Raw genomic sequence first — 55999 nt, 5'->3', positions numbered from 1 at the left:
ACGTATTCCCTTGGTGTCGAATGTTTCTGGTGAGTTCGCTGGTAACGAGCTTATGGACCCCGCCTATTGGGTCGACCAGGTGCGTGCGGGGGTGCGGTTCGCACCGGGTATCCAGGCGCTCGTCGACGCGGGTGTGCGTCGTTTCTTGGAGCTGGGCCCGGATGCCGTTCTGGCGGCGATGACTCGGCAGTGTTTGCCTGAGGACTCCGAATTGCGCTCGCTGGTGGCTGCGGCGGGTCGGCGCGGTATCGATGAAGCCGAGCAGTTCCTGACCTTCCTGGCCGCCGCGTACACCTCAGGTATCGATGTGACCTGGGACGATCTGTTCGCCGGGCGTTCGGTATCGCGAGTGTCGTTGCCTACCTATGCATTCCAGCATCAGAGGTTCTGGTTGGAGCCTGGCTCGGATTCGAGCGCGGCCGGGTCGTTCGATCATCCGCTGTTGACCGGCGTGGTGCCGGTCGCGGGCAAAGACGAATGGCTGTTCACCGGCCGGTTCTCGTTGCGTACCCATCCGTGGATCGCCGATCACATGACCTATGGCGTGGTGGTTCTCCCGAGCGCGACATTGGTCGAATTCCTGCTCGTGGCGGGCGGCCGGATCGGCTGCGGCGTCGTCGACGAGCTCACGCTCGAGGCGCCGATCCTGCCGTCGGACGACCGGGACATCGAGCTGCAAGTGCTGGTACAGGAGCCGGACCAGACGGGACGCCGACAGTTCAGCTTCTATTTTCGTGCCGTCGTGGACGGCGCGGGGGAGTGGATCCGCAATGCCACCGGCGCGCTGGCAGCCGAATGGCATGGCGGTGACGCGCTGCTGGAACAACTTCGAGACGAGGCGTGGCCGCCCGCCGACGCCGAACCCGTTGCTACGAGCTGGATTCCGGAGCAGATCGCGACCGGTTCCGGGCTCGAGTACGGGCCCGCGTTCATCGGTGTCGAGGCCGCGTGGCAGCGCGACGACGCGGTCTTCTCGGAGATCACGCTCGACGTCGCGGCGGCGCCGGAACCGGGGCGGTTCGACCTGCATCCGGCACTGCTCGACCTGGTGATGCATGCTGGCCTCGCCTGTCTGGTCTGGCGGGATCAGGACGGCAACCCCGAGGCGGGCAGGCTGCTGTTCCGCTGGGGTGGCGCACGATTGCACTCCACGTCGAAGGTGACGTCGTTGCGCGTGATCGCGGTGGCCACCGGCGCCGAGACGATCTCCGTCGCGGCGGTCGACGACTCGGGCAACCCTGTCGTGTCCGTCGACGCGGTCGTCATGCGGCCATACGACGTCAAACAGTTCCGCAGCACGCTTCCCGGTGACGACGCCGCACTGTTCGACGTGGACTGGGTCGCGGTGTCGTCGGTACCCGCCGCAACACCCGCGCACCGGCTCGCGGTGCTCGGGTCGCCGTCGGTGACCGGGATCGAGGCGCGATACTCCGGCCTCGCCGATCTTGCCGCGGCCGAAACGATCCCCACCGCGGTGGTGTGGCATCCCACCGGGTTGGCCACTGCGCAGGACACTCCGGCGGCCGGGGTCGAGCAGGCGCGGGCGGTGCTCGCGATGTTGCGTGCCTGGCTGGCCGAGGAACGCCTGGCCGACACCCGGTTGATCGTCGTGACCCGTGGCGCCGCAGGTCTTGCCGGCGAAGCGCCCCGACTCGCCGCAGCGGCGGTGTCGGGGTTGGTGCGCAGTGCCCAATCCGAACACCCGGGGCGGTTCATCCTCATCGACGACGATCCCGCGGCGAATTCGGTCGATTCGAACCGGGTGGCCGCGATTCTGGATATCGATGAGCCCCAGATCGCGGTGCGGGCCGGCGCACTGCTGATGCCGCGGCTGACGCGTACGGCCACGACCCCGACGAGCGCTACCAGGCCCGCGTTCGGAACGGGGACCGTGCTCATCACCGGTGGCACCGGCGGACTCGGCGCGCTGATGGCCCGCCACCTGGCGACCACGCATGGAGTCGAGCGGCTGCTGCTGGTCTCGCGGCGTGGCCCCGCGGCGGACGGGGCGGCGCAGCTGGTGAAGGAGCTGGCCGAACTGGGCGCTCATGCCCGGGTGGCGGCCTGTGATGTGGGCGACCGGACGGCGTTGCAAACTCTGCTGGACACGATCGATCCCGAGTCCCCGCTGAGCGGGGTGGTGCACGCGGCGGGGGTGCTCGACGACGCCACCGTACAGACGCTGACCGCCGAACAACTGGATCGGGTGTTCGCGCCGAAGGCCACCGCCGCATGGCACCTGCACGAGCTGACCCGCGGCATCGACCTGTCGGCGTTCGTACTGTTCTCCTCGGTCGCCGCGGTAATCGGTTCGCCGGGACAAGGCAACTACGCGGCCGCGAACGGCTTCCTCGACGCACTTGCGCGGCACCGCGAAGTCGAAGGGCTGCCCGCGGTTTCGCTGGCGTGGGGTCCGTGGAACCAGGACAGCGGAATGACCGGCGGACTCGGCCGGGCCGGGCTGGCGCGGTGGGAGCGGCTCGGCCTGCACCCGCTCGACGAGGTGGCGGGGCTGCGGTTGTTCGATGCCGCGATCGACCACAGCGCGGCGCGGCTGGCGCCGATCCGGTTCGATGCGAACGATCTGCGGCGCGAGGCGCAGGCCGGTGCGGTCCCGTCGGTGCTGCGCGGATTCATTCGGCGAACCCTGCCCGCGACGTCGGCGTCCGCGGGTTCGCTCGGTGCTCGGCTGGACCAAGTACCGGAGCCACGGCGTGCCGGGGTGGTGCTGGATCTGGTGCGTGAGCACGCGGCCGCGGTGCTCGGCCATGGTTCGGCCGATGACATCAGATCGGATCAGGGCTTCGACGAGCTCGGTTTCGATTCGCTCGGCGGTGTGGAGTTCCGCAACCGGCTGGCCAAGGCCACCGGACTGTCGCTGCCCTCCACGTTGGTGTTCGACTACCCGACCGCGGCGGCAGTGGCCAAGCTGGTGCTGTCCAGGATCGAGGGCGCGGGCACGCAGACGCGGCCGGCGCCGCGCCGAACTCGAGTGGACGAGCCCATCGCCATCGTCGGAATGAGTTGCCGGTACCCCGGTGGTGTCGAATCACCCGAGCAGCTCTGGGATCTCGTCGCTTCCGGCACCGATGCGATCGGCGGGTTCCCGGCCGACCGTGACTGGGACCTGGAGCGACTGTTCGACCTCGACCCGGATAAGCCGGGCACGGTCTACACCCGTGGCGGCGGATTCCTGTACGACGCAGGAGATTTCGACGCCGGGTTCTTCGGGATCAGCCCGCGCGAGGCATCGGCGATGGATCCGCAGCAACGGCTGCTGCTGGAGGCATCGTGGGAAGCGTTGGAGGACGCGGGCATCGACCCCGGTGTACTGCGCGGCAGCGACACCGGTGTCTTCGCGGGCGCGTGCTCCTCCGGATACGACAGCCGTGTCACCGGTGATCTGGAGGGGTTCCACCTCACCGGCACCACACACAGCGTGATCTCCGGTCGGGTCGCCTACGTGTTCGGCTTGGAAGGGCCCGCGGTCACCGTGGACACCGCGTGCTCCTCATCGCTGGTCTCTCTGCACCTGGCCTGCCAGGCGTTGCGCCAGGGCGAGAGCTCGCTGGTGCTCGCAGGCGGGGTCACGGTCGCGGCCAGCCCTTATCTGTATAAGGATTTCGCGCGGCAGCGCGGTCTGTCCCCGGACGGCCGGTGTAAGGCGTTCTCGGCGTCGGCCGACGGTGTCGCCTTCTCCGAAGGCGTCGGTGTGCTTGTGCTGGAGCGACTTTCGGATGCGCAACGCCTCGGGCACACGGTGCTGGCGGTAGTTCGCGGTACGGCGGTCAATCAAGACGGCGCCAGCAATGGTCTGACCGCGCCGAACGGTCCGTCCCAGGAACGGGTGATCGCGCAGGCGCTGGCCAATGCCGGGCTCGCCGCCGCGGATGTCGACGTGGTGGAAGCGCACGGAACCGGTACAGCGCTCGGCGATCCGATCGAAGCACAGGCCTTGATCAGCGCGTACGGCGGTCAGCGTGCGGAACCGTTGCGGATCGGCTCGATCAAATCCAATATCGGCCACACCGTCGCCGCCGCCGGTGTGGGTGGTGTGATCAAGATGGTGCAGGCGATGCGCCACGAAACCCTCCCTGCCACTTTGCATGTCGATGCCCCATCGCCGCATGTCGATTGGTCCGCTGGCTCGGTGCGGTTGCTGACCGAGCAGGAGCGGTGGCCCGCCGGGGGCCGTGTGCGCCGGGCCGGTGTGTCCTCGTTCGGCGTCAGTGGCACCAACGCGCACGCGATTCTGGAGGAAGCACCCGCGCCGCGACCGAAGGCGCAACCCGCCGCCGACGGCCGGACTTCGACCGTGGTGCCTTGGCTGGTGTCGGCGAAGAGCGAGGCCGGTTTGCGGGCGCAGGCGGGTCGGCTCTACCGGTGGCTGGCGAATCACCCCGATGCGGATCCGGTGGATATCGGCTACTCCCTGCACAGTTCGCGCGCGCAGTTGGAATGGCGCGGAGCCGTCGTCGGGCGCGACCGCGACGAGATGGTTGCCGGGCTGGCCGCGCTCGCCGAGCCCCGCCCGGGATTGCCGACCGGTGTGCTCGACGGGATCGTCGGTTCGGGCAGGACGGCGTTGTTGTTCACTGGTCAGGGTGCGCAGCGGGTCGGTATGGGTGCTGGTCTGTATGAGGCGTTTCCGGTGTTCGCGGCGGCGTTGGATGAGGTGTGTGCGCAGCTCGATCCGTTGCTCGGTCGCTCGCTGAAGGAGTTGATGTTCACCGAGGACAGCGAAGGGAGGCTGGATCGGACGGAGTTCACGCAGCCTGCGTTGTTTGCGTTCGAGGTGGCGTTGTTCCGGTTGGTGGAGTCGTTCGGTGTCATGCCGGATGTGTTGATCGGCCATTCGATCGGTGAGCTTGTCGCCGCGTATGTGGCCGGAGTCTGGTCGCTGTCGGATGCGTGCAAGCTGGTGGCGGCGCGTGGTCGTTTGATGGGTGCGCTGCCGGTGGGTGGAGCGATGCTTGCGGTGGCGAGCTCTGAGGAGCAAGCGCGGGCAGCCGTGGCTCGATTCGATGGCCGCGTGTCCATCGCGGCGGTGAATGCGCCTGGTGCGGTGGTGCTTTCCGGTGATGAGGAGGCGATTGCCGAGATCGAAACCGTGCTGGTGGGGGAGGGGCGTAAGACGACCCGGTTGCGGGTGAGTCATGCGTTTCATTCGGCGCGGATGGAGCCGATGCTGGCGGACTTCGAGCGGGTGGCCGAAAGCCTGCTCTACCTCGCACCACGAATTCCCTTGGTATCGAACGTATCCGGCTCCATTGTCGGCGACGAGCTGATGGACCCGCAGTACTGGGTTGACCAGGTGCGTGCCGGGGTGCGGTTCGCGCCGGGTATCGAGGCGCTGGTCGATTCGGGTGTGCGCCGATTCTTGGAGCTTGGCCCGGATGCCGTGTTGGCCGCGATGACTCGGCAGTGTTTGCCCGAGGAAGCCGAAGCGCGGTCGCTGGTGGCGGCCGCGGGTCGGCGCGGGCAGGACGAGGCTGCTCAGTTCGTGACGTTCCTCGCCCGGATCCACACCCAAGGCGTCGAGGTGACCTGGGACGAACTGTTCGACGGCCGCAACGGCTCACGAGTTCCCCTGCCCACCTACGCATTCCAACGCCAGCGGTACTGGCTGCCGTCGGCTTCCGATCCGGACATCGCGAACGGGGCATCGGACCATCCATTGCTCACCGGCGTGATGCCGGTCGCGGGCCGGGACGAGTGGCTGTTCACCGGCAGCCTCTCGCTGCGGACCCATCCGTGGATCGCCGACCACACGACCTACGGCGTGGTGCTGGTCCCCAGCGCCGCGCTGATGGAACTCCTGCTCGTCGCAGGCGGCAAGATCGGCTGCACCGCGGTCGACGAGCTCACCCTCGAGGCTCCGGTCCTCCCCTCGGAGGACGGCACGGTTCACCTGCAGGTCGTGGTCGAAGAGCCGGACGAGCTCGGACGGCGTCCGTTCACCTTCTACTTTCAGGTCTCCGCCGACGGCGCAGGCGAATGGATTCGCAATGCCAGCGGTGTGCTGACCAGTGCACGGCCGGCGGACCACCCACTGGTGGAGCGGCTCCGTCGCGAGCAATGGCCGCCGATCGGGGCGGAACCCATTGATACCGAATGGATTCCGGCACAGGTGGCCAGGGCGGCCGGGCTCGAATACGGCCGGTCGTTCATCGGGGTCGACGCTGCCTGGCAGCGTGGTGACACCGTGTTCTCCGAGATCACGCTGAATGCCGCCGCGGATCCTGGGCGGTTCGAGCTGCATCCCGCGCTGTTCGACATGGTGATGCACGCCGGACTCGCCTGCCTGGTCTGGCCGGACCAGGACAACAACCCGGCCGAGGGCCGACTGCTGTTCCGGTGGGGCGGGACCCGGTTCCATGCGGTGTCGGGGGCGACCACACTGCGTGTCATCGCGGTCACCAAGGGCGATGAGGCGATCGCCGTCGCGGCCGTCGACGATGCGGGCAACCCGGTCGTCACCATCGACGAGGTCGTCATGCGTTCCTACGATGTCGAGCAGTTCCGAGGGACCCTGTCCGGCGGCGGTCGTGCCGCCCTGTTCGATCTGCGCTGGACCACAGCGCCGGCCCCGCGGGCGGATCGATTCGACGGCCGGATCGCGGTACTCGGTTCGGCACCGGTCGCCGGTATCGAGGAGCGGTACCCGGACCTGGCCGGTCTCGCCGCGGCGGATCGGGTACCCGATGTGGTGGTGTGGTGCGGGGACGACTGGCCCACCGACGGCGCGGTATCGACGCGCGACGGTACCGATGTCGCCGTGGCGACTCATCACCGAGTGCGGTCGGCGCTGGGGATGTTGCGGGCCTGGCTCGCGGAGGACCGTTTCGCCCGGTCACGGCTTCTGGTCGTCACCGACAATGCGATCGGGCTGCCCGGCGAGCTACCCGATCTCACTGCGGCGGCGATATCGGGCCTGGTGCGAACCGCTCAATCCGAATACCCGGGGCGCATCATCCTGCTCGACCGGAATGCCGCGACCGGCGACGGCTTATCGGCGGATATGGTGCTGGCCGCGCTTGCCGCCGACGAGCCGCAGCTCGCGGTGCGCGCGGACATGCTGCTGATACCGCGACTGGACCGGCTCGCCGCGGCGGCACAAGCGAGTCCGGCACTCGCGGCGGGGACGGTGCTGATCACCGGCGGTACCGGCGGGCTGGGGGCCGCTGTGGCTCGCCATCTGGTCATCCGGCACGGGGCCCGGCGGTTGTTGCTGGTCTCGCGGCGCGGCGGACAAGCCGATGGCGCCACGGAATTGGTGGCGGAGCTTGCCGAGCTCGGTGCGGAAGCCCGGGTGGCGGCCTGCGATATCAGCGATCGCGCGGCGCTTCGTGTCCTGCTCGCCTCGATACCTGCCGAGCATCCGCTGACCGGGGTGGTGCACGCGGCGGGCGTGCTCGATGACGGCACCGTCCAGACGCTGACCGCCGAACAGGTCGATCGAGTGCTGGCGCCGAAGGTCGACGCGGCATGGAATCTGCACGAGCTGACCAGGGACGCCGGGCTTTCGATGTTCGTGCTGTTTTCCTCGATCGCGGGCTTGCTCGGATCGTCGGGGCAGGGCAACTATGCCGCGGCGAACTGCTTCCTGGATGCGCTCGCCCTGCGTCGGAATGCCGAAGGACTAGCGGCGGTTTCGCTCGCCTGGGGTCCGTGGAATCAGGGCAGCGGGATGACCAGCGGTTTGGGTACGGCCGGCTTCGCCCGATTGGCGCGAATCGGGTTGCATCCACTCGATCCGGTAGACGGCTTGCGGCTTTTCGACCAGTCGCTGATCGCCGGAGTTCCGCTGCTGGCTCCGCTGCACTTCGACGCGAACGAGCTGCGGTTGGAGTCGCACGCGGACACCATGCCTGCCGTGCTGCGTGGCTTCGTGCGCAAGCCGATGCGCGCTGCAACGAATTCGGCTGTCTCACTGAGCTTTCGACTGGAAACAGTGCCTGAGGCCAAGCGGGTCGGCGTGGTGCTCGACCTGATTCGGGAGCATGCCGCGGCGGTACTCGGACATGGTTCGATCGATGACATCAGGCCCGATCAGGGCTTCGACGAACTCGGTTTCGATTCACTCGGTGGGGTCGAGTTCCGTAACCGGCTGTCCAAGGCGACCGGCCTGCCATTGCCTTCGACGCTGGTGTTCGACTATCCGACCCCGACCGACATGGCCGAATATCTGCATCGCCGAGCAGCGCAGCCGATCTACCCGGAACCGAAGGTCACGGTACACGACGACCTCGCGCACCTGGAGGCGATGCTCGAGCGCATCCTCACCGAGGGGCGCGATAACGACGCCACCGTCACCGGCCTACGGGGAATCAGCGAACGACTGCGCTCCTACCTCGCCGAGAACTGGTCGGTGAGCGAGTACGAAGAGTTCGAATTCCATTCCAACAGTGAGCTTTTGGATTTGATTGACGAGGAGTTCGGTCCAGCATGAGCAATGAGGAAAAGCTCGGTCGTTATCTGAAGAAACTCACCGGAGATCTGCGCGCCGCCAACAAGCACATCCACGATCTGCAGGGCCGAGCCAAGGAGCCGATCGCGATTGTCGGGATGAGCTGCCGGTATCCCGGTGGCGTCGAAACACCCGACCAATTGTGGGAACTCGTTGCGAGCGGCACCGATGCGGTCGGTGCGTTTCCCACCGACCGTGGTTGGGATCTGGATCGGCTGTTCGATCCCGATCCGGACAAGCCGGGTACGGTCTACACCCGCGAAGGCGGGTTCCTGGACGCGGCAGGCGATTTCGACGCGGGGTTCTTCGGCATCGGGCCCCGGGAAGCCGCCGCGATGGACCCGCAGCAGCGGCTGCTGCTCGAAGCCTCGTGGGAGGCACTGGAGGACGCCGGGATAGATCCGATGTCATTGCGCGGCAGTGACACCGGCGTGTTCGCCGGGGTCATCCACCAGGACTATGGGCATCGGGTCGGTTCGGGTGTCATGTCGGCCGAGTCGGAAGGTCATGCCTTCCTGGGTGTTTCGGCCAGCGTGCTGTCGGGACGGATCGCCTACACGTTCGGTTTCAAGGGTCCCGCGCTCTCGGTGGACACCGCCTGTTCGTCGTCGCTGGTTGCCCTGCATCTGGCCTGCCAGGCGCTGCGCCAGGGGGACACCTCGCTGGTGCTGGTCGGCGGGGTCACCGTGATGTCCGACCCGACCCTGCTCATCGCGTTCGGGCGCCAGCGTGCCCTGTCACCGGATGCGCGCTGCAAGGCCTTCGCGGCGGCGGCGGACGGTACCGGCTTCTCCGAGGGCCTCGGATTGCTGGTGATCGAACGATTGTCGGATGCGCAGCGCCTCGGCCACCGCGTGCTCGCGGTGATCCGCGGCAGCGCGGTCAACCAGGACGGCGCAAGCAATAGGCTGACCGCGCCGAACGGTCCCTCACAGGAACGCGTGATCACCCAGGCGCTGGCCAATGCCGGCCTCGGGCCCGCTGATGTGGACGCGGTGGAAGCGCACGGCACCGGCACAACACTGGGTGACCCGATCGAGGCCCAGGCCTTGATCGCGACCTATGGCCGCGACCGCGGCGAGGAGCCGCTGCGGCTCGGGTCGATCAAATCGAATATCGGGCATACCTCCGCCGCCGCGGGCGTCGGCGGTGTGATCAAGATGGTGCAGGCGCTGCGCCGCGAAACCTTGCCCGCCACACTGCATGTGGACCAACCGACGCCACACGTGGATTGGACCGCCGGGTCGGTGCGGTTGCTTACCGAGAGCGAGCCGTGGCTCGCCGGGCCGCGTATCCGAAGGGCCGGGGTTTCCTCCTTCGGCGCCAGCGGCACCAACGCGCACGTAATTCTGGAAGAGGCTCCGGCAGCGACCGAGCCCGCCATGGTGTCGCCCGCGGTGCCGGGGACAACGCCCTTGCTGGTGTCCGCGAAAACCGAAGCGGGACTGCGTGCGCAGGCAGGCAGGCTGCGGCAGTGGCTGCTGGAACGCCCCGAACTCGGTGTACCCGAGGTGGCGTCGGCGCTGCTGACCACGCGCGCCCAACTGGAGTGGCGCGGCGCGGTGGTGGCCGCCGACCACGGCGAAATGCTCGCCGGACTGGCCGAGCTCGCCGAACCGGATGCGGCCGGGGTGATCGACGGCGTTGCCGTAGGGCGTGCCGTATCGCGCAAGGTCGCCTTCGTCTTCCCAGGACAAGGCAGCCAGTGGGCGGGAATGGCGGTCGGTCTGCTGGAGGCGGGCGGCCCGTTCGCCGAATCGATGGCAGCCTGCGAGGCGGCGCTGGCGCCATACCTGGACTGGTCGTTGACGGCGGTGCTGCGGGGTGCGGCAGGAACGCCGTCGCTGGACCGGGTCGATGTGGTGCAGCCGGTGCTGTTCGCGGTGATGGTGTCGTTGGCCAGGCTGTGGCAGGCCAACGGGGTCGAGCCGGACGTGGTGGTCGGTCACTCGCAGGGCGAGATCGCCGCCGCCTGCGTATCCGGAGCGTTGTCTTTGGCCGACGCCGCCCGAGTCGTCGCGTTGCGCAGCCGCGCGGTGGCCGACGGGCTGGCCGGTCTCGGTGCGATGTCGTCGGTCGGACTCGACGAGCAGGCGGTGCGGGCCAGGCTGGCCCCGTTCGGTGAGCGATTGTCACTGGCCGCGGTCAACGGACCGACACAGACCGTGGTATCCGGGGACCTCGATGCCATGGAAGAGTTCCTTGCCGTCTGCGAACAGGACGGTGTGTGGGCGAGGCGCATTCCGGTCGACTATCCGTCACATTCGAAAGCCGTTGAGCGGCTACGTGATCGACTACTCGAGGAACTGGGGCCGATCCGCCCCGTCGCGGCTTCGATACCGTTCTTCTCCACCGTGTACGCGGACTACATCGACACCACCACGTTGGACGCGCGGTATTGGTATCGGTCGCTGCGCGAGCAGGTGCGTTTCGCCGAGGCCACCCAGGCGCTGATGAAGGCCGGGATCACCGGTTTCATCGAAACCAGCCCGCATCCGGTGCTGACGGTAGGCGTCGAGGCCACCGCGGAGTCCGTCGGTCTGGCCGAGCGGGTCAGCGTGATCGGCTCGCTGAAACGGCAGCATGGTGGTCCGACTCAGTTCGCCGCCGCGCTGGCGCAAGCGCACACCGTCGGTGTGCCCGTGCGGTGGGCGACAGCGGACACCGCCACGCCGGTATCGACCGTGGCACTGCCGACGTATGCCTTCCAGCGGCAACGCTATTGGGTCGATACCCAGCATGCTGGTGGCGGGGCAGGCGATGTGACGCAGGCGGGGCTGGTGTTCCCTGATCATCCGTTGCTCGGGGCGGCAGCGGAACTGGCAGGCCGGGACGAGTGGTTGTTCACCGGCCGGATCTCGCAGCGGACCCAGCCATGGCTGGCCGACCACGCGGTATTCGGCACAGTGGTCGTGCCTGGTACGGCACTGCTCGAAATGGCTTTGTGCGCAGGGGAGAAGCTCGACTGCGCGATGGTCGAGGAGATCACCTTCCAGGTGCCGCTGGTTGTCGAGGGCGATCGGGCGATCGAGGTCCAGGTTGCGATCGGCGGGGCCGACGACCGTGGTCGCCGGTCGCTGGCGGTGTACTCGCGTGCGGACCTCGGCGAACACTCGACCGCATCCCGCGAGAGTGGTTCGGGCGAGTGGATTCTGCATGCGGGCGGCGTGCTGGCTCCGACCGCAGCCGCCGAGGCGCCTGCGTGGGACGGCGCGGACTGGCCGCCGCAATCCGGGGAGCCGGTGGACGGCGAGGTGCTCTACGACCGGTTGGCGGGCATGGGATTCGGCTACGGCGCGGCATTCCAAGGCGTTGCCGCCGCCTGGCAACGCGGTGACGAAGTGCTCGCCGAGGTGTCGCTGGATGAGGCGACCGGTGCGGAGGCCGCCCGGTTCGGTGTGCACCCGGCTTTGTTCGACGCGGCCCTGCACGGCCTGTGTCTGCTCGGTGCATGGGAGCCGGGGCGGTTGCCGTTGCCGTTCTCCTTCACCGGAGTTCGCCTGTATCGGTCCGGTGCCGACGCGGTGCGGGCCAGGATCGTCCGGACCGGGAACGACCGGGTGCGGATCGAAGCTGTCGATGACACCGCAGCGGTGGTATTCACCATCGATTCGCTGCTGACCCGCCCGATCGACGCGCATTCCCTCGACGCCGCGCACACGGACAGCGGCCGTTCGCTCCACCGCCTGTTGTGGATAGCACCGCCATCGTCCACAGCCAGGGGTGAATCCGCCGTGTCGCGGATGGCGACATTCGGAGCGGTGGCGCTGCCCGGAATCGATCGGCACTACCCGGATCTGGCGTCCCTCACCGTGGCGATGCGGGCTGAAGACGTCGAATCGGACGCCGGACCCGAGGTGGTCGTGTGGACCATCGATGACAGACAAGCGACCGACGACACTGCCGGGTCCGATGTCGCGGAAGTGGTGCGCGAACGCGTGCACTCGGTGCTCGCGACACTGCGCGAATGGCTGGCCGAGGCTCGATTCGCGCAATCGCGGCTGGTCGTGCTGACCGCAAACGCGGCGGGCCTTTCCGGTGAATCCCCCGATCTCGCCGCGGCCGCGGTATGGGGGCTGGTGCGCAGCGCCCAATCCGAACACCCGGGCCGGATCGTGCTGATCGACCGCGCCGGTGCACCGGCGGAGGGTGCCGTGCTGTCGGACGGTGCCGTGCTGTCGGACAGCGGGGTGCTGTCGGCGGAGGTCGTGTCCAGGGTTCTCGCGCTGGACGAGCCTCAGCTCGCGGTGCGGGCGGACGGCGTGTTGGTGCCGCGGCTCGACCGAATGCCCGTACCGGCTCAGCCAGCCGAGCTGTCGTTCGGGGCTGGCACGGTGTTGATCACCGGCGGTACCGGTGGGCTGGGTGCGGTCCTCGCCCGGCATTTGGTCGTGGTCCATGGTGTGCGGCACCTGCTGCTGGTGTCCAGGCGTGGCGAGCGGGCCGAAGGCGCGGCCGAACTGGTGGCGGAGCTGACCGGGCTCGGCGCTCATACTCGAGTGCGTGCCTGCGACGTTGGCGACCGAACGGCGTTGCGGGGACTACTGGACGAGATTCCGGCAGAGCACGCCCTGACCGCCGTGATCCACTCGGCGGGTGTGCTCGATGACGGCACCATCGCGACATTGACCGGGCAGCAAGTGGATCGGGTGCTCGCACCGAAAGTCGATGCGGCGCTCAATCTGCACGCCCTGACCGTCGACTGTGACCTGTCGGCATTCGTCGTCTTCTCCTCGGCGGCGGCCTTGCTCGGCTCGCCGGGGCAGGGCAACTACGCGGCGGCCAATAGCGTCCTCGACGCGCTGGTGCAACGCAGACGCAGCGCCGGATTGCCCGCGCTGTCGTTGGCATGGGGTCCGTGGTCGACCCGCAGCGAGATGACCGGCGGCCTCGGGCGGGCCGGTTTCGCTCGGTTGGAGCGATTGGGGTTGCGTCCACTCGATGCCGAGCACGGACTGCGCCTGTTCGACGTGTCCATGGCAGCAGGCGAATCAATGCTTGCCTGTGTCGAATTCGATCGGGCGGCGTTGTCGACCCAGGCGCGGGCGGGGTTATTGCCCGCAGTCCTGCACGGCCTCGTCTCGGTCCCGGCGCGCCGGGCCGGGATGACGGGCGCCTTGGCACGCACACTGCTGTCGACCCCGGCGCAGGAACGCGACGCGGTCGTGGTCGAATTCGTGCGCGAGTATGCCGCGGCAGTGCTCGGTCATGCCGCTGCCTCGGCGATCGACCCCGAGATACCGTTCACCGCACTGGGTTTCGATTCGCTCGGCGGCGTGGAGCTGCGCAATCGGCTCGCCAAAGCGACCGGCGTCGCGTTGCCGTCGACGTTGGTTTTCGACTATCCGACCGCGACCGCGGTGGCAAAGCTGATACGGGCAAGGATCGAAGGATCGGGAGCGGGCGCGGCCAGCCCGCGAGCGTCGCGTCGGGTGCGGATGGACGAGCCGATCGCCATTGTGGGGATGAGCTGCCGGTATCCCGGCGGTGTCGAATCACCCCAGCAGCTGTGGGATCTCGTTGCCGCGGGCACCGATGCGATCTCGGGATTTCCGACCGATCGTGGCTGGGACCTGAAGCGGTTGTTCGATTCGGATCCGGATAAGCCGGGCACCGTTTATGCCCGCGAGGGCGGGTTTCTGTCGCAGGCAGGCGATTTCGATACCGGATTCTTCGGAATCGGACCGCGCGAGGCCTCGGCGATGGACCCGCAGCAGCGGCTGTTGCTCGAAGCGGCATGGGAAGCGCTGGAGGACGCGGGAATCGATCCGCTATCGGTGCGCGGCAGCGATGCGGGCGTGTATGCGGGTGCGTGTTCGTCGGGCTACGCCGGCCGAGTCCGTGGCGAGCTGGAAGGGTTCCGACTGACCGGAACAACGCACAGCGTGATCTCCGGTCGGGTGGCCTACACCCTCGGTCTCGAGGGACCGGCGATCACGGTCGATACGGCGTGTTCGTCGTCGCTGGTCGCTCTGCACCTGGCCTGCCAAGCATTGCGCCAGGGCGAGAGCTCGTTGGTGCTGACCGGTGGGGTCACGGTCGCGGCCAGTCCGGACATATTCGTGGATTTCGCCCGGCAGCGTGGTCTATCGCCGGATGGGCGGTGCAAGGCGTTCTCGGCATCGGCCGACGGTGTCGCGTTCGCTGAAGGCGTCGGTGTTCTTGTGCTGGAGAGGCTTTCGGATGCCCAACGGCTGGGGCACAACGTGTTTGCGGTGGTGCGCGGTAGCGCGGTCAATCAGGACGGGGCCAGCAATGGTCTGACGGCGCCGAATGGTCCTTCACAGGAACGAGTCATCGCCCAGGCCCTTGCCAATGCGGGTATCCGTGCCGAAGACGTGGACGCGGTGGAGGCACACGGTACCGGTACGGCACTCGGTGATCCGATCGAGGCGCAGGCCCTGATCGCTGCCTACGGCCGCGAACGTGCGGAGCCGCTGCGGATCGGTTCGATCAAATCCAATATCGGGCACACGGTTGCCGCGGCCGGTGTGGGCGGTGTGATCAAGATGGTGCAGGCGTTGCGCCACGAAAGCATCCCCGCGACTTTGCATGTGGACGCGCCATCGCCGCATGTTGATTGGTCCGCGGGCTCGGTGCGGCTGCTGACCGAGAGCGAACCTTGGCCTGCCGGTGGGCGGACGCGGCGCGCGGGTGTCTCCTCCTTCGGGGTCAGCGGCACGAACGCACACGTGATTCTCGAGGAGGCACCTGCTCCGCCGGTATCTACGACCGAAGCAAAGACAGCCCTTGAACCATCAACGGCGGTAGCCGATTCAGCAGTTGTGCCTTGGATTGTGTCGGCGAAGACCGAAGCAGGTTTGCGCGCGCAGGCAGGTCGGCTGCACCGGTGGCTGACGCAGCACGCGGACGCGGAACTGTTGGATGTCGGGTATTCGCTGGTGCATTCGCGAGCGCAGTTGGAGTGGCGTGGTGCGGTTGTTGCTGGTGATCGTGATGGCCTGTTGGCTGGTCTTGCTGAGCTTGCTGCTGGTTCGACTGTTTCTGGTGTGGTCGAGGGCTGTGTCGGTTCGGGTAAGACTGCACTGTTGTTCACTGGTCAGGGTGCGCAGCGGGTTGGTATGGGTGCTGGTCTCTACGAAGCATTCCCGGTGTTCGCGATGGCACTGGATGAAGTCTGTGCCGAGTTCGACCCGCTGTTGGGGTGCTCGCTCAAAGACCTGATGTTCGCCGGACACGCCAGTAGCGGCGGTGCTGAGGACAGTGCCGCGAGCGACGGACTTGCCCGTGGCAGTGCTGAGAACGGAGCTGCAGGCGATGGATTCGCCGAGGGTGGTGACGAAAACGGCGCTGCGGGCGATGGATTTGGCGGGGGTGGTGACGAAAACGGCGCTACAAGTAGCGGATTTGCCGGGGGTGGTGCTGTAGGTGACGGGTTCGCCGGGGGTGGTGCTGAGAACGGTGCTATAGGTAACGGGTTCTCCGGGGGTGGTGCTCGGAATGGCGCCGCTGGTCGCGGGTTCGCGAGCGCGGTTTTGGATCGTACGGAGTTCACGCAGCCTGCGTTGTTTGCGTTCGAGGTGGCGTTGTTCCGGTTGGTGGAGTCTTTCGGTGTCGTTCCGGATGTGTTGATCGGGCATTCGATCGGTGAGCTTGTTGCGGCTCATGTGGCTGGTGTCTGGTCTTTGCCGGATGCGTGCAAGCTGGTGGCGTCGCGTGGTCGGTTGATGGGTGCGCTGCCTGAAGGTGGGGCGATGCTTGCGGTGGCGATCGATGAGGACCAAGCACAGGAAGTCATTGCTGGTCGCGGCGATCGTGTATCGCTGGCGGCGGTGAATGCGCCTGGTGCGGTGGTGCTTTCCGGTGATGAGGAGGTGATTGCCGAGATCGGGGCCGTGCTGGTTGCGGAGGGGTGTAAGACGATCCGGTTGCGGGTGAGTCATGCGTTCCATTCGGCGCGGATGGAGCCGATGCTGGCGGAGTTTGCGCGCGTCGCTGAGGGACTCACCTATCAGTCCCCACGTATTCCCTTGGTGTCGAACGTTTCTGGAGAGCTCGCCGGTGATGAGCTGGTGGACCCCTCGTACTGGGTTGGTCAGGTGCGTGCGGGGGTGCGGTTCGCGTCGGGCATTCAGGCGCTGGCCGATTCAGGTGTGCGCCGGTTCTTAGAACTGGGCCCGGATGCGGCGCTGGCGGCGATGACTCGGCAATGCTTGCCCGAGGAAGTCGAGTCACGGTCGCTGGTGGCCGCGGCGGGGCGGCGCGGGCAGGACGAGGCTTCTCAATTCGTTACGTTCCTGGCTCAGGCGTATGCGGCGGGGGTCGGTATCGAGTGGGACGTGCTGTTCGCAGGCCGATCGCCATCGCGAGTGTCTCTGCCTACCTACGCATTCCAACACCAGAGGTTCTGGCTGGACCCTCGTCCGGATTCGAGCGCCGCAGGGTCGTTCGATCATCCGTTGTTGACCGATGTGGTGCCGGTGGCGGGCAAAGACGAGTGGCTTTTCACCGGTCGGCTGTCACTGCACACTCATCCATGGATCGCCGATCATGCCGTGTTCGGTGCGGTGTTGTTGCCGGGCACCGGTTTTGTCGAGCTCGCCCTGTCCGCTGGAGCCCATCTCGGGGTTGCGGCGGTCGAAGAGTTGCTGGTCGAGGCTCCGCTGACGCTCGACGCCGACGCGGCGGTGGACCTTCAGCTGACTGTCGGACCCGCCGATGGCGTGGGCCGCCGCGAATTCTCCATTCACTCGCGTGCCCAGGGGGTTTCGCCGCCGTCCGACGCCGACACGGATGAGTGGGTGCGGCACGCGAATGGCGTGCTGGCCCCCCGCGACGAAATCGCACCGGCATGGGAGGACGAGAACTGGCCGCCAGCCGCGTCCGAGCAGGTGTCCGCCGAGGCGCTGTATGACCAATTGGCGGACTTGGGTTTCGGCTACGGTGCGGTATTCCAATGTGTGACGGCGGCCTGGCGTCGCGGCGCGGAGGTCTTCACCGAGGTCTCGCTGGATGAGGCGACCGCACCGCAGGCATCCCGGTTCGGCATCCACCCCGCGCTCCTGGATGCGACCCTGCACGCGGCGATCGAGAGTCTCGCCGCAGACATGTCGCAGGGCCGGGTACCGCTGCCGTTCTCGTTCGCCGGAGTGCGGCTGTATCGCGCCGGGGCGGCGGTGGTGCGGGCCCGGATCAGTCGAATCGGCGCCGAAAAGGTGCGGATCGAGGCCATCGATGACACCGGAGCCGTGGTGCTGGCTCTCGACTCACTCCTCGCGCGCCCGGTCGATGCGCAGACCTTGGACATCGCCCGCTCCGACGGTTCGGGTACTCCGTTCGAACTGCGTTGGCTTACGGCTGAATCCGTCGAAACGCCGGACGAACCAGCAGGTCGGCTCGCCGTGCTCGGATCGTCCGTCATCGCGGGGATCGACGAGCGTTACCCGGACCTGAACGATCTCATCGCGTCGGCGGCCGACAACGGACTACCCGACGCGGTGATCTGGTCTGTCACCGGATCGATCGAGGACAACCTGACGGCGGCAGCCGATGTCGCCGTCGCTACCCACGATCGCGTGCACGCGGCCCTGACGATGGTGCGCGGATGGCTGGCCGAGGATCGCTTGGCAGGCACTCGGCTGGTCGTGTCGACCCGCAATGCCGCGAGCTTGCCCGACGAAGCGCCCGACCTGACGGGTGCGGCGGCCCTGGGGCTGCTGCGCAGCGCGCAGTCCGAGCACCCCGGCCGAATCACGTTGATAGACCACGATATCGACACTGTTTTGTCCGCGGACACCGTAACGGCGGCGCTCGGCGTCGACGAGCCACAGGTGGTGCTGCGAAACGGGACGCTGTTGGTGCCGCGACTTGCCCGGATGGGCCGGACCGCGCCTGATGCGGAGCTGTCGTTCGGAAATGGCACGGTGCTGATCACCGGCGGCACCGGCGGACTCGGCGCTCTGGTGGCTCGGCACCTCGTGACGGCACATGGGTCGCGGAATCTGCTACTGGTGTCGCGCCGTGGCGAGCGCGCCGAGGGCGCCGCCGAGTTGGTTGCCGAGCTGACCGGCCTCGGTGCCACAACCAGGGTGGCAGCCTGCGATGTCGGTGATCGGGCAGCTGTCGAAGCATTGTTGAACGACATCCCCGCGCAGGCGCCGCTGACCGCGGTGATCCACACCGCGGGCGTTGTCGACGACGCGACCATCGAGACGTTGACCGCCGAGCAGGTGGATCGGGTGCTTGCGCCCAAAGTTGACGCCGCGCTGATCCTGCACGAGCTGACTCGGGAGCACGACCTGTCGGCCTTCGTCTTGTTCTCCTCTGTGGCGGCCGCCCTCGGCTCGCCAGGGCAGGGCAACTACGCCGCCGCCAACGGGTTCCTCGACGCGCTCGCGCGCCTACGGGCCACTGCGGGCTTGCCCGGCGTGTCAGTGGCCTGGGGTCCGTGGAACCAGGACAGCGGTATGACAAGCGGTTTGGGCCAGGCCGCTCTGGCCAGGTTCCAGCGTCTCGGATTCCGACCGCTCGGCAATGCGGCAGGACTTGCGCTGTTCGACCGCGCGCTGACCGCGGCCACGGCAGCGGTGGCAGGCGTCGAGTTCGATACGCCGGCCTTGGCGATCCGTGCCCGGGCGGGATCGTTGCCCAGTGTGTTGCGGACGGTGGTCTCGGTGCCCGCCCGGCGCGCGAACAATGCGGGCGCGCTGGCACAGCAACTCGCTTCGGCCCCACAAGACAGGCATGACTCGTTGGTGCTCGGGTTTGTTCGCGAGCACGCCGCGGCGGTGTTGGGGCACGCGTCGGCAGAGGCGATCGATGCGCGAGCGCCGTTCAACGAGTTGGGTTTCGATTCGCTGGGTGGGGTGGAGTTTCGCAATCGGTTGGCGAAAGCGACCGGGCTGCAACTGCCTTCGACGTTGGTGTTCGACTACCCGACCGCGACGGCGGTGGCGCAGCTGGTGCGTGCACGTATCGAGGGTGCGAGTGCGAACACACGGCAGGTCAGCCGTCGGGTGCGAGTGGATGAGCCGATCGCGATCGTTGGCATGAGTTGCCGGTATCCCGGTGGTGTCGAATCGCCTGACCAGTTGTGGGATCTGGTGGCCTCAGGAACCGACGCGATCGGTGAGTTTCCTGGCGACCGTGGCTGGGATCTGGACCGGTTGTTCGATCCTGACCCGGACAAGCCCGGCACCGTTTATACCCGTGAAGGCGGATTCCTCACTGGGGCGGCCGATTTCGATGCCGGTTTCTTCGGAATCGGCCCGCGCGAGGCCGCGGCAATGGATCCACAGCAGCGGTTGCTGCTGGAAGCCTCCTGGGAAGCGTTGGAAGACGCCGGGATCGACCCCGTGTCATTACGTGGCAGCGACACGGGTGTTTTCGCCGGAGTCATGTATCAGGACTATGAGCACACGGCACGATCCGCCGCCGCAGCCGCTGAGGGCTATCTGGCGACCGGCTCGGCGGGCAGTGTGGTGTCGGGTCGCGTGGCGTACTCGCTGGGTTTGGAAGGCCCAGCGGTGACGATTGATACCGCGTGTTCTTCCTCGCTGGTGGCATTGCATTTGGCATGCCAGGCGCTGCGTCAGGGCGAAAGCTCCCTGGTTCTGGTCGGTGGCGTGACGGTGATGTCGACGCCGTTGCTGTTCGTGGAGTTCTCCCGCCAGCGGGGTTTGTCTCCGGATGGCCGGTGTAAAGCATTCTCGGCGTCCGCGGATGGTGTCGCTTGGTCTGAGGGTGTGGGTGTTCTCGCGGTGGAGCGCCTTTCGGATGCGCAGCGACTCGGGCACAACGTATTGGCGGTGGTGCGTGGCAGCGCGGTCAATCAAGACGGGGCCAGCAATGGGTTGACGGCTCCGAATGGTCCCTCGCAAGAGCGGGTGATCGCACAAGCGTTGGCCAATGCGGGTGTGCGCGCGGCTGATGTAGATGTCGTCGAGGCGCACGGCACCGGTACGACACTGGGTGATCCGATCGAGGCGCAAGCACTGATCGCCGCCTACGGCCAGGATCGCGATGAGCCGTTGCGGGTCGGGTCGATCAAATCCAATATCGGTCACACGCAGGCGGCCGCCGGTGTCGGTGGGCTCATCAAGATGGTGCAAGCCCTCAGACACGAAACCCTCCCCGCGACCTTGCATGTGGACGCGCCGTCGCCGCACGTGGATTGGTCCGCCGGTTCGGTGCGATTGCTGACCGAGCAGGAGCCGTGGCTCGCGGGTGGGCGGGTGCGTCGTGCCGGTGTGTCCTCGTTCGGGATCAGCGGGACCAACGCCCATGTGATCCTCGAGGAAGCGCCGATCCGAACGGCGGTCGAATCATCGGGCACCGCAGGCTCGTTGGCGATTGCGCCGTGGCTGGTGTCGGCGAAGACCGAAGCAGGTCTACGGAAGCAAGCGGACCGGCTGCATCGCTGGCTCATCGACCATCCGGCTGCGGAATCGGCCGATATCGCACATTCGCTGGTGCATTCGCGGGCGCAGTTGGAGTGGCGCGGGGCGGTTGTCGCCGGTGATCGTGATGGCCTGTTGGCCGGTCTTGCCGAGCTTGCCGCTGGTTCGACTGCCGCAGGAGTAGTCGACGGCAGTGTCGGTTCGGGTAAGACCGCACTGTTGTTCACCGGTCAAGGTGCGCAGCGGGTCGGGATGGGTGCTGGTCTCTACGAGGCATTCCCGGTGTTCGCGGCGGCGTTGGATGAAGTCTGCGCTGAGTTCGACCCATTGTTGGGGCGCCCGCTCAAAGAGCTGATGTTCGTCGGGCACGCCAGTAGCGTCAGTGCCGAGAACGACACTGCGGGTGACGGATTCGCCGAATCGATATTGGACCGGACGGAGTTCACGCAGCCCGCGTTGTTCGCGTTCGAGGTGGCATTGTTCCGGCTGGTCGAGTTCTTCGGCGTCACACCCGATGTGTTGATCGGGCATTCGATCGGTGAGCTCGCGGCTGCGTATGTGGCCGGAGTCTGGTCCCTGCCGGATGCGTGCAAGCTGGTGGCGGCGCGCGGCCGTTTGATGGGGGCGCTGCCCGAAGGTGGGACGATGCTTGCGGTCGCAACCTCCGAAGACCAGACACACGAAATGATCACCGAGTTCGAGGGTCGAGTATCGATCGCGGCGGTAAATGCGCCTGGTGCGGTCGTGCTTTCCGGCGATGAGGATGCTGTCGCCGAGATCGAAACCCGTCTGGTCGGGGAGGGGCGTAAGACGACCAGGTTGCGGGTGAGTCATGCGTTCCATTCGGCGCGAATGGAGCCGATGCTCGCGGACTTCGAGCGAATCGCCGAGCTGCTGACCTATTACGAGCCACGAATTCCATTGGTATCAACGGTGTCCGGAGAGCTCGCAGGTGCGGAGTTGACCGATCCGAGGTACTGGGTCGGTCAGGTGCGCGCGGCCGTGCGGTTCGGACCCGGCACCCGGACGCTCATCGAAACGGGCGTCCGTCGTTTCCTCGAGCTGGGCCCGGATGCGGTGCTGGCAGCAATGACTCGGCAATCCTTGGCCGAGGACATCGAATCGCGGTCGCTGGTGGCCGCGGCCGGTCGGCGCGGTGTGGACGAGGCGACGCAGTTCGTCACCTTCCTGGCTCGAGCGCACAGCGCTGGCGTTCGCGTGACATGGGACGCGCTGTTCACGCGTCCGCCGGGCTCACGGGTTTCGCTGCCCACCTATGCGTTTCAGCACCAGCGATACTGGTTGACACCAGGGCCGGACACCCACATCACTACGGGAGCGGCAACGGGTCATCCATTGCTCACCGGTGTGATGTCGGTAGCGGGCAAGGACGAGTGGCTGTTCAGCGGTCGGCTGTCACCGCGCACCCAGCCGTGGATAGCCGATCACGAGGTATTCGACGCGGTGTTGTTGCCGGGTACCGGATTCCTGGAGCTGGCGTTGACCGCAGGCGAGCGATTGGGTGTGGCGGTCGTCGAGGAATTGCTGCTCGAAGCGCCCATGGTGTTCGACGGTCACCGGGTGATCGAGATCCAGTTGAGTGTCGGCGTCGTCGACGATGAGGGGCGACGCCTGTTCTCGATCCACTCTCGACCCGAGACCGAGGAACCTGACGCGAACGAGTGGGTGCTGCATGCCACCGGCGTGCTGGCCGCCGATGACACCGTGGTGCCGACGCCCGCACGCGAGAGCTGGCCGCTGCCGGCCGCCGAAGCCATAGACGCGCAATCGATGTACGAGCGGCTGGCGGAACGAGGATTCGGCTATGGGCCCGCGTTCCAGGGTGTGACCGCGGTCTGGCAGCGTGGTGACGAGGTCTTCGCGGAGATCTCGCTGGATGAAGTAACCAGTGCGCAGACGGGATTCGGCATTCATCCCGCGCTGTTGGACGCCTGCCTGCACGCGGTGATCGAGCCGCTGGCCGCGGATCTGCCGCAAGGCCAACTGCCATTGCCGTTCTCGTTCGCAGGCGTGCGATTGTTCCGGGGTGGCGAGGCATCGGTGCGCGCCAGAGTGAGTCGCACCGGTCCCGACAGTGCCAGGATCGAGGTCGTCGACAGCGCCGGTTCGGCTGTGCTGACGGTTGATTCGCTCGCGGCGCGCCCGGTGGGCACCCAGGCACTGGATGCCCTGCGCCCAGGCCACCGCGGCACAGTGCTTGGCGTGGAGTGGGTGGAGATCGCCCGCGGCGCGGCATCCGCGTCGAACTCGATGGCGGTGCTCGGTTCCGTGCCGGTCGACGGCATCGAACGCCATTATCTCGAACTGGCGGAACTTGTCGCGGCCGAGGATATTCCCGATGTCATCGTGTGGCGCGGCGATGGTGCCGACCCCGCCGAGGCGGACACGGCCGTCAACACGCGTCAGCGTGTGCACGCGGCCCTCGGCACGGTGCGAGCATGGCTGGCCGACGAGCGGCTGGCGCAATCTCGACTGGTGGTCGTCACCGGCAACGCCGCAGGGCTGCCGGGTGAGTCACCCGATCTGGCCGCTGCCGCGGTATCCGGACTCGTTCGCAGCGCTCAGTCGGAGAACCCGGGTCGTATCGTGCTGATCGACCATCAGGCCGACCTGAGCGCGCAAGCCCTGTCGGCCGCATTGAGTTCCGATGAGCCGCAGCTCGCGGTCCGCGGCGACAGTGTGCTCGCGCCGCGCGTGGCACGCACCGGCGCGGCAGCTGGTGAAGGGGTGTCGTTCGGGAACGGGACCGTGCTGATCACAGGTGGCACCGGTGGGCTCGGCGCCGTGATGGCCCGCCATCTGGCCACCACGCACGGGGTGCGACGACTGCTGCTGGTGTCCAGGCGCGGTCCGCAGGCTCCCGGTTCCGGCGAGCTCGTCGCGGAGCTGGCCGAGCTGGGCGCCGACGCGCAAGTGATCGCGTGCGATGTGAGTGACCGCGGCGCGCTCGGCGCGCTGCTCGATGCGATACCGGCCGAATATCCGTTGACCGGCGTGATTCATGCGGCCGGTGTGCTCGACGACGGCACGATCGACACGCTGACCACCGAGCAGATCGACCGGGTGCTCGCACCGAAAGTCGATGCGGCACTGAACCTGCACGAGCTGACTCGCGACCGCGAGCTGCGGGCGTTCGTGTTGTTCTCCTCGGCCGCGGCACTGCTCGGCTCCCCGGGGCAGGGCAACTATGTCGCGGCGAACTGCTTCCTGGATGCGTTGGCGCGCCTGCGCCGCACCGAAGGACTTCCCGCCCTCTCCCTGGCGTGGGGTCCGTGGCACCAGCAGACCGGAATGACCGGCGGGCTCGACCCGGCCGGGCTTGCCAGGCTGGAACGGTTGGGTATGCACGTCCTGAGCGATGTGGAGGGGCTCGCGCTGTTCGACCTGGCCATGGTTGCGGGCGACACGATGTTCGCCGGGGTCAGATTCGACAAGGCCGCGCTGTCGATCCAAGCCAAGGCCGGGTTGCTGCCCAGCGTGCTCGGCAAACTCGTCTCCGCTCCGGCCCGGCGCACGGCAGACCGGAGTGGAATCTTCGCGCAGCGACTCGCCGCCATGCCCGAGGAAGACCGCGACGCGGCAGTGCTCGGCTTCGTGCGTGAGCATGCCGCCGCGGTGCTGGGACATGCGTCGGCCGAGGCCATCGATGTCGATGCGCCGTTCAACGAACTCGGGTTCGATTCGCTCGGCGGCGTGGAGTTCCGGAACCGGCTGGCCAAGGCGGCCGCCGTGCGGCTGCCGTCGACATTGGTTTTCGACTATCCGACCGCCTCGGCGGTGGCGAAGCTGCTGCGGTCTCGGATCGAGGGTGCCGGGCCAACGGTGCTGATCGACGAGCAGCTGTCCTCGCTTCGGTCATTGCTCGACGCGATGCCGTCGACCAACGAGAAGGCACGCCTCGCGCGACAGATCCGGGCACTCGTCGCGGAGGCGCTCGACGAGCGGGAATCGGGTGCCCAGACCGCGGCGGCGGTGGAAGCGGCCACCGCCGACGAAATATTCGCGCTGATCGACAACCAAATAGCCGGATAAGGGAGCTGTTGTGGCAGAAGACGGCAGCAACTGAGGCATCGCTCAGAGCTGGGCCCACGCTCCGGTGAGCGCCTCGCGCAGGATCTGTTCCATCTCGTCGAACTGGGTCTGATCGCAGATCAGCGGCGGGGCCAACTGGATGACCGGTTCGGCGCGGTCGTCGGCGCGGCAGTGCAGGCCCGCGTCGAACATCGCCTTCGAGACGTAGCCCTTCAGGATGCGATTGGCCTCCTCGTCGGTGAACCGCTCCTTGGTGTCGCGGTCCTTGACGAGTTCGACCGCATAGAAGTAGCCGGTGCCGCGAACATCGCCGACGATGGGCAGGTCGGTGAGCTTTTCGAGGGTGGATCGGAACGCGGACTCGTTGGCGAGCACATGCTCGTAGATGCCGTCGCGTTCGATGAGGTCGAGATTGGCGAGCGCGACCGCGCAGGACACGGGGTGGCCGCCATAGGTGGAGCCGTGCATGAAGGTGGCGCCGTGCTGGAACGGTTCCATCAGCCGGTCGCTGACAAGCACCGCGCCCAGCGGCGCGTACCCGGACGTGAGTCCCTTTGCGGTGGTGAGGATGTCGGGCTGGTAGCCGAAGCGCTTCGCGCCGAAGTCGTGGCCGAGGCGGCCGAAGGCGCAGATCACCTCGTCGGAAACGAGGAGCACGTCGTGCCGGTCGCAGATCTCGCGGACGCGCTGGAAGTATCCCGGCGGCGGCACGAAACAGCCGCCGGTGTTCTGCACCGGCTCGAGGAAGACCGCGGCCACCGTGTCGGCGCCCTCGAATTCGATGGCCTCTTCGATCCGGTCCGCCGCCCACCGGCCGTAGGCCTCGTAGTCGTCGGCGTGCTCGGTGGCGCGGTAGAAGTTGGTGTGCGGCACCCGCTGGGTGCTCGGCACCAGCGGCTCGAAATCGGCCTTAGCGCCCGGGATTCCGGTAATGGACAGCGCGCCGAGCGACGTGCCGTGATAGGCCATCGAACGGCTGATCACCTTGTGCTTGGTCGGCTTGCCGACGAGCTTGAAGTACTGCCTGGCCAGCTTCCATGCCGTCTCCACCGATTCGCCGCCGCTGACGGTGAAGAACACGCGGTTGAGGTCGCCGGGCGCATCGTTTGCGAGGCGTTCGGCGAGTTCGATGGCGGTCGGGTGGGCGTAGCCCCAGATCGGGAAGTACGCGAGCTGGCGAGTCTGGCGGGCCGCGGCCTCGGCGAGTTCCTCGCGACCGTGCCCGACCTGCACCGCGAACAAGCCCGCAAGTCCATCCAGGTATCGCTTGCCGTTGGAGTCCCAGACGTAGGCGCCTTCGCCCCGCACGATCACCGGAACATCCGGGCCGGTGGTGGGGGTGTGCGGCGTGAAGTGCATCCACAGGTGGTCCCGGACGACCCGCGCCGCGTCCTGTGCGGCGATGGGATGGAACTCGGTGGTGGCAGTCATGTGCGGACTCCTCGGAGGCGGGACTGGTCCACTCGGTTATCCCACACCGCTCAGCGTCTCGCAACTAAATCCGCTGCCGATCAGGTGACATACGACTGATATAGATCAAAAGACTGCTCTAAGCAACGGATTTCGTTGTTCGGTCAGCGGGTGCTCCACTTGTAGGTCTGCTTGCGCAATTTGAGGTAGACCATGATCTCCGCGTGCCGCACGCCGGGCAGCGTGCGCAGCCGGTTGGAGGCCAGGTTCAGCAGCGCCTCGTCGTCGGTGCAGACCGCTTCGCACAGGATGTCGTAGCGGCCCGCGCACTCGACCACATAGCTGATCTCGTCCATGGCGGTGAGGGCGTCGGCCACCGGCTGCAGCGGTCCGTCGACGGTGACCGCGATCATCGCCTGGCGAAACAGGCCGACCTGCAAGGGATCCGAGACAGCGACGATCTGGATCACGCCCGCGTCCGACAGGCGCTGCACCCGCTGCCGGACCGCCGCCTCCGACAGACCGACCGCCTTGCCGATGGTCGCGTAGGCGCGCCGCCCGTCCTCCTGCAGTTGGGCGATGATCCGCTTGGAGATGTCGTCGAGCACCGGCATCGGCCGGTTCGGTTCTTGGTCGGTCACTCGCCGCATCCTTCCTCGAGGTGCTGTGGTGGACAACATTCGTCGCGATCATCGCGGACGGATGCGCCGATGCCAGACACCGTGAACAACGAAATCCGTCGAATTTTACGACTGGCGACATTCATTTCGCGGTGTCGCCCGCGACCCGGGCTGTCGTCGCAATTCAGGAGCTGCGAGCGAGCAGTGCGAGCAGCAGTTCCGCGCGCACCCGGGCATTGTCGAGATCGCAGCCGAGCACGCTCTGCGCGGTGGCGATCCGCTTGCGCAGCGTGTGCCGGTGCGCCCCGGTCACGGCCGCGGCCGATTCCCACTGCCCGTTCGCCTCCAGGAACGCACGCAGCGAGCTCAGCAGATCGGTGCCGTGCACGCGGTCGTAGTCGACGAGCGGGGTGAGCATCGTGTCGGCCAACGCGCTGAGCACCTGCCTGGTGGCATCGAACGACAGCAGCGAACGACCGGCGAGGGCGGTGAATTCCGCGGGTGGACCGCCGCGTTCGGCGGCGGAGGCGGCGAGCTCGGCATTCGCCAGCATCTCGGTGAGGCCGTGCAGCGGATGCGCGCCGCTCAAACCGGTGCGGATCATCTTCCTCATCCCAGTATCGATCTCGATCGAGACCTGACGGGCAAGTGCCGTGCCCTCGGTGCCGGGCAACACGACGATCACCCGGCGGTCCATGACGTGCATGAACAGTGGATACCCGGACCGGCTCAGCGTGCCCGCAACCGCAACCCGTATCTCGGCGACCGCGTCAGCGGTGTCGCACTCGGCGACGAGTACGCGGATGCGGCCATGGGCGTCGGCGGCCTGCGTCAACTGTGCCCAGGCCGGAGCGCGATCGGCTTCGGTACCGAGCAGCAGCCCGAGCACGCTGCTGTTGATCAGCTGCTGCGCGGCCTCCAGCCGTGCGGGCTTCTCGAAATCGAGCGCCAGTAGCGAATTGGCGTGCCCGAGCAGGATCTGGTCGACAGCGCTGAGCGGCGCCGGGCTGACCACCACCAGATCACCGTAGGAGCTGCGGCCGACGCTGATGCGCTGGTGGGTGATCGACATCCCGGAGGTAAAGGTGCGGACGCTGCTCGCCGACTCGGCCGGGCCCGCGGCAAGCGCCGTGCGCACCGTTCGCAGTAGGTCGTCGTCCGGCGTACCCGGATGGCATTCGGTGACGGTGCCCGCCGCATCGAGCATCAGGACCTTCGCGGCAAGCGAGGTGGCCAATTCCCGCACGATGGCTTGCGCGCCTGCTTTGATCAGCGCCCGTGTCATGCGCGGTTGGGCTCGCGAGGCACGCAGCAGTGCGTCGTACTGCAATTGCGCCAGCCGTGCCGTCACCCGTTTGACGATGGCCGCGAACGGGGTCGGCAACGGCACCTCGAAGAGCGGAAGGCCGATCGCATCGGCCGCTTCCACGAGATCGGCCGGGACCTCGGCGTGGGTCAGTCCGGTACCGAATCCGACTGCGGCGACACCGCATTCGTCGAGGCCGCGCAGATATTCGAGCCGTTGCCGCGTCGTCGACGGCAGTCGCATCCCGGTGGTGAGCAGCAGTTCCCCGCCCGATAGCCAGCGGAACGGGCTTTCGAGCTCGGAGGTGAGCACCAGGTCGATCTCGCGGCCGACCCCCGCCGCGCCGCCCTTCAGCCGCAGCACCAGATCGAGCTGGGACAACACCCAGCTAACAGGAACCGCCATCACTCGGAGTGTACAGAATGTCGAAGAATTTTCTGAGTCTTATCCATCTTGGCAGGGTGTGCGCAATTGTGCCGCAGGGCACACTAGACCTAGGCAAACCCCGGACAACGCACCGAGAGATGGACGATAAACAATGTCGAGGCCTGCGCTCCAGAACTTTATCGATGGCGAATTCGTGGCTTCGTCCGCCACCGAAACCCTCGACCTGGTGAATCCGGTGGACGAGACCGTCGTCGGGCAAGCCCCGATCTCGAACCGGGCCGACATCGATGCCGCCATGGCGGCCGCCGAGCGGGCATTCGAATCCTGGGGCAAGACCACGCCGAGCGTCCGGCAGGCCGCACTGCTGAAGCTGGCCGACGCCATCGAGGCGCACAGCGATGAACTGGTCGAGGCGCAATGCCGCAACACCGGGCAGCCGAAGTCGATCATCGCCGCCGAGGAGATCGCGGTGAGCGCCGACCAGATCAGGTTCTTCGCGGGCGCCGCCAGGATGCTGGAGGGCAAGTCGGCGGGGGAGTACATGGCGGGCTTCAGCTCCTATGTGCGCCGTGAGCCGATCGGTGTGGTCGGCCAGGTGACGCCGTGGAACTACCCGTTCATGATGGCGATCTGGAAGATCGGCCCCGCGCTCGCGGCGGGCAACACCATCGTGCTCAAGCCGAGCGACACCACCCCGGAAAGCACGCTGGTGTTGGCCGAGCTGACCAAGGGCATCCTGCCCGACGGCGTGTTCAACGTCGTACTCGGCGACGGTGGCACCGGCGCGGAGTTGGTCGGTCACCCGACGCCGGGCCTGGTCTCGATCACCGGATCGGTACGCGCGGGCATCGCGGTCGCCGCGACAGCCGCGCAGCAGGTCAAACGCACGCACCTCGAGCTCGGCGGCAAAGCGCCCGCCGTTGTGTTCGGCGACGTCGACATCGAAACGGCCGCAAGCGGAATAGCCGAGGCGGCCTTCTTCAACGCGGGCCAGGACTGTACCGCGGCCACCAGGGTGCTCGTGCACGAGTCGATCCACGACCAGCTCGTGGACGCGTTGGTGAAGAAGACCGAAACTTTGAAACCCGGCCTGCCCGATGATCCGGAGACGTTCTACGGCCCGCTCAACAACATCAACCACTTCACCGAGGTACTGCGCAAACTCGACGCGCTGCCGTCGCACGCGCAGGTCGTCACCGGCGGAAAGCGCCTGGGTGACAAGGGATTCTTTGTCGAACCGACCATCGTCACCGAGGTGCTGCAGAGCGATGACATCGTCCAGGACGAGACGTTCGGCCCGGTGCTGACCGTGCAGCCGTTCCGCGACGAAGCCCAAGCGATCGAGTACGCCAACGGCGTGCGCTACGGGCTGGCGGCGAGCGTGTGGACCAAGGACCACGCCAGGGTGGAACGACTCACTCGCGCACTGGATTTCGGCGCGGTATGGGTGAACTGCCATATCCCGCTCGTCGCGGAGATGCCGCACGGCGGGTTCAAGTTCTCCGGCTACGGCAAGGATCTCTCGGCCTACAGCGTGGAGGAATACACCCGCGTCAAGCACGTCATGAGCTCACACGAGTAGGGCGGGTCGGCACATGAGATTGGTGGCCGGCTACCTCGCCACGCCGAGTGGCGAGGATGGTTTGGCGCTCGCGATCCGGCTCGCCAGGACATTGGATGCCCGGCTGGATATCTGCATGGTGCTGCCGCCCGATCATGCGGCGGCGGGCGCGGTGCCGACCGGCGGGTACGAGGATGTGCTTGCCGAGCAGGCGCGGCAGTGGCTCGCCGAGGCGGCGGCCTCGGTGCCGAAAGGCATTGTGGCGCAGACGCATATCAGTTTCAACGAATCGTTCGCTGCCGGTCTGATCGAACAGGCCGAGAAGCTGGATGCCGAGGCGATCGTCATCGGGGCCGCGGGTGACGGGCTCATCGACCGCCACTCCATCGGTTCCGTCGCAAGCGATCTGCTGCATTCCGCGCCGGTACCCCTGGCCTTGGCCCCGCGCGGCACCCGCAATTCGACCGTAGCCCGTGTCCGCGAGGTGACCTGCGCGATCGGCGATCGCCCCGGCGCGGATCTGCTGCTGGACATCGCGGTCCGCGCCAGCAGGGCGGCGGGAACGCCGCTGCGGCTGGTTTCGCTGGTCGCCCTCGATCCCATGCACGGCCCCCGCCGCGCCGACGATCTACCCGCCGCGGTCCGCAATCGAGCGCTCGAACACGCACGAGAGACGCTGGATAGCGCGAAATCCGCACTACCCGAAGACTTTCCGGTGACGTCCTCCGCGACTGACGGTCCGACGGTCGAGGCCGCCGTCAACAAGCTCGAATGGCACGAGGGCGACCTGATCATGGTCGGCTCCAGCCGACTCGCCCAACCCCGTCGCCTGTTCCTCGGTTCTACCGCCGCGAAGATGCTCAGAGTCCTCCAGGTACCGATGGTCGTGGTTCCGAAAGAGGGGGAGGCATGAGCATGGCAAGTGACACCGCCGAATCGTCTGCCGAGCCGTTTGTCGACAAGGGGCTGGCACCGGGCAAGGTCGGCACCTTCGCCGGTGCGGTACTGGGTATTTCGTGCGTCGCGCCCGGCTACACACTGACCGCCAGCATCGGCCTGATCGTCGCCGCCGTCGGATTGAAGATGCCCGCCATCCTCATCGCGGGCTTCATCCCGATGTTCCTGACCGCATACGCTTACCGCGAGTTGAACTCGCGGGTGCCCGATTGCGGTGCGTCGTTCACCTGGTCCACCAAGGCCTTCGGGCCCTACGTCGGATGGATGTGCGGCTGGGGCATGGTGATGGCGACGATCATTGTGCTGTCCAATCTGGCCGCGATCGCCGTGGAATTCTTCTATCTGTTCTTCGCCCGGGTCTTCAACAGTCCCGGAATCGCCGATCTGGCAGGCAACAAGGGCGTCAATATCGCGACGACTCTGCTGTTCATCGCTGTCGCCACCTTCATCGCCAGCCGTGGCATCACCACCAGTCAGCGGGTCCAGTACGTGCTCGTCGGCTTCCAGATGATCGTGCTGCTGGCGTTCGCGGTGATGGCGCTTGTCCATGTCGGACAGGGCGACGCACCGGGATCCCTCACGTTCAGCTTCGACTGGTTCAACCCGTTCACCGGAATCACGGTGAGCGCGTTCGCCATCGGCCTGACCGGCTCCATCTTCGCCTTCTGGGGCTGGGACACCTGCCTGACCCTCGGCGAGGAATCCAAGGATCCCACCAGGGTGCCCGGCCGGGCGGGACTGCTCTGCGTGCTCTCGATCCTGTTGACCTACTTGCTCGTCGCGGTCGCGGTGATGATGTACGCCGGTGTCGGCGACAGCGGACTTGGCCTCGGTAACGAGGAGAACGCCGACAATGTCTTCGGTGCGCTGGCCGATCCGGTGCTCGGCGGCTGGGCAGGGCCGCTGCTGATGCTGGCGGTCTTCGCTTCCTCGGCGGCGAGCCTGCAGACAACCTTCCTGCCCGCCGCCCGCACCATGCTCGCGATGGGCGCGTACGGCGCGTTCCCGAAGAAGTTCGCCGAAGTCAGCCCCCGGTTCCTGGTGCCGTCGTTCAGCACCATCGTGGCGGGCGTCGTCACCGGCGGGTTCTACACCGTGGTCACGCTGCTTTCGGAACACACCCTGTTGGATACCATTGCCGCACTTGGCATCATGATCTGCTGGTACTACGGCATCACCGCGTTCGCCTGCGTCTGGTATTTCCGCAGGGAGCTGTTCACCAGCACCCGCAATATCGTCTTCAAATTCCTGTTCCCGCTGCTCGGCGGGCTCATGCTGGCGACGGTTTTCGTGATCTCGGTGCGCGAGAGCATGGACCCGGACAACGGCAGCGGGGCCTCGATCGGCGGCATCGGACTGGTGTTCTACATGGGCTTCGGGATTCTGTGCCTCGGCGCGGTACTGATGCTGGCGATGCGGTGGCGCAATCCCGAATTCTTCCGTGGCGGCACGCTCGAGCGACAGGATTACCAACCGTACGTTGCCGGAGGAGGCGATATGCCATGACCATCGAAGGATGGTTCCGATCCGAAGGTGATGTGCACCTGCGGATATGGCTGGCCGACGTGGTCTTCGACTACACGGCCGCCGCCGCGGCGGCACGCAATTTTATCCACGATTGCGCGCGAAAGCATCGGTGCACAATCGAATTGATACAGGACACGATCGAGGACTGTCGGCTGCTCCCGCGCCTGCCGTGCGAACGACTCTACCTGGGGTCGTGACCAGCGGCGCCTGATGCCCAGCAGAGGCAGTAGCCCGCAATCGCCGACGGCATACGGCCGCGCTTCCGCGCAGTCGACGAAATGGCGCGAGGGTGGGCGGCGCGTGGCCGAAATGGCGCTGGTTCGCGGAACCGATTCCGCAAAGACTAGAGACAGACATTTCGACCCGACGGGAGCCTGAAGATGATCGACATCGACCACCGACTGCCGCAGCAGCGCACTATTGTCACCGCCCTGCCAGGGCCGCGGTCGGCGGCGCTGACCGACCGCCGTAAGGCCGCGGTGGCTGCGGGTGTCGGTTCGTCGGTGCCGGTCTACGCGGCCGATGCCGACGGCGGTGTGATCGTCGACGTCGACGGTAATTCGCTGATCGACTTGGGTTCCGGCATCGCCGTCACCAGCGTGGGCGCCTCGCATCCCGCGGTCGCGGCGGCCGTCGCCGAGCAGGCGGCCCGGTTCACCCACACCTGCTTCATGGTCACGCCGTACGAAGGCTACGTAGAGGTGGCCGAGCAGCTCGTCGCGCTGACGCCCGGCGACCACGAGAAGCGCACCGTGCTGTTCAACTCCGGTGCGGAGGCGGTGGAGAACGCGATCAAGGTGGCGCGCTTGGCCACCGGAAGGACCGCGGTCGTCGCGTTCGACCACGCCTACCACGGGCGCACCAACCTGACGATGGCCTTGACCGCGAAATCCATGCCGTACAAGACGAACTTCGGGCCGTTCGCTCCCGAGATCTACCGGATGCCGACCTCCTACCCGTACCGCGACGAAGCCGGACTGACCGGCGAACAGGCGGCCCAGCGCGCGATCTCGCGTATCGAGGCACAGCTCGGCGCCGCCTCGGTGGCCGCGCTGATCATCGAACCGATCCAGGGTGAGGGTGGATTCATCGTTCCGGCACCGGGTTTCCTTCCGGCGCTGGCGGATTGGGCACGGCGCAACGGCATCGTCTTCATCGCGGATGAGGTGCAGACCGGCTTCGCGCGCACCGGTGCGTGGTTCGCCAGCGAACACGAGGGTGTCGTGCCCGACATCATCACCATGGCCAAGGGGATCGCGGGTGGTATGCCGCTCGCGGCCATCACCGGGCGGGCCGACCTGCTCGACGCGGTGCACCCCGGCGGTCTCGGCGGCACCTACGGCGGCAATCCGGTCGCCTGCGCGGCCGCGCTCGCCACGCTGTCGGTGATGCGCGAACTCGATCTGCCCGCCAGAGCGCGCGCCATCGAGGCCGCTGTCGTACCGAAGCTGCTCGCGCTCGCCGAGGAGGTCGGCGTGATCGGCGAAGTGCGTGGTCGCGGCGGCATGCTCGCGATCGAGATCGTGCGGCCAGGCACTACGGAACCGGATCCGGTCCTGACCAAAGCGGTTGCCGCCGAGGCGCTTGCGGCAGGCGTTGTGCTGTTGACGTGCGGGACCAACGGGAATGTCATCCGGCTACTGCCGCCGCTGGTCATCGGTGACGAGTTGCTGGCCGACGGCATCGATGTGCTCGCGGACGCGCTGCGCCGCCTGACCCGGTGACCGACGCGGTGCGAGTGCCCGACCGCGTGGTGTGCCCCACCATGCGCACCTGCTGAATTCTTGACTGACCCCGCACGGGCTGAACCATTTCGAAGTGATCGAGGAGAATCTGACGATGCGTGACGTGGCTGCCCTACTCGCCTCACTGCCGACCGGACTGTGGGTTGCGGGCGAACAGGTGCCTGCGAAGGACGGCCGCACCTTCCCGGTGCACAATCCAGCGACCGGTGACGTGCTCGTCGAGGTGGCAGATGCCGACGCGGTCGATGGCGCGCTTGCGCTGGACGCCGCCGCCCGAGTGCAAAAGGACTGGGCCGCAACGTCATCCCGGCAGCGCTCGGACATCCTGCGCCGCGCGTGGGAACTGGTGATTGCGCGTCGCGACGATTTCGCGCTGTTGATGACCCTGGAAATGGGCAAGCCGCTCGCGGAGAGCTACGGCGAGGTCACCTACGGCGCGGAGTTCTTGCGCTGGTTCGCCGAGGAGGCGGTCCGGGTGAACGGCCGCTACACGCACTCGCCCTCGGGCACCGGCCGCATCCTGGTCACCAAGCAGCCGGTCGGCCCGACCTTGGCGATCACGCCATGGAACTTCCCACTCGCCATGGGCACCCGAAAGATCGCGCCCGCCTTCGCGGCAGGCTGCACGATGGTGGTCAAGCCCGCTGCGGAAACCCCGCTGACCATGTTGCTGCTCGGACAGGTGTTCGCCGACGCCGGTCTGCCCGCCGGTGTGCTGTCGATCCTGCCGACCTCGCGGGCGGCGCAGCTCACCGACCCGATGTTCGCCGATGACCGGCTGCGGAAGGTGACCTTCACCGGCTCGACCGGCGTCGGCAAGCTCCTGCTCGCCCAATCGGCCACGAGCGTGCTGCGCACCTCCATGGAACTCGGCGGCAACGCGCCGTTCGTCGTGTTCGCGGACGCGGATCTGGATGCCGCGGTGGATGGCGCGATGGCGGCCAAAATGCGCAACACCGGCGAAGCGTGCACCGCGGCGAACCGCTTCCACGTCGACAACGCGGTGCGCGAACAATTCACGGCGATGCTGACCGCCAGAATGCGCGCGCTGAAGGTCGGGCCAGGCCATCTGGACGGAGTCCAGGTCGGGCCGCTCATCAGCGAGAAGCAGCGCAATACGGTCGCCGACCTGGTGCGCGACGCGGCGGCGAAGGGTGCGGTGGTCACCACCGGCGGCGCGAATGCCGCAGGAGAGGGCTACTTCTACGAGCCGACGGTATTGGCGGACGTGCCCGCCGACGCGCGCATTCTGCGCGAGGAGGTATTCGGCCCGGTCGCGGCGATCACCGGATTCGACGGCGAGGCCGAGGGCATTGCCGCGGCCAACAACACCGAATTCGGTTTGGCCGCATACATTTACACCACGGACCTGGACCGCGCGCTGCGAGTGGCCGAAGCACTCGAATCCGGAATGGTCGGGGTGAACCGCGGCATCATCTCCGACGTCGCCGCGCCGTTCGGCGGCGTGAAACAGTCCGGCATCGGCCGCGAGGCGGGCACCGAGGGCATCGAGGAGTATCTCGAAACCAAATACATCGCCTTGCAGTAGCGGCGGCGGCTCACCCGCGGCACGGATGAGGGGCTGCGGGAGAGCTTCGGAGTGGTCGGCGCGTACAGCGGTGACGACTTCGGCGACCGCTCGATCCCCGGCTTCGATGACGCCGGGGATCGAGCCGTCCCCATGAAACCCCGGTGCCCGCCCCGTGGATGCGGTCGCGGCGCTATCGCGGCGGCAGGAACCCGGATGCGATGAACTCCCTGATGTAGGTATCGAGAATCGGCCGGGTGAGGGGCGGGCACTCGATGCCGGTGCCTGCCAAGGCGGTGCGGCTGTGTGCGTCGCCCCAGTCGAGATGTCCGGCCAGGCCCGCGAAGTTCGCGCTGAGCAGCGCCGCGCGCACGAGCGAATCGTCGCCCGCATCGTTGCGCAGGCGGGATTCGCGGTCGAGCTCGGCGCGGACGGTCTCCAGCGGTGCGGTCGTTACCGGAAGGCCGTGGTCGCGCAGGGCATCGAAGATGTCGCGCACCACCAACGGAGTGCGGTTGACCAGGTGGTACACGATCTCCGACCCGAGGTGGGCGGAGATCTCGACGAGCGCGCCCGCGACGTAGTTCACCGGGACCAGCGAGACCGTCACGTCGCCGACGTCCGGTGCGATCCCGAGGATCGCGGCGGCGCGGATCATGTTCCAGAACGAATCGTCGGCACTGTTCACACCGATGCGGGTATCGCCACTGATCGTCCCTGGACGGTAGATGGCGACCGGGACGCCGCGCTCGCCCGCCTGCCGCACCAGTTCCTCGGCGACCCACTTGGAGGTGAGGTAGCCGTTCTCGGAGATCTCTTCGGCCCGCAGCCGGACGGTCTCCTCGACGACGTCGGATACCGGCGTGGTCGAGACGGCGACACCCATCGTGGAGACGAAATGTACCGGCTTGACCCGTCGCGTCGTGGCCAGACGCAGCACGTCCCTGGTGCCCTCGACATTGGCATTTCGCAGCCGTGCATAGGGATCGACGTGATTGACGCGGGCGCCATTGTGGTAGATGACGTCGATGCTGTCGGCGAGTCGGTCGAAGTCGGCGTCGGACAAACCGAGTCGTGCCGCGGCGAGATCGCCGGGAACCGCGATGATCCGATCCGCGACCGCATCGTCCCACAATCGGTACCGGTGCAGTGCCATGCGGATCCGGTCGGCGCCCTCGGCCTCGGTGTTGGCGCGGATCAGGCACCATACCCGAGCATCGGTGCGCTGCAGCAGTTCTTGCAGCAGGTGGGCGCCGAGGAATCCGGTCGCGCCGGTCAGCAGCACCTCACGCGGCGGTCCGGGATGCGCTGCCGCGATCCCGTGGATATCGATCCCGGCGTCGAGTACGGCATCGTCGGCCGGAGAAGGCGCCTGCGCCCCCGTTGGCTCCGCCGCATCGGTGAGCTGCGCGGCAAGGCCGCCCACTGTGGGAGCGGCGAGCAGCACCGACATCGGCACCTCACGTTCGAGCCGGGACGAAAGTCGTTGATGCAGTGTGAAAGCCATCAATGAGGACCCGCCGAGCTCGAAGAAGTCGTCCTCGACCCCGATCGGCGACACGGCGAGAACCTCGGCGAATACCTCGGCTATCGCGTGTTCGAGTGCGGTCGACGGCGCGAGCCCGGCCCTGGCGGCGAACACCGGCTGCGGCAACGCCGGACGGTCGAGCTTGCCGCTGGCATTCACCGGTAGCGCGTCGAGGAGCAGTACCGCGGACGGCACCATGTATGACGGCAACACCCGAGACACTGACCGTCGCAAGGCATCCGGGTCCACTGTGGCCTCCGGCGCCGCGACGACGTAGCCGACCAGCTGGTCCCCGTCCTTGGCCGGTTTGACCGCGACCGCCGCTTGCCCGACGGTCGGGTCGGCGAGCAGCGCGGTTTCGATCTCGCCGAGCTCGATGCGGTGCCCGCGCACCTTCACCTGAAAGTCACTGCGCCCGAGGTAGTCCAATGCGCCGCGCGGGGTCCAGCGCACCAGATCCCCGGTTCGATACATGCGGTCGCCAGGGCCGCCCAACGGGTTCGCGACGAAACGGCCCGCGGTCAGACCGTGGGCGCCATGGTAGCCGCGAGCGAGTTGGACTCCGGCCAGATAGAGTTCGCCCACCGCGCCGACAGGCACCGGTCGCAGCCTGGTGTCGAGGACGAAGCTCTGGGAGTTCCCCTCCGGTGCGCCGATCGGTACACGCGGGGACGTCAGGTCGGTGGCCTCGACCCGGTGATGGGTGATGCTCACCGCGGCTTCCGTCGGGCCGTACATATTGTGCAGTTCGGCGCGGGAGATGGCGGCGAACGCCCGCGCGGTCTCCGGCGGCAGCGCCTCGCCGATCACGAAAACCGCGCGCAGCGAAGTCAATTCGGATGCGGAGGCATGGGCGGCGAACATCGAGAGCATGGCGGGAACGAAATCGGTGAGCGTGACGCGATGCTTGGCGATCAGCCTCCCCAATGCCGCGGGGTCGCGGTGCTCGCCCGGTGCGGCGAGCACAAGTCGCGCACCGGCGCGCAGTGGCAGGAAGTACCCCCACAGCGACACGTCGAACGTCGCCGGGGTCTTCTGCAAGTAGGTGTCGGCGGTGCCGATCCGGTACTGCTGCTGCATCCAGACAAGCTGGTTGACGATAGCGTCGTGGCTGACCACAACGCCTTTCGGGCGGCCGGTGGAGCCGGAGGTATAGATCACGTAGGCGGGATGGTCGCCGCGCAGTGGCGCTCGGCGCTCGGCGTCGACCAGCGGTCCGGGATCGAACTGCGTGAGATCGAGGGTGTCGACCGCGTGCGCGGGGGCGACCGTGAAGGTGTCACCGCCGGTGGTCAATACGCACCGCGGCGCGGCGGATTCGAGCACCGAGCGAATCCGCTCGGCCGGATGATCGGGATCGATCGGTACCCAGGCCCCGCCCGCTTCGGCGATCGCGCACAGCGCGACGACCTGATCGATGGACCTGCGCATGGCTACCGCGACCACGGTGTCCGGGCCGACGCCCTGCTGAATAAGCCACCGCGCCAACCGATTACAGCGATCTCGCAGCTGCCCGTAGGTTACGGCCTCCGATCCGCAGACCACGGCGACGTCGCCCGGCGTCGCCGCGGCGTGCCGCCACAGCGCCGTGGTCAGGGTTTCGGGTGCGATCGGGTGGGTGGGTCCGGCAGACCAGAATCGGATCCGCCGTTGCTCCAGCGGTTCCATGATGTCGATATCGCCGACCGCGCCGACCGGATCGGCGGCAACCCGGTGCAGGATGCGCAGGTAGCTGTTGAGGAATCGGCGCACCGTCGTTTCGTCGAAAAGGTCGGTGGCATAGACGAATCGGATGATGATCGGGCCGGGTTCTCCGTCGTCGTCGTGGGAGTCGACGACGACGATATGCAGGTCGGTCTTCGCCGTCCTGGTATCGGCGTCATAGGGGGAGAAGGTCAGCCCGGACAGCTCGAAATTGGCCTCGGCGAAGTTCTGAAACGCGAAACCGACCTGATACAGCGGATGTCGCCCCGGAGACCGGACCGGGTTGACGGCATCCACGACGTGTTCGAACGGCACCTCGGAGTGCGCGAAGTTCACCAGGTCCCGATCGCGGGTCCTGGAAAGCAGATCCGCGAAACTCTCGGCGGGGTCGATCATGGTGCGCGACACCGTGGTGTTGACGAACATGCCGACGACATCCCCGAGCGCGGACTCGGCGCGATTGGTCATCGGCACCCCGATGGCGATGTCGGTGCCGCCGGACAGCCGCGCGAGCAGAACGGCCAACGCGGTCCGCATCACCATGAACAGGGTTGCCCGATGGGCCCGTGCGACGGCGAGCAGGTCATGGTGCAGCGCCGCAGGCACGGTTCGCTGTTCCCCATCGCCACGCAGCGACGCCACCGGCGGGCGTGCGCGGTCGGTCGGCAGGTCGAGGTCGTCGGGCAGCTCTGCCAGCTCGTGCGTCCAATAGGCGAGCTGCCGGGACAGCAGCGAATCCGGGTCGTTGCGAGAACCGAGCAGGTGCTGTTGCCACAGAGCGTAATCGGCGTACTGCACCTCGAGCGGAAGCCAGGCGGGCGCGGTGCCCGCCGCGCGTGCGGCGTAGGCGACGGCGACATCGCGCGCCAACGGGGCGAGGGAGGAACCGTCGGCGCAAATATGGTGTGTCGCGCACGCCAACACGTACGCGCCGTCCACCCGCAGCAGCCGAGCACGCAGCGGCACTTCCGTGGATACGTCGAAACCGCGCCACAGTATCTCGTGCACCCGGTCGTGCACGGCATCGGGATGAGTGTCCTCCGGTGCGAAATCAGCGACAGCACTTAATGTTTCGAGTACCAGCTGATGTGGGCCGTCGTCGTCGGCCGGATACATGGTGCGCAGCGTCTCGTGCCGCTCGACGGTGTCGGCGAACGCAGCACGCAGCGCATCGACATCGAGATCGCCCGACATGCCGAGTGCGAACCCGACGTTGTCCACCGAGGACGTGGTGTCGAACTGGTTGCGCAGCCAGAATCGAAGCTGGGCGGGCGACAAGGGAATTCGCTCGGGTCGCGAACGGGCGACAAGAGCCGGTCGGGCCGCATCGAGCAGGTGCGTCTGGATGGCCTTCGCGAGCAGGGCGATCGTCGGGTGGTCGAACACCAGCCCGACCGGGATCTGGGCCTGCCGCGTCTCGCTCAGTCGCGCGGCGACCTGAGTGGCGAGCAGGGAATTGCCGCCCGAGGTGAAGAAATCGGAATCCGGCCCGAACTGCTCGTGCCCGAGCACCCTGGCGAATACCGAGGAGACCAGTTCCTCGGTGGGACCGGAAAGCGGTCGATGGGCGCGACGGTCGTCGGTTCGGGCACGCAGCGCCGCGCGATCGGTTTTGCCGATGGGAGTCAGCGGGATGCGGTCCACGATGGTGATCGAGGTAGGGACCATGTAATGCGGTAGCTGTTGGGCCAGCATGTCCGCCAGCGCGGCCAGGTCGGGTGATCGTCCGGTTGCGGGCTCGATATAGGCCGCCAGGATGGTTCCGCCTGCCGCGCTCTTCCGGTCGACGGTGACGGCCGAGCGCACCTCGGGCTGCGTCGCAAGGATCGCGTCGATCTTGCCGAGCTCGATCCGGAAGCCACGGACCTTGACCTGATCGTCGGTGCGGCCCAGATATTCGAGGTTGCCGCCCGAGGTCCAGCGGGCAAGGTCGCCGGTCCGATACATCCTGGAGCCGGGTGCGCCGTGCGGTTCGGCCGGAAAACGCTGCGCGGTCAGGCCGGCGCGACCGTGGTAGCCGCGGCCGATGGCGGGACCGGAGATATACAGCTCGCCCGCGACACCGGCGTCGCAGGGGCGCAGCCGCCGGTCGAGCACCCGCAGGCGCATGCCGGGTACGGCAGCACCGATGGTCACCGGCGTCTCGGGCGACAGTGGCGAGCTGATGGTTGCCACGATGGTGGATTCGGTTGGCCCGTAGGCGTTCCAGAATCGCCTGCCCGCCACCGCCCAGCGGCCGACGAGCGCAGGCGGGCACGGCTCACCGCCGACGATGATCGCCCGCAGCAGATCGAGTCCGGCCGGATCGACCGAGGCCAGTGCCGAAGGGGTCAGGAAGGCATGGGTGACCTGGTGGCGCGCCAGGAACTCGGCCAGCTCGGCGCCGGTGTCGATCGAAGGCGGCGCGATCACCATGGTGGCGGCGGAGCCGATGGCAAGCAGCAGCTCCAATACCGACGCGTCGAAGCTGGGTGAGGCGAAATGCAAGGTTCGCGCGGCGCGGGAGAGCGAGTGCCGGGCGGTGAGATCGGCGCAGAGGGTGGCCAGTCCGGCATGGGTGACCGCCACACCTTTGGGCAGGCCAGTGGAGCCGGATGTGTAGATCAGGTATGCCGGGTTCGTATCGCGCGTCGGCGCTCGCCGGTCGAGATAGGAGATGGGAGTCGGCGATTGCGCCGACACCTGTGCGTCGAACTCGGCGGCGTCGAGGGCGAGCCACTGGGTTTCGCCGGGCAAGGTAGTGGCGTATTGCTGACGGGTCAGTCCGATCTCAGCGCCGCAGTCGGCGACCTGGAACGCAATCTGCTCGGACGGGAAGTCCGGATCGATGGGTACGAATGTGGCACCTGTCTTGGCGACGGCCCACACCGCGAGCACCGAATCGATCGATCGCGGCAGTGCCACCGCGACACGGATTTCCGGGCCGATTCCCCTCGCCAGCAAAACTCTGGCCATCTGTGATGAGCGCGCGTCCAGGGCGCGATATGTCAGCGTGCCGTCCTCGCACAGCACCGCAACGCCATCCGGATTATGCTCGACAGCCGCGGCAAGCAGAGTGGCCAGAGTTGGCGCATTCGATGTGTAGGTCCGACGTGAACGCCCACGACGCGAGGACGAGGAAGCCTGCCGGGTACCACTGGTCAAGTTCTCGTCCTGCCGCGCGATGTGAACAAACGGGCCCGATGGTATAACGCGGGTGCTCCGCTACGCCACTGGTGGGAAGGTCAAGACATGGGCAGGAAGGCCTGGCTAATGGGCTCCGCGCTCGGACTCGCTTCGCTCGACACAGAACTCATTTCCCTCGGGGTCTAGCAACGTGACCCAGCCGAGCCCATCGGCGGTGCGGTGGTCCTCGAAGAGTGTCGCCCCCATATTTATGACGCGGTGCACCTCATTGTCACGCGTCCGATCGGTGGGCATCCAATCGAAGTGGATGCGATTCTTCACCGCCTTCCCCTCGGGCACGCGAATGAACAGCAAGCCCGGCACCGGCGCGGGCGCCTCGACCAGAACCTCATCATCGCCCGGCTTGTCGACTTCGGACACCGGCCACCCGGTCACGGTGCTCCAAAATGTCGCGAGCTCATACGGATCGGCGCAATCGACGGTCACATTGCGAAGGATCATGGCGCCGAGCCTAGCCAGCGGATCGGCTGTGCGGGCTCGATCACGATGGCCGGTCGATCACCCGCACAGCGCCTCGGTCCGCAGGCGCCCGAGTAATACGACCTAGTAGCGATCCGCGAATACCCCCGCGGGCAGTGCGAACAGCGGCCACGGCGCCATCGTGGCGATGGTGAGCCCGGAAACGGCTTTTCATGCCATAGTGAGTCGGTGTTCTGGCTTCGCAGTGTTGCCATCGCCGTTGCCTGTTGTGCTCTGTCGGTCACGGCCTGCCAGAGCCCCACCGCGCCACCGACATCGCCGAGCAGCCCCGCCGCCCTCACGCAGGACGACAAGCCCGGCTCGGGTGACCAGCGGATCACCATCGAATTCGGTGGCAAGACCCGCTCCTATGTGGTGCACGCGCCGCCGAGCTATGACGGCAGCACCGCCCTGCCACTCGTGGTCGCCCTGCACTTCTATCCCGGTGACGCGGCGCGGATCGCCACCACCACCGGCTTGAATACCAAGGCGGACAAGGAAAACTTCCTCGTCGTCTATCCGGAGGGGCACGCTTCCGGATACAACGCATTCGTCTGCTGCGGTTCGGAAGACGATGTCGGCTTCGTCAAGACTGTCCTCGCCCGAATGACCAGCACCTGGAAAGCCGACCCGAAGCGCGTCTATGCCGCGGGCATTTCGAACGGCGGCGATATGTCCTTCAAGCTCGCAGTGGAACTACCTGGCACCTTCGCCGCCATCGCCGCGGTCAGCGGAGGTTTCATCGGCTCCGCCGCGGCGCAGCCGTCCTACAAGCCGACGACACCGGTATCGGTGATCACCTTCCTTGGTGGCAAGGACCGCTACTTCGGTCGGTTCGACACCGGGATCACGCAGTGGCAGGAGCGACTCGCCTGCGCTCCCGGGGGAGCGCAGGCCGACCTGGCCAATGGCATCACGGTCGCGACGGCCACCTGCGGTGACGGCAGCACGGTCGAGATCTACCGGCTTCCCGAGATGGGGCACTCGTGGCCGGGCGCCGTGCAGGGCGAACTGTCCGATGCGCAGGCCGGGGTGAACGCGACCGACCTCGCGTGGGACTTCTTCGAAGCCCACGCAATCCATGGTCGATGAGGCTTCAGGCCCTGGACGCGACCTTCTTCGCGAGGGTGATGGGTGACTGGACGGCGGGGATGGTCCGGCGGACGACGACTGGTCGCTGTCTATGGCTGAGACCGGTTCAGCCTTCATACCGTTATTGAGCGTGCCGATATACAGCGGTTAGATTCGTTGAAAGTGGGTATTCAGGAGGCCGCTTCGAGCATTTTTGCGGGAACGGAACATTTTCCGAAGAAGTTCGAGACTCCCGTTGAGTGGGCCGTTAACTAGCGGTACATTGTGGAGCGATCCGATTTCTCGGGGTGAAGGGTTCCCATCTTGACCGCAGCTCGTCCCGCTGGAGCCTCGCAGGCGATCGGTCCGTTGCAGGCCGAAGACATTGGCTACCGCAAGAGTCTCCGGCCACGCCAAGTGCCCATGATCGCCATCGGTGGCGTTATCGGCACGGGTCTCTTCCTCGGCGCAGGAAGCCGCCTTGTGAATGCGGGCCCCGGCTTGTTCATCGTGTACGCGGTGTGCGGAGTTTTCACTTACTTGATTCTGCGAGCCCTCGGTGAATTGGTTACGTACCGTCCTTCATCCGGGTCGTTCGTGTCGTACGCGCGCGAGTTCTTCGGTGAGAAGTACGCATTCGGTATCGGCTGGATGTACTTCTTCCACTGGTGTATGACGGGAATCGTCGACATCACTGCCATCGCCACCTATTTCCATTACTGGCAAGCCTTTCAGGGCGTACCGCAGTGGGTGATCGCACTCATCGCATTGGCGCTGGTGCTGAGCATCAATATGGTGTCGGTGAGATGGTTCGGTGAGCTGGAGTTCTGGGTCGCACTCGTGAAGGTCGCCGCGCTGGTGACATTCCTGGTGGTTGGGACGGTTTTCCTGGTCGGCCGCTTCCGGATTCAGGGCCGGGAAACCGGCTTCAGCGTGGTCGAGCACAGCGGTGGATTGTTTCCCACCGGCGTACTGTCGCTCGTAATGGTCACTACCGGTGTAGTTTTCGCCTACGCCGGTGTAGAACTGGTCGGTACGGCGGCGGGGGAGGCCAAGAATGCGGCCAACATAATGCCGCGCGCGATCAACTCGATCATCACCCAAATATCGTTGTTCTACGTGGGAAGTTTGGTCCTGCTGGCCCTACTGCTGCCATACACCACTTTCAAAGCGGGCGAGAGCCCCTTCGTGACGTTCTTCTCGAAGCTCGGCCTAGGCGGTGCCGCCGCACTGATGAATGTGGTGGTGCTGACGGCGGCGTTTTCCAGCCTCAACGCCGGGTTCTACTCCACCGGCCGGATCCTGCGGTCGATGTCGACGAATGGCAGCGCGCCCGCGGTCGCGTCCCGGATGTCGGCCAAGGGCGTGCCGTTCGTCGGGATTCTGGCGGCCGGTGCGGTCGCGCTGTTCGGGGTCGTGCTCAACGCCGTCGTGCCGGGGAAAGCGTTCGAGATCGTGCTGAACGTATCGGCCTTGGGCACCATCACGTGCTGGGCGGTGATCGTGCTCAGTCAGCTGCGGCTGTGGCGCTGGTCGCGCACCGGACGGGCCGTGCGGCCTGCGTTCCGGCTGCCAGGGTCTCCATACACCGGTATCGCCACACTCGTGTTCCTCGCCGGAGTTGTGGTGCTGATGGCGACGAACGATGACGAGGTTCAACGTTGGGCAGTGCTCACGACCGTGCTCGTCATGGTCCCGGCCCTCGTCGGCGGCTGGTTTGTGGCCCGGAAGAAGGTCGTGAGCATCGAGCGGCTCCGTGCGGGATTCACCGGGCTGCTCCCGGTGGTCGCCGAGGGCCCGCGGGCCGGCCACGAGGATCGATAGCTTCACCGGTTACCTGGAGCGGTTCAACACCGCCAGTGATCGTCCCGGCTGCGTATGTCGTCCGCCGGGTACTCGGCGGCGGGTTGCACTGTGCTGGTGAGGAATCCACGCCCCAACGACGAATACGGCACGACCCGATGCCCTGTTCGCGGACCACCGGCAGGATTTCGGTCTCGACACTGCGCTCGAACACTGCTCGCGCCTGACAGCGGGGGCCGAGTCCATCGAACCAACACAACCTGCGTCAGCATCGCGAGGTCCTCGAGCCGGAATCTCATATCGACCTACAGTATTCCAACAGTGAGAACATGCGGCATCGTAAGTGCCCCAACATCCGTAGTGTGTGCCGAGTGGTGGTCACGGGCGTCTTTGGATGAGCGGTCCCTCTCGAATGTTCAGCGATTTGGCTGGACATTTGGGCCGACTGTTCGGAACAGCCACAAAGCACCGGGCGGACTCGATCAAGGGCGACAATGGGCTCGGGCTCGCCAACGTCGCGACACGGGCGGAGGCAACCAATGCGGCGATAGCCTCGGATATAGCCAGAGCCGCACCCGACATCACCACAACCCCGCGACCACGCCCCGAGGTGACGGGCTGGCGGACCAGCGATCTCATGGCGAAACCGACGATAGCCGAGTTGCTTCGGGCGGAGGACCCGGACAACCGGCGGCAGTTGACCCTGTACCCGCATGCTGGACAACAACTACGACGGTCGATGCCGGCTGAGAATTACCGAAGCGTCCTACGTCGATGATGTTACCGATGACCTGCACCGTAGGCAGCGGACCGGCTTCACCTTCAGCGGGGTGATCAGCGATGAGCGTGGCGTCGTGGTTGGTGACCTCCAGCGCAAGATCTACACCGATTCCCAAGGTAAGATCGTCGTCAAGAACGAGCTCATGGTGTTGGGTGAGCAGGCCCGCGGCAAGCGCATCTCGACCACGTTGAGCTCTGGACTCGAGGACATCTATCGCTCCAACAACGTCGACCGAATCGAAGTCGCTGCCATGAAGGACGGCGGCTATGCCTGGGCGAGAGCAGGTTTCGACTTCGATCCCGACCCGGGCCGACTTCGTGCATCGGTCCGATCCATCGAGCGCCGCATCGCCGAAGTCTCGGCTGATGCGTCACCTGCCGATCAAGCGCTTCTTGCCGGCTTCTCGGAGAGGTTCGGGCGGACACCCGCCGAGTACCCGTCGCCGAGTGAACTCGCGAGTCTGACCGGTGTCGACGATCTCGAGCTCGGCAAAACCTTGATGACAGGATCCACATGGCATGGAGTGAGGGTCCTGTGAGAGTGACACCGGCTGAAGAGAACTTCTTCCGCGCCCGCAGCAAGGCCTTTGCGGATCAGTTCATGGCCTTTGTCGTCTCGCGTGGCCTAGACATGGATACCGACACATGGCCCGATGCCGACCGGCGCGATTTCGAAGTCGGCAGTCGCGAACTGATTGCCCAATGGAAGTACAGAGCGCAGCAGTTGATCGACGATTCCTTGTCCGACCGAGTGGATTTCGGGTGCGCACAGTCCGCTGTCCGGGATATGGGTCCGTGATGACGCTCTGCCATCACAAGGTTCTCTAGGTCGCGAAATGAGTGCCCGGCGGCGGGCTTTGGTGTTCTGCTATGACTCGACGCGGTCCAGGAGCCAGCGCGGACCCACCGTGTCGGCCCCGAGCGCTTCGACTCGGTCGCGGAGTCCTCGATCTGCTGTCACGACGGTGATCGACCGACTGCTGTCTTGTTCGACGGCTCCCGCCACCACGTCGACGATCGCGTCATCTCCCGAACCGTCGGCCAGCACAAGACGCAGGCCTTCGAATTTCGGATCTGCCGCACCGGCGACCGCGGCCTTGGCCGCGCCCTCGAGCACGACAACCACCTCGGCCGGTCCCTCCAGGTGCACCTTCGATGCGGTCAGCTGTGCGAGCAATCGTCGGGCCGCACCCATCCGGTCGCGCCACCAACCATCGGGCCTCGAGCCGACGACGTTGGCAGCGTCCACCACGATCAGCTGAATCCCGGCATCCGTCACGACCTCAGTCTCCTCCGTCCGGAACGACAGGCGAACTGAACGCGCCACATCGTTTCTGTCGACCACCCCGACGCTTGTGTCGACCGCTCAGCCGTCGGCGATCTCGAGCAGTCGAGCGCCAATCTCCAATAGAGCCGCATCGACGCCGGGACGGGTTTGCAGGCGGGGCATGAGTGCGATGTCGTTCATCATGGTCTGCACCGCCTGCACCCGGATACGGGCACTGACCGGATCCCAGCCGGGGTGTACTCGGGTTGCCAGGTACACCCACTCGGCGATGTAGGAGTGCTGAGCGGCGCGTGCTTTGTGTCGGTCGGCATCGGGCAGGTGCATGGATTCCGACACGAGCAGTTGGACGAGGTCGGGGTTCTCGAAGGCGAAGGCACTGTAGCTGCGGAGCAGACGGAGCAAGCCGTCGCGCGCGTCCATGGCTTGCGCGAGGGTGCGGTTCATCTCCATTTGCATCCATTCGTCGCCGCGGAACATCGCGGCGACCAGGATGTCGGATTTGGCCGGGAAATGGTTGTAGACGCTCGGTCCGGAGATGCCGACGCCCGCACCGATGTCTTCCATGCTGACGCCGGCGAATCCGTTCCTGGCAAAGAGCCGTGTTGCCTCGGCCAGGATGGCCTCGCGCCGAGATTGCCGCGTCAAGAATCCCGGGCGCGCGGTGGGGTCGGCGGACCGATCGGGCAAGGCGATCGGTGCGTCGACGATGGTCGTGGCGAGTTTCTCGATCAGCGTGCTGAACCCGGGCTCCGGCAGCGAAAGACTGTGGAACGAAAGGCTATTGCCAGCTGCTAGAGCACACCATGCCAGCAGATCGGACTCCGCCGCGTCGAGCTCGGGCCTGCGCTCACCGACAAGCTCGGCGAACCGGGCGCCGATATGTTTGATCGTCACGCGGATCGCCGCACGATCATCAACGGGCAGCTGGCGCGATTCGCGGCGCACCAGCACGCCGATCCGCCTGTTCTCGAGTGTTGCCGCCACTACCCCCGCGATGAGGTTGTCGGCGGTGGCTGTCGCCAGCGCGTCATCCAGGGTGGTGAGCGCTTCGTTGACGACGGTGGCCAACAGGTCCTGCTTACCGCGAAAGTGGCGATACAAAGCGGAGGGACCGATGGCGACCGCCTCGGCGACGTCGCCCATACCGACCTTGGCGTATCCCTTCTCGTAGAAGAGATCCGCCGCAGCACGCAGAATCAGCTGACGCCGATTCGCCGGCCGAGTACCGCGGACAGGGTCGCTGAGCGTGCGCCCGTCCGACCCGCTCACCATGCCCTTATGCCTCCGATCCTCGCCGTTACAGCGAGCGTGTGATGTTACCGCCTGGTTCGTGAGCTGCCGTGTACCGACGCCGCGGGGGCGCAGTACACAGCGGTGGTCACGTCGGTCCGTCCTAGATGTTGAAGCCGCCGCCACAGATCAGCGTCTGTGCGCTGACGTAGTTGGATTCCGGGATACAGAACAGGTAGACCGCACCCGCGGCTTCGGACGGTTCGCCGCCGCGTCCGAGCGGGATCATCTGCTCCATCGCGGCGAGCAGCTGCGGGTTGACCCCGACCTTGATCTCCTTACCCGCCACATTGATGGTGTCGTCGCCACCGGCGGGCGCCGAAGTCAGGCGGGTCTTGATCAGGCCGAACGCGACCGTGTTCACGGTGACGTTGTAGCGGCCCCATTCCTTGGCCAGTGCCTTGGTCAGGCCGGTGATGCCCGCCTTGGCGGAGGAGTAATTGGCCTGTCCCGCATTGCCTCCCGTGCCCGCCATCGAGGAGATGTTGACGACCTTGCGGCAAGGGATCGGCTCGCCCGCTTCCTTGGCCTTCTTGACGGCAGCGGCGATGACCGGCTGCGCGGCGCGCAGGATCCGGAACGGCGCCTTGAGGTGCACGTCGAGGATGGCGTCCCACTGCTCGTCGGTCATCTTCTGGATGACCGAATCCCAGGTGTAGCCCGCGTTGTTGACGATGATGTCCAAGCCGCCGTAGTTCTCGACCGCGGTCTGCACGAAGCGCTCACCGAAGTCGGCGTCGGTCACGCTGCCGACGCAGGAGACGGCCTGTCCGCCTGCGGCTTCGATCGCGGTGACGGTCTCCTCGGCCGGTTCGGCATCGAGATCGTTGACTACGACCCTGGCGCCCTCGGAGGCGAGCTTGAGCGCGATCTCGCGACCGATGCCGCGGCCGGAGCCCGAGACAATGGCGACCTTGCCATCAAGAGTTCCCATGTGCTGCATATCCTTTCGGTGATCAGACCGCGACGACTGCGTCGCCGGTCAAAGTGACGGTGCCGTCGGCGAGCGTGACGGCGAGTTCGAGAGTCGCGCGGCGTTCGCCGTCGACCTCGTCGACTGCGGTGACCTTGCCGGTGGCAGTCGGTTTTCCGTGCACGGGAGTGATCGCGGCGAAGCGCACCCGGTACGAGCGGATCGACTGTGGATCAACCCAATTGGTGAGTAATCGGCCGAGATAGGCCATCGAGAGCATGCCGTGCGCGAACACGTCGTCCAGTCCGGCCGACTTGGCCACATCTATGTCGATGTGCATCGGGTTGTGGTCGCCCGACGCACCGGCGAACAGCGCCAACGTGGTTCGCGAGATCGGGTTGATCCGCAATGCGGGGAGCTCGGTGCCGACCTCGACAATGTCGGCTGTTGTCACTGTCGGGCCTCCGGATTCCGCACGACGATCACGGTTTTCAGCTCGGCGACGAGATCGCCGTCGGCCCTGGTGACCTTGGACGTCTTCTCGATGAACTCGAGTGCGCCGCCCTTCTTGCTGTAGACGTCACCGATGGTCGGCGTCGCGGTGAGCACATCGCCTGCCACCGCGGTCGAGTGGTAGGTGAAGGACTGCTCGCCGTGCAGTACCCGGCGCAGGTCGACACCGAGATCGGCGAGCCAGGTGAACGAGTCGGGGCTTTCCAGTTCGATACCGAACAGGAAAGTCGGCGGTACAGGCAGATTCGCGTGCCCTGCGGCTTTCGCCACCTCGAGGTCGGTGAAGACCGGGTTGGTTTCACCGATCGCCTTGGCGAAGAACCGCAGTCGGCCCGCGTCGACGGTCAGGGTTGTCGGCGGGAGTGCGCTGCCGATCACACTGGGGTCCAACGGCATTGGTCAGCTCACCTTCTCGTACAGGGTGACGACGGCCGCGCCGCCGAGCCCGATGTTGTGCTGCAACGCGATTTTCAGGTCGCCGTCGACCTGACGGGCATCGGCCTGTCCGCGTAGTTGCCAGACCAATTCGGCGCACTGGGCCAGTCCGGTCGCACCCAGTGGATGGCCCTTGGACAGCAGGCCGCCGGACGGGTTGGTGACGACCCGACCGCCGTAGGTGTTGTCGCCGTCGTTGATGAACTTCTCCGCGGTGCCCTCCGGGGTGAGGCCGATCGCCTCGTAGGTGAGCAGTTCGTTGGCGGTGAAGCAGTCGTGCAGTTCGACGACGCGAATGTCGGTGGGAGACACGCCCGATGCCTCGTATACCTGCTGGGCGGCGGCCTTGGACATGTCGTAGCCGACGATCTTCGTCATGTCCTGCTCGGTGAACGTCGACGCGAAATCGGTGGCCATTGCCTGGGCCTTGATCACGATCGAACCGTTCAGGCCGTTCTTGCGCGCGTACTCGTCGCTGACGATGACCGCGGCGGCGGCGCCACAGGTAGGCGGGCAGCACTGCAGCCGCGTCAGCGGGCCGTAGATGTGCGGCGAGGCCAGCACCTCTTCCACGGTGACCGCGTCCTTGAACACCGCGTACGGGTTGTTGGCGGCATGTCTGCGGGACTTCACCGAGATCTTCGCGAACGTCTCCGGCGCGGTGCCGTATTTCTCCGCGTACTGACGCCCGGCGCCACCGAACATCTGTGCGGCGAATGGAGATTCGTCACGCACCTGGATCTGGTCCATCACTTCGTTGAACCGATCGAACGGCGTCGGCCGATCGGTATAGCCCATGGCGAGCGCACCACGCTGCATCTGTTCGAACCCGACGGCCAACACGATGTCGGCCGCCCCCGACTCGACCGCCTGGCGAGCCAGGAACAACGCGGTCGAACCGGTCGAACAGTTGTTGTTGACGTTGATGACCGGGATACCCGTCTGGCCGAGGCCGTAGACGACCGCCTGACCGCAGGTCGAATCGCCGTACACATACCCGGCGTAGGCCTGCTGGATCTTCGAGTACTCGACCCCCGCATCGGCTAACGCCGCCTGTGCCGCCTTGGTGCCCATCACGTCGTAGGTCTCGGTCTTGCTCGGCGTGGTGAAGGGGATCATCCCCACGCCCGCGACCACCGCTCTTCTGCTCATCACCGTTCCCCTTACTTGCGAATGCAGAGCTATTTGGAATTCACTTAGTGAACATCATGGGGCGCGATTGCGCAATAACCCTCCGGCGATTGTCTAATCGGTCCCGTAATTCTTTTCGGTCCGAAGCTGGGGTGGGGGGCCCGGTTCGCCATCGATGTACTAGTAGAAGTTCACATGTGTTGTCGCGAGCTCGACTGTGGCGGCCCGCCCTCGCCGGTGCGCTCGGTGCGGAGGCGTTCGCGGACGGTGCCTCGGGGCTGCTGTGGCCCTCGTCCGGACCGGTCCCGGGCAACGCGGCCCGGGTCGGTCAGCGGGTCGCGGAATTCCGGATAGAACAGCGCGGGCGTTCGTGTTCCTTGCTCGAATCGATCCCTTGATTTGTTACTGGGATTTCGGCGTCCGGGCGCTGCGATCCGCTGTCACACTGTGGATCCGGGTGCCGTCTTCCGCACCGTCGCCGAGGCCGGGGCCGATCGTCGCGATATCAGAGTTGTGCGTGGCGCTGCTCGGTCGCCATCCGAAGCTCGCCTGTGGACTACTGATTTGTAGGGATCACGTCATGACACACGACATCACGATCTTTGCTGCGAAGAAGATCGTCACGATGAACCCGAGCAACCCGGAAGGTACGCATGTCGCGGTTCGCGACGGCAGAATTCTCGGCGTCGGACCACTGGCCGAGCTTGCGGGCTGGGGTGAGTACACGCTCGACGAGACCTTCAAGCGCAAGGTGCTGATTCCCGGTCTTGTCGAGGCTCACTCCCACGTCACCGAGGGTGCTTCGTGGGCAAACCCGTATGTCGGCTACTTCGATCGCACCGATCCCGACGGCAAGGTTTGGCCGGGGTCCCAGACGCAAGACGCGGTGCTCGAGCGGCTCAGCGAGATCGATGCCGAGATGACCGACCCGGACACGCTGCTGATGGCCTGGGGGCTCGACCCGATCTATTTCGAGGGTGAGCGCCTGGTAGCCAAGCATCTCGACCTCGTGTCGACCACTCGGCCTATTTTCGTCCTGCACGCCAACAGTCATGTGGCGACAGTCAATTCGGCCTGCCTGCGGATGGCGGGTATTGATCGCGACTGCGATGTGGTCGGGGTATTGCGTGACCCCGATGGGGAGCCCAACGGCGAGTTGTCGGAATTCGCGGCCATGTTTCTGGTGGTGCCCGCGGCAGAGCGCCTCGCGGCGGCCATGGGTTCCGAGGACAGCGTGCGTGGCTTCGGGCGATTGGCCGTCAGGACGGGCTGCACCACGGTCACCGAGTTGGGCACCGCGCCGTTGTACAACCCCGATGTCGTTGCCCTGTATCAGAAAGTGGTCAACGACCAGGCCTTCGCGCCCCGCCTGGTGATGTATTACGGTGCCAGCTTCGGTGGGCCGCAGGATCCCGAGGAGATCAGTGCGCTCGTCAAGGAACTGCGCCGCAGCGACAGCGACAAGCTGCGTGTCGGAGGCATCAAGATGTACCTGGACGGCTCCATTCAGGGCTTCTCCGCTTGTGTCGCGTGGCCCGGGTACTACACCGGCGAGCACGAGGGCATCTGGGATGTCGGCCCTGAACAGTTCGCCGAACGACTCGCTGTTTACCACCGGGCCGGTATCAACGTGCACACCCATTGCAACGGCGAGCAGGCCATCCAACTGTTCATCGACAAGACCGAAGAGGTGCTGCGTGACTGCGCCTGGCTGGACCACCGCCACACGGTGCAGCACAGCGCACTGGCGACCTCTGCGCAGTACCGCAAGATGGCCAAACTGGGCCTGTGCGCCAACCTGTTCATCAATCACATGTGGTACTGGGCTGACCAGCACTACGAACTCACCGTCGGACCCGAGCGCGCCAAGCGGATGAACAGCTGCGCGACCGCGGGACGTGAAGGTGTCAAGTATTCGTTCCACAGCGACGCCGCCATCACGCCGCTGGGATCGCTGCACACGATGTGGTGCGCCGTCACTCGCCGCACGCCCAAGGGGCGTGTGCTGGGCAAAACCGAGCGGATCAGCGCCTACGACGCGCTATACGCCGCCACCATCGGAGCCGCTTACCAACTGCACTTGGACGACCAGATCGGCTCCATCGAATGCGGCAAGTTCGCCGACTTCGCGGTGCTCGACGCCTCACCACTCGCCGTCTCGCCGAGGGCGATCAAAGACATTCCCGTGTGGGGCACGGTGGTCGGTGGCGTGAAATACCAAGCCACATAAAGAATCACCGGGCTCACTCCGGCGGTTTCTCGATCCAACCGGTCACCTTTCGGACCTCGGCGACCGGGCCGGTGACAAAGCCAGGTTCGTCGATCGGGCGGCCGACCAGCACCAAGTCGTACAGGTCGCTGCGCTACCCGGCCAAGTCGTCGGTCATATGCACCTTGCGGATACGCACGTCCTGCTAGAAGCCACAGGTCAGAGTGTCGGGCACCGCTGCGTGTAGCAAGGAGCCCCGCACCTCAGCATCCATCAGTCGAGGTACAGGGCTCGTTCGGCTCTGGGTCTATGGTCGGTTGAACTCGCCGTCGTTCACTCCAGCTGTGAATGCATCCCACTCGCTAGGAGTGAACACTAAGGCGGGACCAGTCGGATTCTTGCTGTCCCGCACGCCGACCATGCCCCCGTCTAGGTGTGCGACCTCGACACAGTCCTGATTAGGTCCGCTGCGGCTGCTCTTGAACCAATCCGCCTTGGACAGGTCGGTGCTCACTAGCCATACTCCTTAGCAATATCCAATACCAGTTCCCTGGTCGCCTGCTCGTCCAACGCTGCGGAGCGAATCGCCTTGCACGCAGATTTGTACTGGTCTATCTCGCTGGGCTTGTCCAGGTAGAGGGCACCCGTGTAGCCCTCAACGTACACCACAGGGGGTTCGGTGAACTGTGGGTGCGCAGGGAACTCCATCAGCGTGAACGACCCCGCGATCAGGGGCAAGGCAGTTTCTGCACTGAGGGGTACCGCGCGTACCGTCAGGGTGGCTGAACGCGAAATCTCGACGATGTGACGAAGCTGTTCAGCCGCCACCGAGGGACCGCCAATCGGGTATCTGAGCGCCGCCTCACCGACGAATACGTTCATGCTGAATCGGTCCCGTGGTTCTCGTAACCGCTTCTGCCGCTTTGCCGCGATCTCGATGCGGCGCTCGACGTCGACCGTCGGCATTCCCGGATAAGCCCCCCAGATCACCGCCCGACGGTACGCAGGGGTCTGAAGGAGTCCGGGCAGCAGCGCCAGATGGAAGAGCGTCAACTTCCGCGCCGACTCTTCAAGGCCGAGATACAGATCGAAGTAGTTCGGTACCGCGTCGCCATAGGCGTGCCACCACCCCGTCCTCTTCGTCTCCTGCACAAGCCCCATCAACGCGGCGGTGTCGTCGTCGTTAGCTCGATACAGCTCGCACAGCGCCTTGATGTAGATGTCTTTGAGCTTGACTCCCTGGCCACCCTCCAGTCGCCACATGGTTTGCGCGGATACCTCGATCGTCTTACACGCTTGGGTGACTGTCACGCCCGCCGCCTCGCGCAACTGGCGAAGTTGCCGACCCAACATGCGGCGCGGAACTGTGGATCCTGAACCTTCGATCATTAGCCCACCTCACGAGAACATGTGATTTTGGAAGGATTTTCGCAGCAAGTTTGGAAGATGGAGAGATCCTTACGCTACTCGCGCTGTGGAAGATTCCAAATTGCGTCGGTGGGGCGTCTACTGGATACACGTCCGGTAGAGAGGCTCCCTCCCTTCGCTCAGGTTCCCCTCTCTCACCCAGGTAGGCATGGAGACATCGAGGGGCCGGGCGTACCTAAATCCACCGTCGATGTGAGCAGAGGCCTAAACCCGATGGACCACATACCTTTTGGGGACACCCCGATGTCGCGCTGCATCTTCTATCGCCGGGTGTGTGACCTGCCCGCGAACGTCGACCCGCCGTGCCTGGGTCGCATCATCATGAAGGCAACGTACGT

The 55999-nt window shown here is 66.3% G+C and carries 27 protein-coding genes (1 of these 27 running past the window's edge); 14 read left to right on the top strand and 13 right to left on the bottom strand.

Features of this window, described 5'->3' with window-relative positions:
- Window positions 1-52 precede the first annotated feature (52 nt).
- Both ACFQZZ_RS21725 and ACFQZZ_RS21720 read left to right on the top strand, forming a co-directional pair.
- Complete coding sequence (locus ACFQZZ_RS21725; RefSeq protein ID WP_378683647.1) at window positions 53-8452, top strand: SDR family NAD(P)-dependent oxidoreductase; 8400 nt, start codon at window positions 53-55, stop codon at window positions 8450-8452.
- Window positions 8449-24882 (top strand): type I polyketide synthase, encoded by a 16434-nt coding sequence (locus tag ACFQZZ_RS21720; protein WP_378683644.1) that lies wholly within the window; start codon window positions 8449-8451, stop codon window positions 24880-24882. The genes ACFQZZ_RS21725 and ACFQZZ_RS21720 overlap by 4 nt, the downstream gene beginning before the upstream one ends.
- A gap of 42 nt (window positions 24883-24924) precedes the next feature.
- Here ACFQZZ_RS21720 and ACFQZZ_RS21715 read toward each other — a convergent pair whose 3' ends face one another.
- The 3 genes from ACFQZZ_RS21715 to ACFQZZ_RS21705 form a co-directional block, all read right to left on the bottom strand.
- On the bottom strand, window positions 24925-26313 hold the full coding sequence (locus ACFQZZ_RS21715) for an aspartate aminotransferase family protein (protein WP_378683641.1): 1389 nt from the start codon (window positions 26311-26313) through the stop codon (window positions 24925-24927).
- 143 nt (window positions 26314-26456) lie between these two features.
- The gene (locus ACFQZZ_RS21710; protein WP_378683638.1) at window positions 26457-26972 is read right to left on the bottom strand and encodes an Lrp/AsnC family transcriptional regulator; all 516 of its coding nucleotides are present in this window, start codon (window positions 26970-26972) and stop codon (window positions 26457-26459) included.
- A 124-nt stretch (window positions 26973-27096) separates the two neighbouring features.
- A complete protein-coding gene (locus tag ACFQZZ_RS21705; protein ID WP_378683636.1) occupies window positions 27097-28623 on the bottom strand; it encodes a PucR family transcriptional regulator in 1527 nt (508 codons plus the stop codon).
- Window positions 28624-28756: 133 nt separating this feature from the next.
- Here ACFQZZ_RS21705 and ACFQZZ_RS21700 point away from each other — a divergent pair, with 133 nt between their 5' ends.
- From ACFQZZ_RS21700 to ACFQZZ_RS21675, 6 genes are all read left to right on the top strand, one after another.
- The gene (locus ACFQZZ_RS21700) at window positions 28757-30187 is read left to right on the top strand and encodes a gamma-aminobutyraldehyde dehydrogenase (RefSeq protein ID WP_378683634.1); all 1431 of its coding nucleotides are present in this window, start codon (window positions 28757-28759) and stop codon (window positions 30185-30187) included.
- A gap of 13 nt (window positions 30188-30200) precedes the next feature.
- Complete coding sequence (locus ACFQZZ_RS21695; RefSeq protein WP_378683631.1) at window positions 30201-31079, top strand: universal stress protein; 879 nt, start codon at window positions 30201-30203, stop codon at window positions 31077-31079.
- Window positions 31080-31081: 2 nt separating this feature from the next.
- Window positions 31082-32629, top strand: a complete 1548-nt coding sequence (locus ACFQZZ_RS21690; RefSeq protein WP_378683628.1) for an APC family permease — start codon at window positions 31082-31084, stop codon at window positions 32627-32629.
- Complete coding sequence (locus ACFQZZ_RS21685) at window positions 32626-32847, top strand: hypothetical protein (RefSeq protein ID WP_378683626.1); 222 nt, start codon at window positions 32626-32628, stop codon at window positions 32845-32847. The genes ACFQZZ_RS21690 and ACFQZZ_RS21685 overlap by 4 nt, the downstream gene beginning before the upstream one ends.
- A gap of 183 nt (window positions 32848-33030) precedes the next feature.
- Window positions 33031-34374, top strand: coding sequence for a 4-aminobutyrate--2-oxoglutarate transaminase (gene gabT / locus ACFQZZ_RS21680; RefSeq protein WP_378683623.1), 1344 nt, complete (start codon window positions 33031-33033; stop codon window positions 34372-34374).
- A gap of 115 nt (window positions 34375-34489) precedes the next feature.
- A complete protein-coding gene (locus ACFQZZ_RS21675; RefSeq protein ID WP_378684101.1) occupies window positions 34490-35944 on the top strand; it encodes an NAD-dependent succinate-semialdehyde dehydrogenase in 1455 nt (484 codons plus the stop codon).
- 172 nt (window positions 35945-36116) lie between these two features.
- Here the strand turns inward: ACFQZZ_RS21675 and ACFQZZ_RS21670 are convergent, their stop codons facing one another.
- Both ACFQZZ_RS21670 and ACFQZZ_RS21665 read right to left on the bottom strand, forming a co-directional pair.
- The gene (locus ACFQZZ_RS21670; RefSeq protein ID WP_378683620.1) at window positions 36117-42299 is read right to left on the bottom strand and encodes an amino acid adenylation domain-containing protein; all 6183 of its coding nucleotides are present in this window, start codon (window positions 42297-42299) and stop codon (window positions 36117-36119) included.
- A gap of 105 nt (window positions 42300-42404) precedes the next feature.
- Window positions 42405-42782, bottom strand: coding sequence for a VOC family protein (locus ACFQZZ_RS21665; protein WP_378683618.1), 378 nt, complete (start codon window positions 42780-42782; stop codon window positions 42405-42407).
- Window positions 42783-42989: 207 nt separating this feature from the next.
- Here ACFQZZ_RS21665 and ACFQZZ_RS21660 point away from each other — a divergent pair, with 207 nt between their 5' ends.
- The 4 genes from ACFQZZ_RS21660 (at window position 42990) to ACFQZZ_RS21645 (ending at window position 47253) form a co-directional block, all read left to right on the top strand.
- Window positions 42990-43892 carry an alpha/beta hydrolase family esterase gene (locus ACFQZZ_RS21660; protein WP_378683616.1) on the top strand — a complete coding sequence of 301 codons (903 nt, stop codon included), beginning with the start codon at window positions 42990-42992 and terminating at the stop codon, window positions 43890-43892.
- A 303-nt stretch (window positions 43893-44195) separates the two neighbouring features.
- A complete protein-coding gene (locus tag ACFQZZ_RS21655) occupies window positions 44196-45695 on the top strand; it encodes an amino acid permease (RefSeq protein ID WP_378683614.1) in 1500 nt (499 codons plus the stop codon).
- Window positions 45696-46387: 692 nt separating this feature from the next.
- Window positions 46388-46993: a hypothetical protein gene (locus ACFQZZ_RS21650; protein ID WP_378683613.1), complete on the top strand. Its 606-nt coding sequence runs from the start codon at window positions 46388-46390 to the stop codon at window positions 46991-46993.
- A complete protein-coding gene (locus ACFQZZ_RS21645) occupies window positions 46969-47253 on the top strand; it encodes a hypothetical protein (protein ID WP_378683610.1) in 285 nt (94 codons plus the stop codon). Before ACFQZZ_RS21650 ends, ACFQZZ_RS21645 begins: the two co-directional genes overlap by 25 nt.
- A gap of 69 nt (window positions 47254-47322) precedes the next feature.
- On the opposite strand, the gene ACFQZZ_RS21640 is transcribed toward ACFQZZ_RS21645, so the two are convergent.
- The 6 genes from ACFQZZ_RS21640 to ACFQZZ_RS21615 form a co-directional block, all read right to left on the bottom strand.
- On the bottom strand, window positions 47323-47733 hold the full coding sequence (locus ACFQZZ_RS21640) for a hypothetical protein (RefSeq protein WP_378683608.1): 411 nt from the start codon (window positions 47731-47733) through the stop codon (window positions 47323-47325).
- Between the two features lie 87 nt (window positions 47734-47820).
- Complete coding sequence (locus tag ACFQZZ_RS21635) at window positions 47821-49158, bottom strand: TetR/AcrR family transcriptional regulator (protein WP_378683605.1); 1338 nt, start codon at window positions 49156-49158, stop codon at window positions 47821-47823.
- Window positions 49136-49966 carry an SDR family NAD(P)-dependent oxidoreductase gene (locus ACFQZZ_RS21630; protein ID WP_378683602.1) on the bottom strand — a complete coding sequence of 277 codons (831 nt, stop codon included), beginning with the start codon at window positions 49964-49966 and terminating at the stop codon, window positions 49136-49138. The genes ACFQZZ_RS21635 and ACFQZZ_RS21630 overlap by 23 nt, the downstream gene beginning before the upstream one ends.
- A gap of 22 nt (window positions 49967-49988) precedes the next feature.
- On the bottom strand, window positions 49989-50399 hold the full coding sequence (locus tag ACFQZZ_RS21625) for a MaoC/PaaZ C-terminal domain-containing protein (protein ID WP_378683600.1): 411 nt from the start codon (window positions 50397-50399) through the stop codon (window positions 49989-49991).
- Window positions 50396-50854, bottom strand: a complete 459-nt coding sequence (locus tag ACFQZZ_RS21620) for a MaoC family dehydratase N-terminal domain-containing protein (protein WP_378683598.1) — start codon at window positions 50852-50854, stop codon at window positions 50396-50398. The genes ACFQZZ_RS21625 and ACFQZZ_RS21620 overlap by 4 nt, the downstream gene beginning before the upstream one ends.
- Before the next feature lie 3 nt (window positions 50855-50857).
- Window positions 50858-52045 (bottom strand): lipid-transfer protein, encoded by a 1188-nt coding sequence (locus tag ACFQZZ_RS21615; protein WP_378683595.1) that lies wholly within the window; start codon window positions 52043-52045, stop codon window positions 50858-50860.
- Window positions 52046-52604: 559 nt separating this feature from the next.
- On the opposite strand from ACFQZZ_RS21615, the gene ACFQZZ_RS21610 reads away from it, so the two are divergent.
- Window positions 52605-54254, top strand: a complete 1650-nt coding sequence (locus ACFQZZ_RS21610) for an amidohydrolase (protein WP_378683593.1) — start codon at window positions 52605-52607, stop codon at window positions 54252-54254.
- Between the two features lie 286 nt (window positions 54255-54540).
- Here ACFQZZ_RS21610 and ACFQZZ_RS21605 read toward each other — a convergent pair whose 3' ends face one another.
- Window positions 54541-54747, bottom strand: coding sequence for a DUF397 domain-containing protein (locus ACFQZZ_RS21605; protein ID WP_378683590.1), 207 nt, complete (start codon window positions 54745-54747; stop codon window positions 54541-54543).
- Window positions 54747-55622: a helix-turn-helix domain-containing protein gene (locus ACFQZZ_RS21600; protein ID WP_378683587.1), complete on the bottom strand. Its 876-nt coding sequence runs from the start codon at window positions 55620-55622 to the stop codon at window positions 54747-54749. The genes ACFQZZ_RS21605 and ACFQZZ_RS21600 overlap by 1 nt, the downstream gene beginning before the upstream one ends.
- A gap of 282 nt (window positions 55623-55904) precedes the next feature.
- Here ACFQZZ_RS21600 and ACFQZZ_RS21595 point away from each other — a divergent pair, with 282 nt between their 5' ends.
- Window positions 55905-55999, top strand: partial view of a DNA-directed RNA polymerase subunit beta gene (locus ACFQZZ_RS21595; protein WP_378683584.1) — the start only. Its footprint extends 355 nt past the window's final position; only the first 95 of its 450 coding nucleotides appear in the window; it begins with the start codon at window positions 55905-55907; the stop codon falls past the right edge of the window.

Source organism: Nocardia sp. GCM10030253, from assembly GCF_042675075.1.
In the GTDB taxonomy this organism is placed as follows: Bacteria; Actinomycetota; Actinomycetes; order Mycobacteriales; family Mycobacteriaceae; genus Nocardia.
This window is presented reverse-complemented; position numbering and strand designations above follow the sequence as displayed.

Coding starts and splice junctions, on each gene's coding strand:
- ACFQZZ_RS21685 (WP_378683626.1), top strand. CDS start 32,626: ATGACCATCGAAGGATGGTTCCGATCCGAAGGTGATGTGCACCTGCGG.
- ACFQZZ_RS21720 (WP_378683644.1), top strand. CDS start 8,449: ATGAGCAATGAGGAAAAGCTCGGTCGTTATCTGAAGAAACTCACCGGA.
- ACFQZZ_RS21710 (WP_378683638.1), bottom strand. CDS start 26,972: ATGTTGTCCACCACAGCACCTCGAGGAAGGATGCGGCGAGTGACCGAC.
- ACFQZZ_RS21615 (WP_378683595.1), bottom strand. CDS start 52,045: ATGAGCAGAAGAGCGGTGGTCGCGGGCGTGGGGATGATCCCCTTCACC.
- ACFQZZ_RS21695 (WP_378683631.1), top strand. CDS start 30,201: ATGAGATTGGTGGCCGGCTACCTCGCCACGCCGAGTGGCGAGGATGGT.
- ACFQZZ_RS21675 (WP_378684101.1), top strand. CDS start 34,490: ATGCGTGACGTGGCTGCCCTACTCGCCTCACTGCCGACCGGACTGTGG.
- ACFQZZ_RS21690 (WP_378683628.1), top strand. CDS start 31,082: ATGGCAAGTGACACCGCCGAATCGTCTGCCGAGCCGTTTGTCGACAAG.
- ACFQZZ_RS21665 (WP_378683618.1), bottom strand. CDS start 42,782: ATGATCCTTCGCAATGTGACCGTCGATTGCGCCGATCCGTATGAGCTC.
- ACFQZZ_RS21645 (WP_378683610.1), top strand. CDS start 46,969: ATGGCATGGAGTGAGGGTCCTGTGAGAGTGACACCGGCTGAAGAGAAC.
- ACFQZZ_RS21700 (WP_378683634.1), top strand. CDS start 28,757: ATGTCGAGGCCTGCGCTCCAGAACTTTATCGATGGCGAATTCGTGGCT.
- ACFQZZ_RS21715 (WP_378683641.1), bottom strand. CDS start 26,313: ATGACTGCCACCACCGAGTTCCATCCCATCGCCGCACAGGACGCGGCG.
- ACFQZZ_RS21725 (WP_378683647.1), top strand. CDS start 53: ATGGACCCCGCCTATTGGGTCGACCAGGTGCGTGCGGGGGTGCGGTTC.
- ACFQZZ_RS21650 (WP_378683613.1), top strand. CDS start 46,388: ATGCTGGACAACAACTACGACGGTCGATGCCGGCTGAGAATTACCGAA.
- ACFQZZ_RS21620 (WP_378683598.1), bottom strand. CDS start 50,854: ATGCCGTTGGACCCCAGTGTGATCGGCAGCGCACTCCCGCCGACAACC.
- gabT (WP_378683623.1), top strand. CDS start 33,031: ATGATCGACATCGACCACCGACTGCCGCAGCAGCGCACTATTGTCACC.
- ACFQZZ_RS21600 (WP_378683587.1), bottom strand. CDS start 55,622: ATGATCGAAGGTTCAGGATCCACAGTTCCGCGCCGCATGTTGGGTCGG.
- ACFQZZ_RS21630 (WP_378683602.1), bottom strand. CDS start 49,966: ATGGGAACTCTTGATGGCAAGGTCGCCATTGTCTCGGGCTCCGGCCGC.
- ACFQZZ_RS21610 (WP_378683593.1), top strand. CDS start 52,605: ATGACACACGACATCACGATCTTTGCTGCGAAGAAGATCGTCACGATG.
- ACFQZZ_RS21705 (WP_378683636.1), bottom strand. CDS start 28,623: ATGGCGGTTCCTGTTAGCTGGGTGTTGTCCCAGCTCGATCTGGTGCTG.